Origin of the sequence: Formosa haliotis (assembly GCF_001685485.1) — a bacterium.
In the GTDB taxonomy this organism is placed as follows: domain Bacteria; phylum Bacteroidota; class Bacteroidia; order Flavobacteriales; family Flavobacteriaceae; genus Formosa; species Formosa haliotis.
In genome coordinates, this window is the sequence record NZ_BDEL01000001.1 from 288,358 (window position 1) to 346,028 (window position 57,671).

Sequence of the window (57,671 nt, forward strand, 5' to 3'; positions counted from 1 at the left end):
AACTGTGAGTCATATTGCGTTTAAACCGCTTAACGGACCAGACAAGTCAGACTGGTACAAAGCAATGCCAAATGTAAATATATCTCTAAACGATAAGGATTGTATAGTTATAGATGCTAAGTATTTATTTGATGAGCCTTTAGAAACAAATGATGTCGCCGTATTACAGTCGGAAAATGAATTTAAATTAGTAGGAAGAATTGATAATGTGATTAATTCTGGCGGATTAAAATTATTCGCAGAACAAATTGAAAAACATTTAACAGGTGACATTTCTAATCGCTTTTTTGTTGCTGGAGAGCCAGATGACAAATTAGGGGAACGTTTAATTTTGGTGATTGAAGGTGAAGAAACACCTATAGATGTAAGTTCATTTAAAGGACTTCAGAAAAATGAAAAGCCAAAGGCCGTATATTTTGTTCCTAAATTTATAGAAACACCAAATCGTAAAATTCAGCGTAAAAAAACCTTAGAATTATTAAAGAAATAAAATCTAAGACTTGAAATTTTTAATTTATTGCTGCTTTTTAAAATAGTAATCGGCAGAGTTTTTACCTGAACCATAAATTAGAAAAAACAGAGAAATAAATAAAGTAATTGTTGCTATTGCTAGATCTAACAGATGAATTTCCCCAAAGAAATTGATAGCAATAGCACCAATTAATATTGGGATTTGAGCCAGACTAGCCCACCGTGTTAATAGCCCGAAAATAATTAATAGTCCGCCTATAAAAAGGGCAGGCGCTACGTAATGTAAGATTAACATGCTTCCTCCCCAATTTTGAAAAGGAGTAAGTAAGTCTACAAGAATCTGGCTACTTGTCATAAAGTTAATACCTTTAATAAAAAGGAATACTCCTAAACCAATGCGCAACATATCTATGGGTAAAGCAGTATTTACATTCGCCCATTTGTTAAGTGTTTTAATCGTTTCCATAACTTTAAATTGTTGATTTACATAAACTTAAGTTACGAAAAATCGATGAGAATAAAAAGTTAAATGTTCTGGATCTCAATAGTTTACAGGTTTTTAAAACTTAATTTTGGATGTGAAAGCTAAACTTTAAAAGTAAGGTTTAGAATGTGTTAGGTGAAATTAGTGTAAAGTGTGGTTAGTATTACACCTTTATTAGAACCCAAATTTATAGCTAACAATTCTTGTTCTTCTTTAATTTTGAAATTAAAAGGTGCCGCTAAAATATTTACGCCGCTTTGTTTTTTAAGCCTAATCCCTTGCCCAGAAATAATATCGATATTGGGTATAAAGTCACCTTCCGGTATGTGCTCTGTTAAGATAATATATTTAAAGTCCTTTAACTTTTCTAAAATACGTTGTATTTCGGTGTTTGACAGATGTTGTAAAACTTGTCTTAAAAACACACAGTCGGCAGTTGGTAGGGGAGCTGTTGCAATATCTAGACATTGAAATTCTAAATGTGTCTGGTTAAAGTTGTTTTTGTTATGAGTTATAAGATCTTCTACTATATCTATTGCCACATATTTTTTAGTGAGTTTTACTAAAGTTTTTCCCACATTAAAATCGCCACAACCTAAATCGCAAACAGACAATGGCGTTTTAAAAGACTTTAAGAATTCGCTTACAACAGAGATATATGGATTTACAATATTTGGATTATGAGATCCGTCTCCAGAATAAAACTCGGCTGAATTATCGCCCCAAAGTTTCATGGCATACACTTGTTCCATTACAGCTTTAGTAGGCCAAGGGGTTTTTGTCTTTTTTCGAGTTATATGGGTACTCATAGATGTATGCTTATAGAAAGTAAAGGAGTTAAAGAAACTTCATTGTATTGTAATTTAGTTGATTGTGAAATTGAAAAATACAATTAAGAACTCAACAAATTTTAAAGAAGCGATACTAGTAAAATGAATCAATTAAGTCTTAATCTTTAAGCACCTCTTCGTAATCTTCGAAAAAGGCTTCAAACAGAGACATTTTTTCGTTTAAAAATTCCATGACATCCTGCCAAGTATTTTTATTATGGATAGATACTTTTTGATTTAAAGGCACATAAATCCTAGAAATTTCTTTTCCGTTTTCTAGAATAAATTCTTCCTCAAAAATAGCGTCGGGTAAATAATCGTCCTTTAAAATTGACTTTAAAGATTCTAACTTTCCCCAATTTTCTATTCTTTTTTCTAGATTGTCTTCAAGGTCTAGAGCAACTAAAGCACTTTTAGTATCAAAATGAAATTTAAAACTAAAGCCCTTAATTTTTGTATTGTATAAAAGCCATTTTCTAGGAAACGACTTTCCGAAACTGGTCCAAAATAATTCTCTTAACTGTCTTGATTCTTCTTTACTAAACATAATTTAAATGGCATAGGCAATCGCAACTCCTGCGAAAATAGCAATTAATTTACTTAAATTAAATTTATGACCTTCACTACTTTCAAACAATATGGTGGTTGATATATGGAAAAATATACCAATTACAATAGCATTTATAAGATGAATATAATCTTCTACTAAAGTAACATGATTAGATATAAATGTGCCAAGCGGAGTCATTATAGTAAATAAGGTAAGAAAAGCAACAACTTGCATCTTACTGTAATGCGATTGTAATAAATAGGTTGTAATTAATGTTGCGATAGGAATTTTATGAATTAAAACACCGTACACCATATCGTTATGGTGATGGATCGGGAACCCTTCTAAAAAACTATGAATACATAAACTTATAAATAGCAGCCATGGGAAATTATTGTCGTGTTTATGCACATGAACATGTCCGTGTTCGGCACCTTTAGAGAAAAATTCGAGTACAATTTGAAGTAAAATACCAAGCATTATAAATAATCCTGTTTGTTTCGGATCTAAATGATGGTAAACTTCTGGTAGTAATTCAAATAAAGTTAAAGCCAATAAAAACGCACCGCTAAACGAGAGTAATAACTTGGTTTTAAAAGCAGGTTTAGATTTGCTAACAAGCGCTAAAATAACACCTAAAACTACGGCAATTATGGGAAGTAAATATGATTTCATTATTTAAAAAGCATAACTAAACGGTCTGATGTTTTTGCATCAAACTTTTGTAATTTATAATTTCCAAAAACTTCTAATAAGTTAACTTCGGCAGCTTCAAAAAGGGCTTCAAAATCTTTTAAGGTAAAAGCTTTTACACGTTCTTGAAAGTTATAATCTTCACCTTGTAAAGTAAACGAAATGTCTTTTATAATATAATTATCTTTTACAAAACGTTTTAAATGAAAGGTAATATCGTCTACTTGCTTGGTTTCTTCTGGAACTAAATTAGCAATAACATAGTCGGTATTCATAAAATCGATAACTCCAATACCGTATTCGTTTAAATCGCTTTTTATGGCTTTAATGGTATTTAAGTTGTCTTCTTCATCATCAAAATAACCAAAACTTGTAAATAAATTAAAAACGGCATCAAAAGTGTCCGGAAACGGTTTGCACATATCGTGCACTTTAAATTTAAGAGTTTCGTTCTCAAATTGTTTAGCGAAGTTAATACTGTTTTCAGATAAATCAGCTCCAACAACATTATATCCTAAAGAGTTTAGGTAAATGGAATGTCTTCCTTTACCGCAGGCTAAATCGAGAATCTTACCAGTTTCAGAAATATTTAAATATTGGGTAAGGTTATCCATAAATAATTGGGCCTCTCTATCGTCTCTATCTTTGTATAAGGTGTGGTAAAAAGGCGTATCGAACCACGATACGTACCAGGTTGTTTTATCTTTTATCATTTCTAAACTATGTAGGGTGCAAAAATACTGTATTTTTGTAATCTATTTAAAGTAAATAATGGAGAATAATTTTAAAATGGTTGCCAAAACCTTATTTGGCTTTGAAGAATTATTAGCAAACGAATTAACAAAACTAGGTGCACTACAAGTTAAGATAGGTGTAAGAAACGTTAGTTTTGTTGGGGATAAAGGTTTTATGTACAAATGTAATTTGGGCTTACGTACGGCTATAAAAATTTTAAAACCTATTAAAACCTTTCGGGTTCGTTCAGAACAAGATATTTACGATAACATTTATAAAATGCCATGGGAAGACTATTTAAAGCCCACAGGTACTTTAGCTGTAGATGCTACAGTAAACTCAACAGTATTTACACATTCCCTATACATCGCCCAAAAAACAAAAGATGCAATCGTTGATAAGTTTAGAAAAGATACTGGAGTACGACCAAGTGTTGATTTAAAATTTCCAGATTTAAAGATAAACATCCATATTGATAGAGAACAATGCACGGTATCTTTAGATACTTCTGGCGATTCTTTACATAAACGTGGTTATAAAACAGCCACTAATATTGCGCCCATTAATGAAGTATTGGCAGCGGGCTTAATCATGCTATCGGGCTGGGATGGTCAAACCGACTTTATGGATCCAATGTGTGGAAGTGGAACTATTTTGGCTGAAGCAGCAATGATTGCTTGTAATATTCCGCCAAATTTAATGCGTAAAGAATTTGCTTTTGAACGTTGGGAAGATTGGGATGTAGAGCTTTTTGAAAAAATAGAAGAATCGTTACTGAATAAAACACGCGATTTTCATCATAAAATAATAGGGTTCGATAAATCGCCTTCGGCAGTTGCTAAAGCCAATGAAAATGTGAAAAATGCGCATTTAGATGAATTTATAACCATTAAACATGAAGATTTCTTTAAAACCCAAAAAGGAGGAGATGAGAAATTACACATGTTGTTTAATCCGCCATATGGGGAACGATTAAATATAGAAATGGAAGAGTTCTATAAACATATTGGAGATACTTTAAAACAGAATTATCCGGGGACAGATGCCTGGCTAATTACCTCGAATTTAGAAGCTTTAAAATATGTGGGATTAAGACCTTCGCGAAAAATTAAACTCTTCAATGCTAAATTAGAATCTCGTTTAGTGAAATATGTCATGTACGAAGGCAGCAAAAAAGCAAAAAAGCAAGGGTTATAACTCTTGCCTTTTTTTTTATACTATTAAATTCTGAAGATTTTTGTTACTAAAATTTTCTGAATTTAAATTTTTGGGTGCCTACAGATATTTGGGCTATTAGGCCACCTTTGGTTTTAGTAAATACAGCAACTCCTTTTGCAAATTTTCCATTAAAAGATTTTCCTCTATCAACTAAAGTTGCAGAAGCAAAGGCATCAAACTCGAACGTCCCTTTTTTAAATTTGTTTAATTCCTTTTTTGTTTCAAAGAAAATCACTTCTATAAAAGCTTCACCACCAGCTTGAAAACCAAGATTTAATTTTTTTAAACTCGCCATTCCTAAAACTTTGCCTCCCTTTTTGTACAACACACCATTTCCTGAAGCCGCACCAACTATAAAAGCGCCTTGTCCGGTGTTTGGAAAAATTACATATCCAGCAGCTTTATTAAAGTAATTCTTTAAATCAGGGCAGTCGTGTATTAAAGTTTGTTTGGCAGTTTCGGCATCTTTTATAATCTCGGTATCCTTTTCGCTTTGTGCAGCAACAGAAATACCAATACATAAAAAGAGAGCACCTAAGACTATTTTTTTTAAGTTATTCATAAATTAAATTTCTTAGAAATTGAAGTAAATTTAAGTGAAAAGTTCTTGAATATCAGATGTAAACTAAATATAATTAATATCTGTTCAATTAAATATGAGTTAGTGCATTATTAAATAAAAACGGTAAGCGATTTAATATTAAGTGTCTCGGCTAAAAATTAAAACACATACTATTTTTCCTTTTTGTAAAGCGGAATTAGGTAAGAAACAGAATAACCAAACCCAAATCCAATACCTAAGCTGTCGTAGGTTTTATAAAATCCGGGTACATACAAATTTTCGAAATTATCGGGTTCCTTTTGTGCTAACATACCCTTAAATTCTACATGTACACCTAAATATAAATTGTTTAATACCTCTGCTTTAATACCCAAAACGAGTTCTGCCCACAATGCGCTTAAACCATTATACTCTCTAAGGTCTGATGAAGAAAATTGGGGTGTCCAGTATTGGTTTTCACTATACACCGAATAACTGTTTAAAGTCTGACTGAAAGTACTTGCTCCAATACGTAATCCGCCATAAATCATGTTTTCCATGTCTAACCAATTTCGGTAGGCATTATAATCTATTCCAGCTTTAAAGTAAGACCCTTTAGTTGTAGCATTATAAAAATCGTTGCTTAACGTTATGTTTTCAGCACCAAATTCGCCAGCGAGATACAAGAATTTTGTGATTCTATAATCTCCCATAACTTCAAATCCTTGATAATCATCTTCAAAGGCTGTTCTTACTAATTGACTTAATTCTAAACCTAATCGTAATCCGTATTTTTCTTTTATAACAGTAGAATCTTTGCTTACTACGGTCAGTGTATCACTAGATGTCACTTTCATCTCGTCATTTTGAGCAGAAAGGTTTACTGTGAAAAGAAAAACACAGAACGCGGTACTAATGATATAATTTAAAATGTTCTTCATTTTCATCTTCTACAGATTGGTTATCGTTTACAGATCGTACTAATTGTATCCAATTATCATCATCTGGTTCAACATTTATGCTAACATTTCTATAAACCGTTTTGTATCCACAGGCACGAGAAACATAAACATCTTCCCTGTCGTAGGTAATGGTAATTATATCTTCATTTCCTGTAACATAGTCATCGCTTGTATCGTCTGGTGTTCCATTATCATTAACTACATATTCTTCGTGTAATTTATATTGCGTAATGGTATCTGTAGTTTTTAACGGAATGGCGATAGAATCTGTAGCAACAACATTGTAACCCGGAAGCACTTCGTCATTGCCAACACCCTGAACTCTTAGGTTTGTAACGCTTTTTAATACATCGGTATTAGGATTGGTAACATCGTAAAAACGAATAATTAGGCTAGGAGTGGTGGGTGTTTCGTTAGAGCAAATATCATCTCTTTCACAGCCCATAAAACAGAGTGCAATGAAGACTAAAAACAGGAATGAGTTTTTCATAAATGCGTTATCGTTTTTCTAATAGTACAACATTTTCTACATGATGCGTTTGCGGAAACATATCTACAGCACGAACTTTTGTTACTTTATACATGCTATCCATTAAGGCCAAATCTCTTGCTTGGGTAGCACTGTTACAACTAACATATACAATTTTTTCTGGAGCAACGTTAAGTAGCATTTCTACGACATCTTTATGCATCCCGTCTCGAGGTGGATCTGTAATTATAATATCTGGGTGACCATGAGTTTTTATAAATTCGGCATTGAATACATTTTTCATGTCTCCAACATAAAAATCTACATTATCTATATTATTTGCTTTAGCATTCTCTTTTGCCGCTAAAATGGCATCTGGAACGGCTTCTACACCAACCACTTTTTTAGCGTTTCTAGCAACAAATTGTGCAATAGTTCCGGTTCCGGTATATAAATCGTATACTAATTCGTTGCCAGTTAATCCTGCAAAATCGCGCGTTACTTTATATAATTCGTAAGCTTGATCGGAATTTGTTTGATAGAAAGACTTCGCATTAATTTTGAATTTTAGCCCTTCCATTTCCTCAAAAATATGATCGCGTCCACTAAAATATTCAATGTCTTGATCGTAAATAGTATCGTTAGCCTTGGTGTTTATAATGTATAATAAAGCGGTAATTTCAGGAAACGTTTCCTTTATATAATTCAGTAATAATTCACGTTTCCCCTTATCTTCTTTAAAAAATTGAATTAAAACCATTAATTCGCCTGTAGATGCCGTACGTATCATTAAAGTACGTAAAAGTCCGGTTTGATTTCGAGTGTTGAAGAACTCTAAATCATTTTCAATCGCAAATGTTTTTACAGCATTTCGTATAGCATTTGAAGGATCTTCTTGCAGATGACATTTTTTTATGTCTAAAATTTTATCCCACATTCCTGGAATATGAAATCCTAAAGCATTTTTATCGCCTAAATCTTTGTCAGATTGGATTTCCTCTAGGGTTAACCAACGACTGTCGCTAAACGAAAATTCCATTTTATTTCTGTAGAAATATTGCTTTGCAGATCCTAAAATAGGAGTGACTTCTGGTAATTCTATATGGCCTAACCGGCGTAAATTATTTTCAACTTCTTTTTGCTTATAAAATAGCTGATATTTATAATCCATATCCTGCCATTTACATCCACCACAAACTCCAAAATGCTCGCAAACTGGTGTTGTACGTTTATCTGATAACTTATGAAAAACCGTTGCTTTACCTTCGTAATAGGCTTTACGTTTTTTAAAGGTTTGAATATCTACCACATCTCCAGGAACAGCATTTGGTAAAAAAATGACAGCGCCATCTGGAGATTTAGCTATAGTTTTTCCTTTAGCACCAGCATCAAGGACTTCTATATTTGTAAAAACTTGTTTTTTATTTCTTCTAGACATGGCGCAAAAATAAGATGTTTTTAGCTTTTGGTTTGTATCACATCACATATTTTTTAGTCAAGTTGTCCTTTTTAAAACCATTATGCTTAAGATTGATTTTAAAAACCTTACTTAAAATTTTAATCCGCTTTTTATATTTAGTAATTTGCAAGCGTTTTATGGATGATTTCTCTCCATTTCTAAATTGTAATATTAATTTAGGGACAAGGTAGGAATAGAAAATTTTTCAATTTAAAATATATTAAAATGGCTGTTTTAGACCAAATAACTTCTCAGCAAGCAATCGACCTAGAAAATAAATACGGTGCTCACAACTATCATCCGTTACCTGTAGTTTTAACTAAAGGTGAAGGTGTTTATGTTTGGGATGTAGAGGGAAAAAAGTATTACGATTTTTTATCCGCTTATTCTGCAGTAAACCAAGGACATTGTCACCCTAAAATTGTAGGAGCAATGATGGAGCAGGCGCAACAATTAACTTTAACTTCTCGTGCTTTTTACAATGATGTGCTAGGCGCATACGAAAAATTTGCTTGCGAATATTTTGGTTTCGATAAATTATTACCAATGAATACTGGGGCAGAGGCTGTAGAAACAGCTCTGAAATTATGTAGAAAATGGGCATACGAAGTTAAAGGTATTGATGAAAATGAAGCCGAAATAATTGTTTGCGAAAATAATTTTCACGGTAGAACAACAACTATCATTTCATTTTCTAACGATCCGGTAGCTCGTGAAAATTTTGGACCTTTTACAAAAGGTTTTATAAAAATTGAATACGATAATTTAGAAGCTTTAGAATCGGCTTTAAAAGATAACCCTAATGTTGCAGGTTTTTTAGTAGAACCAATACAAGGAGAAGCGGGAGTATATGTACCAAGCGACGGTTATTTAGCAAAAGCAAAAGCATTATGCGAAAAATATAATGTTTTATTTATAGCCGACGAAGTACAAACAGGTATTGCAAGAACAGGGCAATTACTGGCTGTAAATCATGAAAATGTAAAACCGGATATATTAATATTAGGAAAGGCATTAAGCGGAGGGGCGTACCCAGTTAGTGCAGTGCTTGCCGATAATGTGGTTATGGATGTGATTAAACCAGGAAATCACGGAAGTACGTTTGGAGGTAACCCAGTAGCAGCAGCGGTAGCTATTGCGGCACTCACGGTTGTTAAGGAAGAGAATTTAGCCGAAAATGCAGAAGCTCTAGGCCAGTTATTTAGAAGTGAATTGAGTGCATTTATTGAAAAAAGTTCTATAGCAAAGCTGGTTCGTGGTAAAGGGTTATTAAATGCTGTATTAATTAACGATACAGAAGATAGTGATACGGCTTGGAATATTTGTTTAGCGCTAAGAGATAATGGATTGTTAGCCAAACCAACCCACGGAAATATTATCCGTTTTGCACCACCTTTAGTTATGAATAAAGAGCAGTTATTAGACTGTGTTCAAATTATAATTAATACTTTAAAGCAATTCGAAAAGTAGAGATAATTAGTTAATTAACTCATCATAAGATGGCCTGAATTATATTCGGGATAGCATGATAAGTTAAAAAGAATAAAATTTAAAAGCGACTCCTTAAAATATAAAGAGTCGCTTTTGTATTATAAGAATATGGTTTAAACATTTACTCATAACCATATTGACGCATAACTTCATGACTTTGTTCTATAATGACATCCCAATCTGTAGTAGCCAAGCTGTAAATAGTATAAAGTAAATTTATTCCATTTATTACTAAAATAACCAAAGCTATGGTTTTCGCGGTGTTCATGCCTTCAATATTATCGTAATTTTCAGGAACTAAAGCAGCTTCTTTTAGTTTATTGTTAGCCATATAAAAGGCTATTCCTGCCGGGATAACACCTAATCCGCCAAAACAACAACACAGTAGTCCTAGTCCAGATAAGACAAAAATGGGGGTGGTATTTAAATGAATTCTTTCCATATTTTATTTTAAGGTTAGTTTATAAATATAACTGCTAATAATGATAACAAGGTTAACAATAAACAGCCATTTTTTTATTGATTCTTGGTGTTTTATGGTTTTAAACAAATTAAAGATAAGAAAAAAAGCAAGAAGGATTAAGGTATAAATGGCAGGATACATTTTAAAAGCAGCAAAAAACTCACCGTTAAAAATTAAGGCAACAGCACGTTGCAATCCGCAACCCAAACATTCAAAACCGAAAAGTTTTTTATTTAAACAAGGTAGCATGTAATCTTCTATAGAAGACATAAATTTTGGGTTTAGAATTACAAATATACTACTATAGTAATGGATTTATTTTGAAGAAATAGAAACTACTTTATTTAAAATTGTAATTTTGATGACTTATTAGAAATTCTAAAACATGAAAAGGTCTCAAACCGTAAATTATATTTTAATTGTTATAGGCGTCTTGGTATCTATGTACGCTAAAGTAGATGCCAATCAAAACACATACCTTTTAATATTTGGAATTTGCTGTCTGCTGTTTGGCATATTTAGAATTTCGCAAACGATTCCTAGTAAAAGTGAAAAGGAAGATGATAATATAGATGAAGTTGAATAATTATGAAGTTTAAAAAAGGAGATACCGTTTCTGTTTTAGATGAAGATATCACGGGCGTGATTTTAAAGATTGAAGGGATGTCTGTTTCAGTAGAAACGACAGATGGTTTTATTTTAGAATTTGATGCTCACGAACTCATAAAAATTAAATCAGATACAGGTTTAGAGTCTCAACTCTTTCTAGATAATTCTATCAATCGAGTAATTTCAGAGAAGGAAGAGTTCAAGCCTAAAAAATCGGTTAGAGTGAAGCCTAAAGAACGATTTGAGCCTATGATGGAGGTCGATTTACATATTCATAATCTAACAAAATCGAATAAAGGCATGGGGAATTACGAGATGCTAAGTTTGCAATTAGACACGGCAAAACATAAACTAGAGTATGCCATGAAAAATAGAATTCAAAAAATTGTATTTATCCATGGCGTAGGTGAAGGGGTGCTAAGAATGGAGCTTGAGTATTTATTTAATCGCTACGATAATTTAAAATATTACGATGCGAATTATCAGAAATATGGGGTTGGAGCAACCGAGGTTTATATCTATCAGAATCCAAAATAGATTGTATTAATATTCTGATTACTCATAAAAATAAAGCGACCTAATGAATATTTAGGTCGCTTTTTATTTGTTTAGATTGTTTGTGTATTAAACACCAATTAAATCATATCTTCTGGTTTTACCCATTCGTCATAATCTTCGGCAGTTACATAACCTAAATTAATAGCTTCCTCTTTTAAAGTAGTCCCGTTTTTATGTGCAGTATTTGCAATTTCGGCCGCTTTGTAATATCCAATTTTAGTGTTTAGAGCAGTAACTAACATTAATGAATTGTTTAATAATTCTTTTATCACTTTGTGGTTAGGTTCTATACCTGCAGCACAATGAATATCAAAACTAACACAAGCATCACCTAAAAGTTGAGCAGATTGTAAGAAATTTAAAGCCATGATAGGTTTAAATACATTTAACTCGTAATGTCCTTGCGTTCCTGCAACAGAAATAGCCACATCGTTACCAATAACTTGAGCACAAACCATAGTTAATGCTTCACATTGGGTTGGGTTTACTTTTCCTGGCATAATAGAACTTCCTGGTTCGTTAGCAGGAATAATAATTTCTCCAATTCCACTACGTGGTCCAGAAGCCATCATTCTAATATCGTTGGCAATTTTATTTAAAGACACAGCCAATTGCTTTAAAGCACCATGCGATTCTACAATAGCATCATGTGCAGCCAAAGCTTCAAATTTATTTTTAGCTGTAATAAAAGGTAGTCCAGTAAATTTCGCTATATATTCTGCAACGCGTTTAGAGTATCCTTTTGGTGTATTTAATCCGGTACCAACAGCTGTTCCTCCTAAAGCCAATTCGCTTAAGTGAGGTAAAGTGTTTTCTAGTGCTTTTAAGCCGTGATCTAATTGAGATACATAACCAGAAAATTCCTGACCTAAAGTTAAAGGCGTAGCATCCATTAAGTGTGTACGTCCAATTTTAACTACATTTTTAAATTCTTCAGACTTCTTCTTTAAAGTGTCGCGAAGCTGAGTTACACTAGGAATCGTATTTTCTATAATTTTTTTATAGGCTGCAATATGCATACCTGTAGGGAAGGTGTCGTTAGACGATTGCGATTTATTCACGTCGTCGTTTGGTTGAATTGTTTTTTCACCTTCACCAATAACAAAACCTGCTAATTGATGCGCTCTATTAGCAATAACTTCGTTGGCATTCATGTTACTTTGTGTACCAGAACCTGTTTGCCAAACAACCAATGGGAATTGATCGTCATGTTTCCCTTCTAAAATTTCATCACAAACCTGAGCAATAAGATCACGTTTTTCAATAGGTAAAACACCTAATTCACAATTAGTAAAAGCAGCCGCCTTTTTTAAATAAGCGAATCCGTAAACAATTTCTAAAGGCATCGATGCCGGTGCTCCAATTTTAAAATTATTACGAGAACGTTCTGTTTGTGCACCCCAAAGTTTGTCTGCAGGCACTTTTACTTCGCCCATGGTGTCTTTTTCTATCCGATAATCCATTTTGATATTAATTTAATGAGTAACAAATTTAACAATTTTTGGTCTTTATTTTTCATCTGAGGAACTATATTTTTTTTAAAAATTTAAGATAAACTTAAGACATGTTTGTTGAGTATAATCAATAAATCTACTAATTTAGTAGATATTTAGAAATCAATAAAATAATTAAACCATGGCAACAATTAGATTAGGCGATGTCGCCCCAAATTTTACTGCAGAATCATCTGAAGGAACAATACATTTTCACGAGTGGTTAGGAGATAGCTGGGGTATTTTATTTTCCCATCCAGCCGATTATACTCCAGTATGTACTACAGAATTAGGTACAGTAGCAAAATATTCAGAAGAATTTAAAAAACGAAATGTAAAAGTAGTGGCCTTAAGTGTAGACGGATTAGAGTCGCATAAAGGTTGGATTAAAGATATAAACGAAACTCAGAATACAACAGTTAATTTCCCGATTATCGCCGATGAAGATAAAAAGGTTTCCGAGCTTTACGATATGATTCATCCTAATGCAGATAGTAATCTTACAGTAAGATCGGTGTTTATTATAGATCCCGATAAAAAAGTGAAATTAATGATTACTTATCCGGCATCTACCGGACGTAATTTTGATGAATTATTACGTGTAATCGATTCGCTTCAGCTTACAGCATATCATAAAGTAGCAACTCCAGCTAATTGGCAAAGTGGCGACGATTGTGTAGTGTCTCCTAGCATTGCAACGGCCGATATTCCTTCGCATTTTTCTAAAGGATTTAAGGAAATTAAACCGTATTTAAGAATGACGCCGCAACCAGATTTAAAATAATAGATTTTTTTTCGGAATTATATTTAAAAGCTATTGTATAAAAAAAGCATTTAATATATATTTGCGATTATTAAAATTATAGAAACTCATCAATTATGTTTGAATTTGACCAATATTTAGGCTTCCTAGCATTTTTATCAATATTAACCCTTGGATTTTGGTTAATGATCTTTTTAGTAACTTTTGTTGTTCCTTTTTGGATTGGTGGAGCGTTATTAGAACGTTTTAAAGAAATGAAAGAAGAAAAGAAGGCTAGAAGAGAAGCTCTTTAAGGCTAGTAATTCATACAAATTATCTTATAAAAAAAGGGAACTAATTAATTTTAGTTCCCTTTTTTATGTGTTTATGTGTTTATGTGTTTATGTGTTTATGTGTTTATGTGTTTATGTGTTTATGTTTTTTAAGTTTAAAAGCTGTTTCTTAAAAATCTCGAAAAACATACTCCCAATACAACATTACCGTTTTAAACAAAGTATAGATTCTAACTTAAAGTTAATCGACTTTACTTACTACGGCAAGTTTTTTTAAAATTGGTGTTAGCAAATCAATTATTTAAACATGTCCATACCTGGAATATCTGGCATGCCGTCTTTTGCTACTGCTGCCAATTCAGCTTCATTCACAGACGTTGCTTTGTCTATAGCTTTATTTAAAGTTAAAATTAAATAATCTTCAAGTTGCTCTTTGTCTTCAAGTAATTCGTCATCGATAGTGATCGACTTAATTTCTCTATTAGCCGTTAAAGTTATTTTTAATTTTCCGTCGTTGCTTTGTTCGTCAATTAAAACAGAGTTTAATCGCAATTTAGTGTCCTCTACTTTTTTCTGGGTTTCCTTTAATTTACCCATCATTCCCATTAGATCTCCAAACATATTTTTAATATTTTAAAATTCGATACAAAATTATTTAATTTTTATATTTTTGACAGTTAAATTCAAGAATAAATCAGAACCATTTGAAAAAAGATATTCAGCCTCCAATCGCTAAAAAAGTCCCAAAAGAATTAATAGCTCATAACGATGTAAGAATCGATAATTATTTTTGGTTAAACGACAGAGAAAACGAAGATGTTATAGCGTATTTAAATGCTGAAAATGAGTATACCAAACAGGCATTAAGGCATACCGAACAATTTCAGAAAGATTTGTTCGAAGAAATGAAATCTAGAATTAAGGAAGATGATGCCTCTGTACCTTATAAATTACATGGCTATTGGTATATTACACGTTACGAAAAAGGAAAGGATTACCCTATTTATACACGTAAAAAAGAATCTTTAGAAGCAAATGAGGAAATTCTCTTCGATTGTAATGAAATGGCTAAAGGACATTCTTATTTCAAACTAGGAGGTATTTCTATAAGTGAAGATAATACGCTTGCCGCTTTTTCTGTAGATACAGTGAGTAGACGACAGTATACCTTGCAAGTGAAAAATTTAATTACAGGAGAAATTTATCCGGATAAAATTTTAAATACTACAGGAGGTGCTACTTGGGCAAACGATAATAAAACCATTTTTTACACCCGTAAAGATGAAGTTACGTTACGTTCGCATAAAATTTTTAAACATAAACTTCATGCCAATTTAGAAGATGAAGAAGTGTATCATGAAACCGATGAAACTTTCAATACTTTTGTTTATAAAACGAAATCAGATAAATATATTGTTATAGGTTCGGCAAGTACATTAACTTCCGAATATCAATTTGTAAATGCCAATACACCCGATCTTCCTTTTAAAATGTTTCAGGAGCGCATACGCGAATTAGATTATGCCATTGCACATTATAATGATAGTTTTTATGTGATAACCAATGCCGATGGAGCAACCAATTTTAAACTATTAAAAACAACCGAAACCGAGACTGAGAAATCGTACTGGCAGGAAGTTTTACCACACCGAGCAGATGTTTTATTAGAAGATATAGAGATTTTTAAAGATTTCTTGGTAGTAAGTGAACGTGAAAATGGTTTAAATAATATAAGAATTATAAGTTGGGACGGCACGGAGGATTATTATTTGCCCTTCGAAAGTGAAACCTATACTGCTAATACAGGTAACAATCCAGATTTCGATAGTGAATTTTTACGCTATAGCTTTAACTCGTTAACTACACCAAGTTCTGTAATAGACTATAATTTTAAAACTAAAGAAAAAGTAGTTAAAAAGGAACAAGAGGTGTTAGGTGGTGAGTTTAACAAAGATAATTACAACTCTAAACGTGTTTGGGCAACAGCTCGCGACGGTGTTAAAGTGCCTATTTCGTTAGTGTATAAAAAAGGTATAGCGTTAAACGGCGAGAATCCGTTATTACTTTATGCTTACGGTTCTTATGGATCTACAATCGACCCGTATTTTTCTACAATTCGTTTAAGTTTATTAGATCGCGGTTTTATTTATGCCATAGCTCATATTCGTGGAGGCGAATATTTAGGAAGAGATTGGTACGAAAACGGGAAGTTGCTTACTAAAATGAATACGTTTTACGATTTTATAGACTGTACAAAGCATCTTATAACCGAAAATTACACCTCTACTAAGCATATGTATGCTTACGGCGGCTCTGCTGGCGGATTATTAATGGGAGCCATTATTAATTTAAATCCCGAATTATATAATGGTATAATTGCCGCTGTACCTTTTGTAGATGTAGTGACTACGATGTTAGACGACACTATTCCATTAACTACTGGTGAGTATGACGAATGGGGAAATCCTAATGAAGAGCCGTATTATAATTACATGAAGTCGTATTCGCCATACGATAATGTAGAGGCTAAAGACTATCCAAATATGTTAGTTACAACGGGTTTACACGATTCTCAAGTACAATATTGGGAGCCTGCAAAATGGGTAGCAAAGTTAAGAGATGTTAAAACTGATTCTAATAAATTATTATTCCAAATAGACATGGATGCAGGGCATGGTGGTGCTTCCGGACGATTTGAGAGTTTAAAAGAAGTTGCTTTAGAATATGTATTTCTGTTGGAATTAGAAGGAATCAGCTCATAAATAAAAAAAAATGCTTATTTTTGTCAGGTTTTAGTTATTTTACTAAATAAATAAGATAGCTTTTAAATAGCATTTATGGAACACAAAAATCAAGTTTTTGATAACGTACTAGATTTAGTTGGAAATACTCCGTTAATAAAACTAAATAAAATTACTTCTCAATTTAATGGTGATTTTTACGCAAAAGTAGAAGCCTTTAATCCTGGCCATTCATCGAAAGATAGGATTGCATTATATATTATAGAGCAAGCAGAAAAGCAAGGGCTTTTAAAACCTGGCGACACAATTATAGAAACTACTTCTGGAAATACCGGATTTAGTATTGCCATGGTTAGTATAATAAAGGGCTACGATTGTATTTTAGCTGTAAGTTCAAAATCTTCGGCAGATAAAATAGACATGCTTCGTACTATGGGAGCAAAGGTATATGTTTGTCCTGCCAACGTTAGTGCCGACGACCCGAGGTCTTATTACGAGGTTGCTAAACGATTACATGAAGAAATAAAAGGTTCTGTGTATATTAATCAATATTTTAATCAGTTAAATATCGATGCACATTACTGCTCTACAGGACCAGAAATTTGGAATCAAACAGAAGGTAAAATTACACACTTAGTAGCGTGTAGTGGTACCGGAGGAACCATTTCTGGGACTGCAAAATATTTAAAAGAACAAAATCCAGATATTAAAATTATTGGTGTAGATGCCTTTGGTTCGGTATTAAAAAAATACCATGAAACTAAAGAATTCGACGAAAAAGAAATTTATCCGTACCGTATAGAAGGTTTAGGTAAAAATTTAATTCCGTCTGCAACAGATTTTGATATTATCGACGAGTTTATAAAAGTTACAGACGAGGAAAGTGCTCATACAGCACGATTAATCGCAAAAAAAGAAGGCCTATTTGTTGGCTATACTTCTGGGGCTGCCATGCAAGCCATAATGCAACTTGGTAACGATAACAGATTCTCAGAACATGATGTTGTAGTAGTCATTTTTCCAGATCACGGGTCTCGTTATATGAGTAAAATTTACAGCGATAAGTGGATGAGTGAACAAGGATTTTTTGACAGTGTTAATATTGAAACTGCACAAAATATTCAATACATAAAATAATTATAATAAAGCACAATGCTTCATTTTTAGAAGCATTGTGCTTTGTTATTAAGTTTGTTAACAACAGGGTGCAAGTTTATTATGTCATAATCTCATAAATGGCTAATTTTGCACTATATAATTATATTAGTAGCTTACATGAAAGATTTATTTGAAAAAATATATAAGGATAAAGGACCTTTAGGAAAATGGGCGTCTCAAGCAGAAGGATATTTTGTATTTCCAAAATTAGATGGAGAAATTTCTAATAGGATGAAATTTAGAGGGAAAGATGTTGTAACCTGGAGTATTAACGATTATTTAGGGTTGGCAAATCATCCTGAAGTAAGAAAAGTTGATGCTGAAGCAGGAATAGCATATGGTTCTGCTTATCCTATGGGAGCAAGAATGATGTCGGGGCATACAGATCTTCATGAAAAATTACAAAATGAATTAGCAGATTTCGTTAACAAAGAAGCAGCATATTTACTGAATTTTGGATACCAAGGTATGGTGTCTACTATTGATGCTTTAGTGTCTAAAGACGATATTATTGTTTACGACGTAGATTCGCATGCATGTATTATAGATGGTGTGCGCTTACATATGGGTAAGCGTTTTACTTATAAGCACAACGATATAGAAAGTCTTGAAAAAAACCTTGAGCGTGCTACTAAAATGGCCGAACAAACTGGAGGAGGAATTTTAGTGATTTCTGAAGGAGTTTTCGGTATGCGTGGAGAGCAAGGTCGTTTAAAAGAAATCGTAGCTTTAAAAGAAAAATTCAATTTCAGATTTTTAGTAGATGATGCTCACGGTTTTGGTACTTTAGGTAAAACTGGTGCTGGAGCTGGAGAGGAACAAGGTGTTCAAGATGGTATAGATGTGTATTTTGCTACGTTTGCTAAATCGTTAGCAAGTACAGGAGCATTTATAGCAGCAGATCAAGAAATTATAGATTATTTAAAATATAATTTACGTTCTCAGATGTTTGCTAAATCATTGCAAATGCAATTGGTTGTTGGAGCGTTAAAGCGTTTAGAAATGCTTAAAACGATGCCAGAACTTAAAGCAAAATTATGGGAAAATACAAATGCCTTACAATCTGGTTTAAGAGAACGTGGTTTCGATATTGGAACAACACAAAGTTGTGTTACACCAGTATATTTAAAAGGAAGTATTCCAGAAGCGATGGCTTTAGTTAAAGATTTACGAGAAAACTATGGTATATTTTGTTCTATAGTAGTGTATCCTGTAATCCCTAAAGGATTAATTTTATTGAGATTAATACCTACAGCAACGCATGATATTGATGATGTAAATGAAACTTTAAATGCTTTTGAAGCCATTCGTTCACGATTAGAAAACGGAACTTATAAACGTTTATCTGCTTCTGTTGCTGCTGCAATGGAATAGAAAAATTAATATAAAACTTATAAAAAAATCCGAAACTGTTAGGTTTCGGATTTTTTGTTTTGTAGATTATTCTAAATCTTTTCGGTATGTTTTTCTGCGTTTATAGGTAACAGAATCAAAGTGTTTCCATATTTGATGAGAAGCCTGATTTTCTTCTAATTCTGGAGTTCTAATACAAGTCTGCACATTAAAAGGCTTTAATGTTTCGTAAAATTCATTAAAAATGATTGCTGTCACACCTTTATTTTTATATTTAGGATCTACACCTATTAAATAAAAAGATACTGTTTTACATTCTTTTTTGGCCTTTAATAAATGTCTAAATCCGAATGGAAACAACTTTCCATTGGCTTTTTGTAAGGCTTCAGCAAAAGATGGCATCACCACAGCAAAGGCAACCATGTTATCATCTTTATCTACTACGAATTTTATAAATTCAGGATTTATAAATGAAATAAATTTCTCTTTAAAGTATGCTTTTTGAATATCTGTAATCTCTACAAAAGAAGCCAAATCAGCATAACTTCTGTTAAACAAATCAAACATTTGATCTACGTAAAGCATCAAATCTTTAGTTTTTGTAAAATTTAAAGGCCTTAATTGGTAGCGTTCTTTTATTAAATTTTGGATTCTAAAAAAGAAATCGGGATTTACATTGGTAAAGGGGAACTTGTTTTCTTGATATTCCTTTTCTTGAACCATACCTAATTGCTCTAAATGGTCTACATAATACGGATAATTGTACCATGTTACCATAGAGCCAATATGGTCGTAACCTTCGGTTAAAACACCTACTTTATCAAGGTTAGAAAATCCCATGGGACCTTCCATATATTCTAAGTTGTTTTTTTTGCCTATTTCATTCGCTTTATTAATCAGTGCTTTGGTAACTTCAATATCATCAATAACATCGAACCAGCCAAAACGAACTTTATTATGGTTGCGTTTAAGATCTAATTTGTTTATTATTACCGCAATTCTTCCAACAATTTTATTGTCTTTAAGCGCTACAAATAGATTTGCTTCAGCATCAAGAAATATTGGATTTTTATTTTTGTTAAACACTTCCATTTCCTGAGAAATTATAGGCGGTACCCAATATGGCGACCCTTTATAAAGTTCGAATGGAAACTTAACAAAAGCTTTAAGTTCTTTTTTATTTACTACTTCTTTTATTGTAATCATTTTGCGGTTTGTAATCTAACAATTAAACTAATTAATTATCCATTTTATATTCTGTTGGTGCAGCTTCATCTTCTCCGAACTTGTAATAATCTTTATTGTTATTTCTACGTTCTGCTTCTTGTTTTGCAGATGTACCATTATCTTCTATAATCTCTTTGTCTTTATGTAAATCGATGCGGTAGGAAGCTCCAAAATTAAGGCTAAAAACCGAAGGAGTATCTTTTACATTAAAAGTAACGGCGGTGTCGAACTGTAAATTTTTATTCCATAGATAAGCACCTCCTAAACGGAATAAATCATCGGCATAAAAATTACTTTTAATACCTTGATATTCTCCAAAAGCAACCCATTTTTCATTAAAACTATGGGTTAGAGTGAAAATATATTCTAAATCTGATGCACTTGTACCACTATCATCTTTCATGCCAATACGGTCTTTAGAAAGGTTCATTATGAAAACCCAGCCATTAGTAAAATTATGTTGAGTAGCAACTGTAATAGTAGGACTAAAGCCTTCTACACCTTGAGGCGTATAAGGATTTGAATCGGTATCGTAATTAGCACCTGAAGTAACGGATACAGCCGGAATTAATCGACTCCATTTAAATTTTCGGTTGGCCTTCCAGCTATACAGATTTGGTTTTTCTTCTTCGGCATTTTTATGAGGATCATAAATTAAATATTTTGCTCCTACAGATAAATATTTAAAATTTGATCGTGAATAATCTGAAGGGATGCTCGAACGATTATCTGTAAATTTATCAGCCTGAAAATTTCCATCAATAATAATTTCTAATGGTTCCCATAATAAACCATATCGTCCAGAAAAATCGATACCACCTCCAGAAACGTCGTAATTCAATGGCGTGTGCTTTTCCTTGATGTAATAGGGGCCGGCTTCAAATTGTATCACATTTACGCCAACAGCATATGCACTTTTAGAGACTCCAGGCCTGTTTGAGTTTATTACGTCGGTATATTGTCCGAATACAAAAACAGGTATGGCACATATTAAAAGGGCTAAATAGGTTTTCATAGGTAAGTAATTTGTGGTCTTAGCCTCCAAATATAGAGATTTTATATTTTTTTTATCAATTTACAATTCATTTTAAAACATAAGAATTGTATTTTTGTGCAAAATAATAATTATGCTTCAATACGCTTCGGCGACCGGTTTAATGCGAACAATATTAATAATTTTACTAATTTGGTTTGGAGGAAAGATTCTTTTAAGAATGTTTGCACCAGTTATTATGCAGTTTTTTGTAAAAAAAGCAGAGCAAAAATTTGGTTCACAGTTTAATCCTAATCAACAACGTCCGAGACAAGCACCTCCAGAAGGAGAGGTCATAATTGAAAAAATGCCAAAACAAGAAACTTCAAATAAAAATGTAGGTGAATATGTAGATTACGAAGAAATTGATTAATTTTCGCAATCTAAGATTAACACATATTCATGTCATTTTCAATTAAACGATTTCTACCACATTTATTAGTTTTTATAGGTTTTGTAATTATTTCCTTAGCCTATTTTAGTCCGGTTTTAAAAGGAAAAGAGATTTTTCAGAGCGATATCATGCATTATATTGGCATGTCTAAGCAACAGAAAGATTTTAAAGCCCAAACAGGGGAGGAAACGTATTGGACAAACAGCGCTTTTGGTGGTATGCCTACCTACCAGTTAGGAGCAAAATACCCTCATAATTACATTAAAAAATTAGATCTTACCTTGCGGTTTTTACCAAGACCAGCAGATTATCTATTCCTTTATTTTATAGGATTCTATATACTATTACTTTCTTTAAAAGTAGATTTTAAACTTGCAGCTTTAGGAGCTCTAGCTTTTGGGTTTTCTACTTATTTAATCATTATTCTAGGGGTTGGGCATAACAGTAAAGCCCACGCTATAGCTTATATGCCACTGGTGTTAAGTGGAATTATTCTCACTTTTCAACGAAAATATATTCTCGGGTTTTTACTAACCACCATTGCTATGGGGCTTGAATTGGTAGCAAATCATTATCAAATGACCTATTACCTTATGCTACTGGTACTAATTTTAGGGATCGCATATTTAATAGATGCCTATAAGAAACAAGAATTGCCAGAGTTTTTTAAAGCCGTTGGGATTTTAGTGGTTGCTGTAATTTTGTCTATCGGACTAAATGCTACTAATATTTTAGCAACGCAAGAATATGTAAAACAAAGTACGCGCGGACAAAGCGATTTAACCATTAATGCTGATGGATCGCCTAAAGCAGTGTCTACGGGTTTAGATAAAGATTATATTACCGAATACAGTTACGGTAAATTAGAAGCTTTAAATCTGTTTATCCCTAGAATTTTTGGTGGTGGAAGTCATGAAGATGTAGGAACAGATTCTGAATTTTACCAATTTAATTTAAAACGTGGCGCCTCGCCATTACAGGCCAGAGAAATTGTAAAACAAACGCCTACATATTGGGGAGTTCAGCCTATTGTAGAAGCTCCAGCTTATGTGGGAGCTGTTATATTGTTCCTTTTTGTATTGGGATTATTCCTTGTAAAAGGACGTTTAAAATGGTGGCTTGTTGGCGGTACACTGTTATCGTTATTGTTATCATTCGGGAAAAATTTTGGAATCCTCACCGATTTCTTTATCGATTATGTACCAATGTATAATAAGTTTAGAGCCGTAAGTTCTATTCAGGTCATCTTAGAGTTATGTATTCCAGTTTTAGGTGTTTTTGCTTTAGTAGAACTCTTTAAACCTACAGCAGACAATGCTGCTAAATTGAAAGCCTTAAAATATTCTATTGGGATAACTGCTGGATTAGCCATTTTAATATTATTAGGAAAATCTACAATGTTCGATTTTGTAGGCGGCAATGATGGATACTATGCTCAAAATTATGGTCATGAATTTATTGATGCTATTCGTGCCGATCGTGCTTCTCTGTTCACTAAAGATACATTTCGAACTTTAATTCTTGTTCTCTTATCGGGAGGCGTGGTTTTTATGTTTCTGAAAAAGAAATTATCAGAAACCTTAGTTATTGTATGTTTTGCTGCCTTAATTTTATTCGATTTAATAGGAGTAGATAGACGTTATGTAAATAACGATGACTTTAAATCGGCTATGCAAGTGAATAAACCATTTCAGCCTAATGCTGCCGATATAGAAATATTAAAAGATACGACACATTTTAGAGTTTTTGATGTGACTTCTGGAGCTGCGCGTGCATCTTATTTCCATAATTCTTTAAACGGATATCATGCAGCTAAAATGGGCAGATATAATGAGCTTTTCGACTTTTATATTTCTAAAAACAATATTAACGTATTGAATATGTTGAATACAAAGTATATTATTGCTCAAAATGAACAAGGCGAATATTTCCCTTATGAAAATACCGATGCTAATGGTAACGCATGGTTTGTGAGCTCTGTTGATGTTTTAGAAAATGCCAATCAAGAAATTCAAAAATTAGATAGCTTAAATACTAAAAAAGTTGCTGTTACTACCTCTAAATCTATAAAAAATACTTCAAATATAGTTGATGAAACGGCGCGTATTAAAGCGATTAATTACAAGCCAAATTATATTAAATACGAGTCTACAAATACGCATGATGGTTTTGCGGTGTTTTCTGAAATTTATTATGCCGATGGGTGGAATGCGTATATAGATAATACATTGGTGCCTCATGAACGTGTAGATTATGTGCTTAGAGGTTTGGATATTCCTGCAGGAAATCATATTATAGAATTTAAGTTCGAACCTGCCGTAATTAAAAAGGGGAGTACCATTGCTTTAGCAAGTTCTGTAGTGCTCGGAATTTTAATAGTGTTAGGATTATTTTTCGGATTAAAAGAAAAAAATGAACAAAACCTTAAATAATATGTCGTTTTAAAAGTTGTTTTACAATGAACAAAAATGTCCTCATTATTACCTATTATTGGCCACCGGCAGGAGGGCCAGGGGTACAACGATGGCTTAAGTTTGTAAAATATCTACCGGAATTTAATGTAAACCCTATAGTTTATATTCCTGAAAATGCTAATTATCCTATACTTGACGATAGTTTAACCACCGATGTTTCTCCAGATTTAACCCTGTTAAAACAGCCTATAAGAGAGCCATATAAATTCGCCCAACTGTTGTCTGGTAAAAAGCTTCCACAATAAGTAAAGGCATTATTTCTGAAACTAAAAAGCAGAGTTTTATAGAACGCTTAATGCTTTACATTCGCGGAAATTTCTTTATTCCAGATGCTAGAAAATCATGGGTTAAACCTTCTGTTTCGTATTTAAGTAATTATATAAATAAGCATAATATTGATACTGTAATTACTACGGGACCCCCGCATAGTGTGCATCTTATTGGTTTAAAGTTAAAAGAAAAATTTCAGGTAAAATGGATTGCCGATTTCAGAGACCCCTGGACCACAATAGGATATCATAAAGAGCTAAAATTAAGTGCTTCTTCTGAAATTAAACATAAAAAACTTGAAGCAAAAGTTTTAAATACTGCAGATGATATTATTGTGACTAGCAATCCCACAAAATTTGAATTTGAAGCTATTACAAAAAAGCCTATCCATGTCATTACCAATGGATACGATACGATGAAAACCGTTGAATTTTCGTTAGATAAAAAGTTTACGATATCTCATATTGGATCCTTACTTTCTAAACGTAATCCTAAAATATTGTGGCGGGTTTTAAGCGATTTAATTAAGGCTAGAAAAGAATTTGCAGAAGATTTTCAGTTAAATATTATTGGAAGTATAGGCGAAGAAGTACTTCAGTCTATAGAAAAATTTGGTTTAAGTGATTATGTAAATAATGTTGGTTATGTGTCGCATAAAGAGGCTATTGTGTTTCAGAAACAATCTCAAGTATTGCTGCTTATTGAAATAAATTCTAAAGACACAAAATGTATTATTCCAGGAAAATTATTTGAATATATGGTGTCTAATCGTCCTATTATTGCCATGGGACCTCCAGATTCCGATGTGGAGAAAATCATGGTCTCGACTAATACGGGTAGCTACTTTTTATACAACGATTATAAAGGCGTTAAAGCAGAAGTTTTAAGATGTTTCGAGGAGTTTAAGAAAGGAGAATTAGTAGCCCATCCTATAGGATTACAAAAATACAGTAGAAAATCGCTTACCGAATCGCTTTCAAAATTAGTGTAAATGGGTATAGTTCTTAATCAATCTATAAAAAACACCATCATCACTTACCTTGGTTTTGGTTTAGGTGCTATAAATACCTTGTTTTTATTCACTAGATTTTTAAGCGATGAGTATTTCGGATTAATTACATTTATACTTTCTACAGCAAATATTTTAATGCCATTAATGGCTTTTGGTGTAAATAATACCATAATAAAATTTTATTCCGGATTTAAAACGAGGCATTCACAGAATAGCTTTTTAACACTCATTTTATTTCTACCGCTTATAATTATTCTTCCGTTTGGGGCTATTGGGTATTTGGCTTTTGAAAGCCTTAGCAATTGGATTTCTAATGGAAATGTTTTGGTTAAAGACTATGTATGGTTAATTTATATATCGGCCATAGTTTTTGCTTATTTCGAAGTGTATTATTCTTGGGCTAAAGTGCAAATGAAATCTGTTTTTGGAAATTTTATGAAAGAAGTTTTCCACAGGCTAGGGACGATGGTGTTACTGTTCTTACTATACTTAAAGCTAATTACAGACGACGAACTTATTATTTACATCGTGTTGGTGTATGTTATACGTACATGTATTATGATGATTTATGCCTTTGGTATAAGGAAACCTGTTATTAAATTCTCTAAAGTTAGCAACGTCACCGATATTTTAAAATACACCACATTAATTATAGTTGCTGGTTCTGTGGCGAATATAATTTTAGAGATTGATAAATTCATGATCGGGTATTATAATATATTAGAAAACGTGGCCTATTACGGGGTTGCCATATATATTGCTGCTGTAATTGGGGTGCCTTCTAGATCGATGCATCAAATAACAAACCCCTTAACGGCTAAATATTTAAATGAAAAAAATAAAGAAGGCCTAAAGGAGTTGTATAAAAAATCGTCCTTAAATTTATTTATAATTAGTGGATTCATTTACCTACTAATTATTTTGAATATTAGTGAACTTTATAAGTTAATTCCAGAACAATTTAGTCAAGGTATTTTAGTTGTATTTTTAATTGGTTTAGCAAAATTATTCGATAATCTATTGGGGAATAATAATGCCATTTTGTTTAATAGCGATTATTACAGAATGGTCTTAATTCAAGGGGCTTTTTTAGCTGTAATTTCGGTATTGCTCAACATTTGGTTTATTCCTAAATTTGGATTAAACGGGGCTGCTTACGCCACATTTATTTCTGTATTTATTTATAATGTTGTGAAAATTTCATTTGTATATAGGAAATTTAAAATGCTACCTTTTTCCGAAAACACCATAAACGTAACCATACTCATTTTTTTAACGGCAGTGGTCTTCTACTTTTGGGATTTTCCTTTTCATCCTATTGTTAATATTGGCTTAAAATCAATGTTAATAGGAGTTGCCTATGGTGGAATCTGTTACTTTTTTAATTTCTCTGAAGATATTACGAAGCTTTTAAATTCTATGTTAAAGCGTAAGTGAGGGGAATAAACAAGAAAATCCTGCGAGACGCTTTGGGGCAAACTTTATCGCAGAACCTTCTCTTTATAGTATAGAAAATTTAACTTCTTTGTCTTGTTGTATTCGATGATCTTGAAGAAGATGAACTCGTGCTTTGTGCGGTCGAACTAGATCGACCTGTATTAGATTTACGAGTAGTTTCTTGTTTTGGTTGTTTAGACCGCGTAGAAATTGAATTATTTTTTTGAGCAGTCTGATTTGTTCTCGATTGATTTACTCGTGTTGTAGTATTTGTCGAACGAGAATTATTAGTTCTGGTCGATGTTGTATTCTGTCTTGTTGTCCCGTTTGTTACACGCGTGTTATTCGTACTCTGATTAACACTTGGTGTTCTAGTCGTACTCGTTCTATTAGAGTTAACACTGTTAGATCTGCTAGAGTTTGCAACACGCGAATTTGAATTTCCATTAACAGTATTAGGTCGGCTACTATTATAATCTCTATTTATAGTAGAAGGTCTAGAACTATTATTTGGTCTGTTATTGTTATTATTGTTCGATTTCGGATATCTACTTACAACAGGTCTTCTGTTATTTTGATAAGGTTTTGCATAAGGACGTCTAACCGGACGGTAATTTTGTCTGTAAGGGGTTGTATATACTACACAATAATTACGTGGTGGTACGCGGTAATATCTGTGCCAAGGTCTGTACACATAATGCATATTGTAGGCATTTATATATCCAGAAAAATGCGTGTACACACGGTTATTATAGTAAATATTCATATTACCAATATGAGATACTAAACCGTAACCATTGTAGTTTATTACAACATTTCCCACTCGGGCAATTCTACCAAAATTATCGTAGTATAGTGGTACATTCTGAATTTGAATAATTGCACCAAATTGATCGTATTGTATATAAGGATTGTAATTATAGCCCGTATTAAAACTAAATTGGGCGTTAGGCGAATTAAACGATATGTTTACATTGTTATTTACACCTTGCATATAAAAATCGAATTGTCCATCTTGGAAGATCGAAAACTCTATGCCTTGTTCAACAAATATAAACGACTGAGGATTGTTATACGTAATATTAAGTGTTTCTTCAGATGGCCTAAAGGTGTTGGCCTGCATCGCCGGAATGGAAAATGCAAATGCCAGTATTAAGGTGAAAATTGATTTCATAATTCATCATTTTTAGGTTATCACTGTTTATAATGCAAACAGCATGCCAAGAAATAATGAATTGTTGAATAAAACGCAAAGAAAATTTATTGATACCAATAAAAACGCAGAATAATCTACTAAATATTTGAATAAACTTCAGCCAATGTATGTAATATTGATTATAATTTATTTAGTAGTAGCCATTGCAATGCTATAATGGTTTTTGCATCTTTAAAAGCGTTGGCGTTAAGTTTATTTTTAATTTCGGAAAGCGGAAGTTTAACTAATTGAATATCTTCTTGCTCGGCATCTAGTCCGCCACCTTTAAAAATTTTGTCGGTTGAGTTTACTTCAGCATAAAAGGCATTGACCTTTTCTGAAGTACCTCCTGGAGAAGCGAAATACTCGCCCATAAATTCCATAGATTTAACTTCGTATCCAATTTCTTCTTCAACTTCACGTTTAGCACAGTTTATTGGGTCTTCGCCAGCTTCAAGAGAACCGGCAACAATTTCTAACATCCAACCATCGCAATTCGGATCGGTTACAATTGGGTATCTAAATTGGTTTATTAATAATAAGGTATCTGTATCTTTTTCAACCAAAACAATGGCAATAGCATTCCCGCGTTCAAAACTTTGCCTAACCACTTCTATTTGTCCGTTGCCATCAAAAGTATCGTGTAAAACAGTTGCTTTTTTTATTTTAAAATAATCGTCGTAAACGATGTCCTCTTTAACTATTTTGTATTTCATAAGTAGTTTAATATAAAACGAAGGTAATTAATTAAAAGAAATTTTAAAAAGTTAGTTATCTTCACTTTCATATATTAAGTTGTATATGAGTAAGACCTGTAAAAATTGTGAATTTATATTTGATGATACTTTTAATTATTGTCCGAATTGCGGACAAAATTACAATGAGGATTTAACCGTAGGTGTTATTTTTAAAAATACAATTCATAATTATTTCTCGGTAGACGCTCGTTTTTTTAAAAGCTTTTTTCCTTTACTTTTTAAACCAGGTTTTTTACCCTTAAAATTTGTTGAAGGTAAACGGTTAACCTATTTGCATCCAGCTCAGTTTTATTTATTTGCTAGTGTGGTGTTCTTTTTTCTGTTTTCTTTTGAAATAAGAGAACAAGAGCAACGCGTAGATCAAACTGTATTTAAGACTTGGGATACAGATATAGTTACCAATGAAGCTTCAGATACTTTAGTAAATCAACAAAGCAAAACAGATGAACAAGGTGAAATTGAGTTAAAACTAGGCGATAAAAACGAATTAAGGTTAGAGAGTAAGACTTTAGATTCTTTGGTTAGAGTGGGAGCTACGAGTGAAAATGTACTTAAGGTAATGGGTGTAAGTCCAAACGCCAGTAGGATGGAGAAAAAAATATACACACAATTATTTAAATTTTATAAGCATAAAAGTAGCACGCCTTTAATAGATACATTTTATAATTATGTGCCTATATCGCTCTTTGTTTTACTACCTATTTTTGCTTTCTTTTTAAAACTTGCTTTTCGTAAAAAAGGGGCTTTTGCGCATCATTTGGTATTTAGCTTGTATTATTTTGCTTTTTTATTCGTCATGTTTACTTGTTTTACTTTAGTACATCTATTTATTGAATTCCCTTCCAATATTAACCTAATTATAGGTTGTATAGGTTTTGTTTATCTATATATTGCTGTACTTAAATTTTATAAACCAAGAAAATTGTCGGCATTACTAAAAACATCATTAGTTACGATATTGTTTATTGCTCTAGTTATACCTGTTGCATTCATTATAATAGGAACCGCGGCTTTTATGTTTTATTAGTATTTACAGTTTATCTTTAAGATATTTTGCAGTAACACTATTTTTATTGTTTACCAGGTCTTCAGGGGTACCAAAAGCGACAATTTCTCCGCCATATTCACCACCTCCTGGACCAAGGTCTATAATATGATCGGCGCATTTTATTAAATCTAAATTGTGCTCAACCACAATAATTGAATGTCCCTTTGCTATAAGAGCAGTAAACGATTTTAGTAATTTTTGAATATCGTGAAAATGAAGTCCAGTGGTAGGTTCATCAAAAATAAATAAGGCTTTTTCTTTAGTATTTCCTTTTCCTAAAAAGGTGGCTAATTTTATACGTTGCGCTTCTCCACCAGATAAAGTAGACGAACTCTGGCCTAAAGTAACATAGCCTAAACCAACATCTTGTAGCGGTTGTAATTTGTTTTTTATTTTAGTTTCGCCATGTAAATCGAAAAAAGCAATGGCATCATCAATCGTCATATTTAAAACATCGTCGATAGAATTGTCGTAAAACGTCACTTCTAGAACTTCCTTTTTAAAACGTTTTCCATTACAAGTTTCGCATTGTAAATGCACGTCGGCCATAAATTGCATTTCTATGGTAACTTCGCCTTCACCTTTACAAGTTTCACAACGACCGCCATCTACGTTAAACGAAAAGTGTTTGGCTTTATAATCGCGAATCTTACTTAATTTTTGATTTGCATAAAGGTTTCTAATATCGTCGTAAGCCTTAACATAAGTCACCGGATTTGAACGAGACGAGCGACCAATTGGATTCTGATCGATAAATTCAATATGTTTAATTGAGCTGTAATTACCTTTTAATTCTGAAAACTGCCCAGGCTTATCTCCGAATCCTGTTAGTTCTTTTTGAATAGCTGGATATAAAATCTTTTTAACTAAAGTACTTTTGCCACTTCCTGAAACCCCAGTAATTACGGTTAACATATTTAAAGGAAAGGTTACATTTACATTTTTTAAATTATGTTCTCGAGCCCCTAAAATTTCTATCTGATATTTTGAAGTTCGTCTAGTTTTCGGAACTTTTATTTCCATCTCACCATTAAGATATTTAGCTGTTAAGGATTCAGATTTCAATATGTCTTTATACGTTCCGGTTGCCACAACTTCACCTCCAAAAGTACCTGCTTCAGGACCTATATCTATAATTTCATCGGCGGCTTGCATGATATCTTCATCGTGTTCTACAACAATTACCGTGTTTCCTAAATCGCGTAAGGCTTTTAAAACTCCAATTAAGCGTTCGGTATCTTTTGGATGCAATCCTATACTTGGTTCGTCTAAAATATACATAGAGCCCACTAAACTGCTTCCTAAAGATGTGGCTAAATTTATACGCTGACTTTCACCACCAGACAACGTATTAGAGCGTCTGTTTATAGTTAAATAGTTTAGCCCAACATTCGATAAAAAAGTTAATCGGTTATTGATTTCTTGTAGTAATCGATTTGAAATTTTGGTGTCGTTAGTATTTAATTCAAGATTCTTGAAAAAATCTGCTAATTTATCTAAAGGTAATTCAACCAAATCGGTTAAAGTTTTCCCTCCAATTTTCACATAATTAGCTTCTTGTCTCAAGCGTTTTCCTTGGCACGTTTTACATTTCGTTTTGCCACGGTAGCGCGAAAGCATAACTCGGTTTTGTATTTTATAGGCCTTGGCTTCTAACTCTGCAAAGAAACTGTTTAAACCTTCAAAATATTGATTTCCATCCCAAATTAACTGTTTTTGAGCATCTGATAAATCGTAAAAAGGTTTGTGAATAGGGAAATTAAATTTATGCGAATTATTTACTAATTGATCTCTATACCAGCTCATACTTTCCCCTCGCCATGGAAAAATAGCATTTTCATAAACGGAAAGCCCTGTATTTGGAATTACTAAATCGTCATCTATACCTACAATATCACCATAACCTTCGCAAGTTGGGCAGGCGCCATAAGGATTATTAAAGCTGAATAAATGTACATTTGGCTCAAGAAAAGTCATGCCGTCTAAAGCAAACGTGTTACTAAAATCGCGAACTTTATTATCGGCTAAAGATTGAATAGAACAGCGGCCTTTTCCTTCAAAAAAAGCGGTTTGAATGGCATCTGCTAAACGATTAAAAAAATCTTCTTCATCGCGAAATATGATACGGTCTACAACAAGCTCAATCTGTTCTACCTTTATTTGTTCTTGAGCTTCTTCAATACGCATAACCGTATCGTCTACTTTAATCCGGGCGTAACCTTGTTGTTTTAAAGCGTTTAATTTATCTTTTAATTCTCTGCCTTCTTCTAATATAATAGGAGCGAGCAGAAGTAGTTTATCACCATCTTTAAATGTTTTTAAATAGGAAACGACATCTGTAACGCTGTCCTTTTTTACTTCATGACCAGAAATAGGCGAGTAGGTACGACCAATTCTAGCAAATAATAATTTAAGGTAATCGTAAATTTCTGTAGTTGTACCTACTGTCGATCTAGGATTGGTTGAATTTACTTTTTGTTCGATTGCTATAGCAGGAGCGATGCCTTTTATATAATCTACTTTAGGTTTGTTTAAACGACCTAAAAATTGTCTCGCATAACTAGACAAACTTTCAACATAACGGCGTTGACCTTCAGCATATAAAGTATCGAATGCTAAACTTGATTTTCCAGATCCCGAGAGTCCGGTAATGACTACAAGTTTATTTCTAGGAATTATTACATCTATATTTTTAAGGTTGTGCAGTTTTGCGCCTTTTATGATGATGTTTTTCTTTGGATTTACTTCAGAAATAGGAGTACTCATAGCTTGTTTCGGGTATAATTTACAAAGATAACATAAGTATTTCAGCTAAGAAAACAGATTGTTGTCCTTTAAAATGTTAAAAAAAATATAAATAAATTTTTGTGTATTGTATAAGAATATTTATATATTTGGTTTTCATAATTCATATAAAAAAGATACAGCCTATTCAGCACTATTACTTTTAAAACAATTTAACCCCAATTTTAAGAAGAGAGATCTTCTTGGTCTAAAAGTAATGAATATGCAAAACGAACTTATCACCGACGCTGTATTAGTTAGCAATTATATTAGAGGAAACGAACAGGCTTTAGAAACCCTTATTATAAGGCATAAGCAGAAGATTTATGGCTTTATTTATTCTAAAGTTTACGATAGAGATGTGGCTGAAGATGTTTTTCAAGACACATTTATTAAAGTTATTAATACCCTAAAAACAGGGAATTATAACGAAGAAGGAAAATTTGTACCATGGGTCATGCGTATCGCTCATAATTTGGTTATCGATTATTTTAGAAAAAACAACCGAATGCCAAAATTTGATAATTCTGGAGAGTTTAGTATTTTTTCAGTTTTAAGTGACTCGTCTTTAAACGCCGAGAAGCAAATAATAAAAGACCAGGTAGAATCTGATGTTAGACGTTTAATAGATGAACTACCCGAAGATCAAAAAGAAGTAATTTTAATGCGTATGTATAACGATATGAGTTTTAAAGAAATATCGGATAAGACGGGGGTTAGTATTAATACAGCGTTAGGGAGAATGCGTTATGCTTTAATAAATATGCGCAAGATTATTGAAAAACATAATATTGTTTTAGTGAATTAATACAATATTTAGAAATAAAGGCCGTTATAATATTAAATTCATAACATATTTTAGATGGCTAAACTTTACTCTAAGACTTCAAGTCAAATTGATTTAAATCCAAAAAAAGAAACGTTGAAATTTCTTTTAGATTATTCCAAAGCATTAAGTGTTATAGATTGTAAACCGGAAAAGTTTAAAATAATTTTGAACTAATTGGATTAAAGTCCTGATAAACATATCAGGACTTTTTTGTTTTATAATACTTTTCAATTTCAGATTTTCTACCAATCGTTTTGGTAATAATATCTTTGTCTAAATCCCAACCTCGTGCAGGTGAATATTGGCGCCCATACCAAATAATTTGTAAATGTAAGTCGTTCCATAAGGCTTCGGGGAACAAGCGTTTGGCATCTTTTTCGGTTTGTACCACATTTTTACCATTACTTAAATTCCAGCGATACATTAAACGTTGTATATGAGTGTCTACAGGAAAAGCTGGTATACCAAAGGCTTGCGATAGTACAACTGCAGCGGTTTTATGTCCAACAGCAGGAAGAGCTTCAAGAGCTTCATAAGTTCTTGGAACTTCGCCATTATGCTTATCTATTAAAATTTGTGATAAGCCATGAATGCCTTTACTTTTCATAGGAGATAAGCCCACAGGTCTAATAATATCTCTAATTTCATCGACTGTAAGTTTAACCATGTCGTAAGGATTGTCTGCCTTTTCAAATAATAAAGGTGTTATTTGGTTTACACGCACATCTGTACTTTGCGCCGACATAAGTACTGCGATAAGTAAGGTGTAAGGATCTTTATGATCTAACGGAATAGGAATTTCTGGATATAAATCATTTAAGGTATTTATAACAAACTCTACTTTTTCTTGTTTGGTCATTATTGTATTTTTGAACAAATTTAATAAATATGACGACTTTAAAAATTGGAGATGCTGCTCCAAATTTCACAGCCAAGGATCAAGATGGCAATATAATTTCATTAAACGATTATAAAGGAAAAAAACTTGTAATTTTTTTCTATCCTAAAGCAAGTACTCCTGGTTGTACTGTAGAAGCTTGTAATTTGCGCGATAATTTTGAGCGTTTTCAAGCATTAAATTACGAAATTCTTGGCGTGAGTGCCGATAGTGAAAAACGACAATCTAATTTTAAAACAAAACATGAATTTCAGTATCCTTTATTAGCAGATGAAGACAAAACTGTAATTAATGCCTTTGGAGTTTGGGGGGCAAAAAAATTCATGGGTCGCGAATACGACGGTATTCATAGAACCACTTTTGTAATTAATGAAGAGGGTATTATTGAGGATGTTATTTCTAAAGTAAAAACAAAAGCCCACGCCGAACAAATTTTAGGCTAAAAAAAATCTTAATAGATTAATCTTGAGGCCAAAGCGAATCGGGATAATCATTAAAATCTGGTGTCACATAGCGGTCATCGCTTGTGGCACTATCATCTAAAGATCCGAAATAAAACACATCTTGGCTAACACCCGGTAATTGTATGTTAGTTAGCACTGTATTTATATCATAGTCTTGCTGGATAGTATGTTGTCTGTATGCTGTAGCAGGAACAGTATTGGCTACATCTGGATTTAAATAATCGGCACCTACACTACTAAAAGTAATATCGTTAGTAGGATTTTGGTCTTGAGTTTTATTTTCTTCATCGCGTGTTAAGACGCCATCGCCATCATCATCGGGATCTAAATAATCGGGAATACCATCGCCATCGGTATCTAAAGAGTCTACAAAACCAACCCCATCAACATAATTTGGAGATTCGCTACTTGTTTTTACATTATCACCATCATCATCATCATCCAAATAATCAGGAATACCATCGCCGTCTGTATCTGTTGGATTTGTACTTGGGTCGTTATCGCCATCTAAATTCGCATCTTCTACATCGGCAGGGATGCCATCGTTATCATCTTCAGTTAAAATAGTTGTAATGGTTGCTACACCCGATGTACTTTCTAAATCGTTGGTAACAGTAATATTAGAAGGAGGTACGTCGTTACAGAAAAAATCTGAAGGATCGGCATTATAAGAACGGTAATTAAACGGATTGGTTGAACTTATACTTACTGTTGTTGTTAAGGTATTATCATCGCCAACCTCTAAAAGGTCGTCTAGAGTAAGGGCAGGCGAAGTTATTTTTAAAGAAAGGGATTCGTAAGGATCTGTTTTAATATTGTAAAATACTAAGGCGCCACAGGCTTCATAAGTATCGTCAAAATCAAATTCAACTGTGATAATATCGCCATCGTCGCAGGATAAAAAAGTAAAAAGACTTAAAAACAATAATAAGGATAACTTACGCATAGGGATTTCTTTGGAGTACAAAAATAATGATTTGACAAATTATAATAAGGCATATTGAAAATAATTTTATTTAAAGTAATTTTGCGGAATGAAAAAGGTGTATTTAGACAGTGCGGCAACTACAAAAATAAGAACAGAAGTTATTGATGATATGACTCGTGTAATGCAAGAGGTTTACGGGAATCCGTCATCTTCCCATAGCTTTGGACGCTCTGCTAAAACTTTGGTGGAAACAGCTAGAAAAACGATTGCTAAGCGTTTAAATGTTACGACTTCTGAAATAGTTTTTACTTCGGGTGGGACAGAAGCCGATAATTTAGTGCTATTGAGCGCTGTTAAAGATTTAGGTGTTACTCGAATTATTACTTCTAAAATAGAACATCACGCCGTATTACATACCGTAGACTACTTAGAAAAAGCTTATGGTGTTACAGTCGATTATGTAGACTTAGATAACAATGGAGAAGTAGTTATTTCGAGTTTAGAACAATTGTTATCGACTTCTGAAGCAAAAACACTCGTCAGTTTAATGCATGTAAATAACGAAATAGGAAATCTCCTAGATCTTAAACACGTTGCACAACTTTGTAAAGCACATAACGCCTATTTTCATAGCGATACCGTACAATCTGTTGGACATTTTGAATTAGATTTACAGGACATTCCTGTGGATTTTATCGCGGTTAGCGCTCATAAATTTCATGGTCCTAAAGGTGTTGGCTTTGCATTTATAAGAAAGCATTCTAATTTAAAACCGATGATTCATGGAGGTGAGCAAGAACGTGGACTACGAGCTGGCACCGAAGCGGTACATAATATTGTGGGTTTAGAAACAGCATTTAAACTTGCTTATAAAAACTTAGAGAAGGAACGTGAATTTGTAAGCCAATTAAAAACATATTTCTGTAACGAAATTATGCAACTATCGCCACTAGTTAAGTTTAACGGGTTTTCTGGGAATATGGAAAAATCTACTTATACTTTAATAAATGTTTGTTTACCGATAGAGGCAAGGAAATCGGATATGTTGTTGTTTCAACTAGATTTAAAAGGGATAGCCTGTTCTAGAGGAAGTGCTTGCCAAAGCGGTGCTTTGAAAGGTTCTCATGTATTAAACGAAATTTTAAACGAAGCCGATAAAAGAAAAGTTTCTCTTCGGTTTTCGTTCAGTCATTTTAACACGTTTGAAGATGTAGATTATGCTATCGAGGTTTTAAAAGCATGCATAAACTAATAAATAGGTGTACTAGCCATGAATGGTTTCGCTTTTGCTTAAATCTTTCATGATTTCGGCTTCGAATTCTAATAAATCTTGCCATTTTTTGTCTACCTCTTCGCGGTTTCCATATTGTCTTGCAAAACCTAAAAACATCGTGTAATGATTGGCTTCGCTAACCATTAATTTTCTGTAAAACTCGGCGAGGTCTTTATCTTCTAGTTCTTCCGATAATAATCTAAAACGCTCGCAACTTCTAGCTTCAATTAAAGCGGCATATAATAATCTGTGAACTAGTTGTGTGGTTCGGCTTCCGCCTTTAGGAAAGAAGGTAATTAATTTTAAAACATAATCATCTTTTCTATCGCGTCCTAATACCCAACCATTTTCTAAAATTTTGTCGTGTACCATTTTAAAATGACTAATTTCTTCCTTTACTAAAGCCACCATTTCTTGAACTAATTCTGTGTATTCTGGAAAACTTACTATTAACGAGATCGCTGTGCTTGTTGCTTTTTGTTCACAATAGGCATGATCGGTTAAAATGTCTTCAACATTTTTTTCTACAATATTTACCCATCTTGGGTCTGTTGGTAATTTTAGGCCTAGCATACGATTATATTTTAGAGTTAATTTCGGAAATTTGGTATTCACCAGTTTTTGAAATTATAAGTTGAAATGTTTTGTGTTGGGTTTGATTTTCAGGTTCTGCATATAAAATATTTAAAACAATAGACGAGTTAGTTGCGATATGCTTGTCGTCTAGCCAAATACTTTTTAAAATAAATGGTTTAAGCCATTCTGAAGCGCCTTCAATATTTTTATTTATAAACGATTTTGAAAGTGTTTGTTTGAAAACTGTGTTTTGTTCATTCTCCACAGAAATATCTGCCAACACATTTCTATAAAACGTTTTTATGTTTAAGCTATCTTTAATTTCAGTTTTAGAAATATTAGAATTCATATCTGTATAGGTTTTAATATGAATTTTAAATCCAGTACTTAATAGGGTATCGGTTATGGTTTCGGTATAGGTCTCTGGAAGGTAAACTATACGTTCAGAAAACGAAGATAACATGTTCTTTTCTGCCAAAATTTGCTTCGGATTTTTATGCATTTTACTACTCCCATCGCAACTTGAAAGCAGTGTAGCGATAGTTAAAATAATAACACTTAAAATCCTGTTTAATAGTGATTTACACATCTAAATCGAAACTTTTTCTTAAGAGTTCTAGACTTGGGTTTTTCTCGCACATTTTTTGAAACTTTTCGCGCGTGGTATAAGCGTATTGTTTTTCATTTTCTTCGTTAATTTCGATGTCTAAATTGACATCAAAATTGTTTAAACGTTTACGAATAAAACTTAATAAGCCGAAAGAATTTCTCTCAACTTCAACCTTATTAGTTTCATTAGGATATACTACTTTAATTGTAGTTTTATCTATTAATTTAGGAGTATCTATAGAAAGAATAGAGGCCAAATTATATTTTCCTTCGGTTTCAATTACACTAACATAATCTTTCCAAGCCGTCTGCATGTCTTCTTCAATGAAATCATCTGTAGGTAAATTAATTTCATCGTAAACAACTTCATTTTGTTTAATTTCATGCTCTTTTTTCGCACGAATACTTTTTAAAGATAGGCCAGAAGTACGTTTGCTTTCCTGCGATAATACAATTTTTGGAGATTTAGGTTCTTCTGCTTTAGCAAGAATTGTTTTGTTTTCTGCTGATACTGTAGAAGCGGTACTGGTCTCGTTTTGTTTATTATTAGCGACAGGTTCTGGTTTTGAAACCGGAATGGGCGTAATCCCTTTGGCTCTAAAATAAGATGGCGGAATTATGAACCGTTTACTATTTTTTTTTTCTCCATCGAAAATGATAGAGGCAAGCTGCATGAGGCAAAGTTCGACCAGGAGTCGCTGATTCTTACTGGATTTGTACTTTAAGTCGCAGTCGTTAGCGAGTTCAATTCCTTTTAATAAAAAGTCTTGAGGTGATTTATTAGCCTGTTCTAAATACTTTTGTTTGGTTTCTTCACCAACTTCTAGAAGTTCTACGGTTTGCGGCGTTTTACATACCAGTAAATCTCTAAAGTGAGAGGCTAAACCAGCAATATAATGTTGTCCGTCGAAGCCTTTAGATAACGTTGTATTAAATTGTAATAGGAGTTGCGGAATGTTATTTTCTAAAATTAAATCGGTGCTTGTAAAGAAGGTTTCGTAATCAAGAACGTTTAAGTTTTCGGTTACCGCTTGTCTCGTTAAATTTTTACCAGAAAAACTAACCACACGATCGAATATTGAAAGCGCATCACGCATAGCACCGTCTGCTTTTTGTGCAATAATATGTAAAGCGTCGTCTTCGGCTTCTATACCCTGTTCTTTTGCAATATATTTTAAATAATCTTTAGCGTCTTTTACCGTAATACGTTTAAAATCAAAAATCTGACAACGCGATAAAATGGTTGGTATAATTTTATGTTTTTCGGTAGTTGCTAAAATAAAAATACAATGCTTAGGAGGTTCTTCTAAGGTTTTTAAAAACGCATTAAAAGCGGCTTGAGACAACATATGAACCTCGTCAATAATATAGACCTTATATTTCCCTATTTGTGGCGGAATTCTAACTTGATCGGTTAGGTTCCTAATATCGTCTACAGAATTGTTAGACGCCGCATCGAGTTCAAATACATTAAAGGCAAAATCTTCATCAGGATTTTCATTGCCTTGACTGTTAATCATTTTGGCCAATATACGGGCACAACTGGTTTTACCAACACCTCGAGGTCCTGTAAATAGTAAGGCTTGTGCCAAATGATTATTTTCTATAGCATTTAATAAAGTATTGGTAATAGCCTGCTGACCTACAACATCTTTAAATGTTTGAGGTCTATATTTACGAGCCGATACTATAAAATGTTCCATAGAAATACTTAGAACAACAAAGTTAAAAATTCGGTGTTTATTTTCCTGAAATGAGGACTAAAATTAACGTGAGTTATTAACAATTTTTGAAATTTAATAAAAGCGAGTGTAATAGAATAATACGCTATTTGTTGTACTTTTGCAGATAAGTAGATTGCCTTATCGCTGTTCTATTTATAGAATGGAGGAAAGTCCGAACACCATAGTGCAACATAGTGGTTAATGGCCACCAGTCGTGAGATTAGGAAAAGTGCAACAGAAAGTATGTACAGGTAATGCTGTAGTGAAACCAGGTAAACTCTATGTGGTGCAATGCCATGTATACCAATGCTTGAGGGCGGCACGCTCGATGTTGGAGGGTGGGCAGCTAAAGTGTGCTGGTAACAGTACACTCAGATAAATGATAGGGGCTTTTTTATTTAAAAAAAGTACAGAATTCGGCTTATAGATTTACTTAAATAAACAAGCCCTTTTTTAGTGATAAAAAAGGGCTTTGTTTTGGTTTAAATTGGTTGGTTAGTTAAAGATATTGGTTGGTTTTTTTATTGTGTCTCGTCTAAAACTTCTTGTAAACCGTCTAGCTTTTCTTCAGCTAAAGATTCAAAAGCACTGTAGGTTGGTAAATTATCCCAATAACTGTATTCTTTTGCAATTTTACCGTCTTTAAATAAAAAACGAGAGATTATTGGAATTTGTAATTCTTGGTCACTTCCTTTTAAAGTTCCTACCCAAATGGCCCAACTGTTAACCCATTTTTCTCCGGCATTGTTAGTAATCATTTCACAGTTAACACCGTTTTTATAGTTGTATCCAGATACATGTACGCGACCGTCTTGAGAAACTTTAATCATTTCTGAAACAGAAATAGGATCTAAGGAGTTTTCATAAATTTCGGCATCTTCAGTATATAAGTCTTTTAAGTCCTCATAATTACTGTCTATAAAATACTGGTGTAGGGTTTTTACGGTTTCAATTTCTGGTGAAGTGGTAGTATATTGCTTTACGGGTTCTTTACAAGAAACCATTAAAGCTAGTGAAAAAGCAATTAAGATAATTTTTTTCATAAAAATATAGTTCTTTGTTTTAATTACTCGCTATAATGCTTTAGCGAATTCTAAAGTACATATTTTATATTAAATTTAACATATAAAATCTGTTTTTTTTGAATTTATTCTTAGCATAAAGTTTTTTATTAGAGCGGATTTAGGAATGTATTATCGGTAAATTGTTGTGATTAAGAAAGTTATGAGTTTTGTGTTTCTGCTATAAGTAACCATAAAAAAAAGCCAACTTTCTAAAATTAAGAAGAAAGATGACTTTTTATTAAGAATTATGTTAAAGAATAGGTGATTCTTTTCTATTCGTTTGTGGTTTCGCTTTCAGGATTTTTAAAAAAGCTAAACATATTGCCACCATATCCTTTAGAGTAGCTATAATTGTTAAGTTTAGATAAATCGGTATGTTTGGAATGCTCTACAATTAAAACACCATCGGTTTCAAGTAATTGATTTTCGAATACCAAATTCGGAATTTTAGCAAATTCTTCGTCAGGGAATGCATAGGGCGGATCTGCAAAAATAACATCGGCCTTTATAGTGCTTTGTTCTAAAAATTTAAAAACATCACTTTTAATGGTTTGAATTGGCATGTCGAATCCTTCGGCAGTCTCGTTTATAAATTTTATACATCCAAAATCCTGATCTACACAAGTAATTTGTGTGGTTCCTCTAGAAGCGAACTCATAACTTATACTTCCAGTTCCTGCAAATAAATCAAGCACAGAAATATCGTCAAAATAATAGGAGTTATTTAAGATGTTAAATAAAGCCTCTTTGGCCATGTCTGTGGTAGGGCGAACGGGTAGCTTTTTTGGAGCTATAATTTTTCTTCCTTTGTATGTTCCAGATATTATTCGCATTAAAAACTATTTAAGATGATAAACTCTGCATGTTGAGTTTGTGGTTGATGACTAAAAGTAAACGGATGGTTTTGTTTCCCGAATGAAATATGACGGACGTATTTATAAGCGATAGTATATAAATCGTCATTTTTTAAAATGTCTCCTATGAAAACCAGTTGAATAGTTTCTGGATTTAATTTTAATTGTTCTAAAGTGAAGAGTAGATAATATATAAAATCTTCCTTACTGTTGTATTCAAAAGTGTTGTAAAACTGTAATTCGCCCGAGTTTACACTAATTAGTTCGAAGTGACGCGAACTAACATGAATATAAAGTTTGGGTTGATTTGCATTCTTCTCTAGCTGTAAAATACGTTCAATTAAAATGGTGGAATAATGTTTAAAGGTGAATTCCCCAAATTGGTCGTAAATAAAATTGTTCACATTTACGTAAGGTACATACACGTTTACACTATCATTAGCCTCAATAGTATCGTAGGTAATAAAATCTGATTTTAAAATTTTCGTATTAAACTTTAAATAATCGGCTAAATGATCTTCGCTAAATAGAGGGGAGGGTACCAAGGTAGATAACTCGTTACAATGTACAAGTTGTATGTTGTTAAAATTCTGCTGAAGACTTTGTTCGGTTTTAAATAAAGACTCTACATGATCTAATAACTGATAAGGTGTTTCAAATTGCTTAAAAGTAATATGTTTTAAAACTTCAACCTGTTGAGTATTTGAATTTAATATACAAAAAGAAAGTCCACTCAAACTAATTTGAATGGACAATTCTTTATGTGTATTGGTATGAGAATTACTATTCGTCGTCGCCATATGTTTTAGGCCAGTTACCGTTTGTTTTAACTTCAGACATAGATCCTACCATTAAAGCATCTCCGTTAACATCGTCTACTGCAATTACTTGATTTTCTTGAATTACTAAATCTTTGTCTTGATCGTAAAGAATCACGTTTTTCTTAACAGAAGATTCGAAAACAGGAATTTTAACATCGTTTTGGTCTAAAGTTCCAGCTTCCATTTTAAATTTAGCGCCTTCTGGACCGATACCTTCAGGAAGGTTCATCATGGTTTTGTAACGTGTAGAGTTTTTAAATAAAGAATCTTTTACAGGTACAAATCCTAATGTATCAATAATAATAATATCTTTTGTAGTTTCTACACCACCGTAACGCTTCGTTAATTCTTCATCGATAACTGTAGAGTCACGACGTTGTGTAATGGTATATTTTGCTGTATCAATAAATTTAATTAAGTGGTCAAAATCTCCTGCAAATTTCCCTGTAACTTGTTTGTGCGCTAATTGAGCATCTCTAATGTCGATTAATTTTTCGATTACTTGAGCGTAACGCTTCTTTTTAACTTGGTTAAACTCGATAGGCTTATAAACAGACATGAATGTTTGATACCCTAAAAAGGCAATAAGTATCCATAGTCCAATAATTAGAAAAGGTTTTAAACCAGAAGGAAGGAATTTGTCAATTAGCCAAACTAAACCAATAGTTATTAAAATAGAGGCCACTGCAATAAGAATTATTGTAAGCATAGTGTTTTTTGTTAATTAAATTTTTTTATAAGGTCTAACGCAAATCTACAATTTTTTTTTATTCGTAAAAACCTATCTGCAGAAAATCATTACTATATTTGAATAAAAATATTTGCGAAACCTTCAAAAATGAACGCACCCCAATTTTATTCCCTTATAAAACAGCAGTTTCCGTTTAATCCTACCTCAAAACAAGATATTGTATTAATTCAGTTATCAGAATTTATTTTAAGTACAGATAAAAATGTGTTGTATTTGCTAAAAGGGTATGCCGGAACGGGGAAAACCACGATTATTAGTACGATTGTTAGTAATTTATGGAAAATTAAGAAGAGTGCTGTGCTTATGGCTCCAACGGGGCGAGCGGCGAAAGTAATCTCAAATTATTCAAAAAAAGAGGCGTTTACCATTCATAAAAAAATATATTTTCCAAAAAAAGAAAAAGGAGGCGGTGTAAAATTTGTTTTGCAACCCAACAAACATAAAAACACTATTTTTATTGTCGATGAAGCTTCAATGATTCCTGATACACCTGGAGAATCCAAATTACAGGAGCATGGATCGCTACTCGACGATTTAATGCAATACGTTTACAGCGGGCATCACTGCAAGCTTCTTTTAATAGGGGATACCGCGCAGTTGCCACCGGTAAAATTAGATATTAGTCCGGCGTTAGATCCTAAACTTTTAAACATGAATTATGATAAAGAGGTTGTGGGGATTGAATTAGATGAAGTCGTAAGGCAAGAACAAGATTCTGGGATTTTATATAATGCAACGCTACTTAGAGAAACTTTGGCAGGCGAATTTTTTGATGCTTTTAAGTTTGATGTTAGGCCCTATAAAGATATTATTCGCTTAATTGACGGACAAGAAATTATGGATGCTATTAACGATGCTTATAGCGAATTGGGTAACGAGGAGACTTCATTTATTGTTAGAAGTAACAAACGTGCAAATCTTTATAATCAGCAAATTAGGAGTCGGATATTATTTAATGAAAACGAACTTTCTACTGGCGATTATTTAATGGTTGTTAAGAATAATTATTTTTGGTTGAAGCCTACTACTGAAGCTGGTTTTATTGCGAATGGAGATATAGTTGAAGTGCTAGAAATTTTTACCATTCAAGATTTATATGGATTTCGTTTTGCTGAAGTAAAAGTAAGAATGGTCGATTACCCGAACATGAAACCTTTTGAAACCGTTTTGCTTTTAGATACTATTTCGGCTGAATCACCATCTTTAAGTTACGAAGATTCAAATCGTTTATATCAAGAAGTGATGCTGGATTATCAAGATGAAACTAGTAATTACAAGAAATTCACTAAGGTTAAGGCTAACAAGTATTTTAATGCGTTGCAGGTAAAATTTTCTTATGCCATTACCTGTCATAAGTCGCAAGGAGGGCAGTGGAATACAGTTTTTGTTGAGCAGCCTTACTTGCCAAACGGTATTGATAGGGATTATTTACGCTGGTTATATACAGCGGTTACGCGAGCCAAAGAAAAACTATATTTAATAGGTTTTAAAGATGCTTTCTTTGAAAACGAATAAATACTTCAGTTCTAAATTTAAAATTCTTAAATAGCCTTATTTTGTAGATTTGCTAATAAGTATTGGGTGGAATATATTGTGTCATTTAAGATTTATTCTGCAATTAGGTAATAAAAAAACCGCCTAAAGACATTTAGACGGTTTGTAAAGATTGTTTTTAAAGAACGGTTATAATAGAATACTGCTAATTTGCTGTGCTAATTCTGTACCAATTCTATCTTGAGCTTCGTTTGTTGCTGCACCAGTGTGTGGTGTAAGCGATAAAGACGAGTTCATAAGTAATCCCATTTCTGGTTTTGGTTCTTTTTCGAAAACATCTAATGCGGCTCTAGAAATTTTTCCGCTTTCGATAGCTTTTACAAGTGCAACTTCGTCTACAACTCCACCACGAGCGGCGTTAACTAAAATAGCACCATCTTTCATTTCGTTTAATTCTTTAGCACCAATTACATAATCGTCTTGTGCTGGTACGTGAAGTGTAATAAAATCTGCTTGTTTTAAAACGTCTTCTTTAGAAATGGTTTTAATTTCAAAAGTAACGGTTTGTCCGTCGTAGAAATCTAATACTAAATCTACTTTATCTAAAAATGGGTCGAAAGCTACTACTTTCATTCCTGCTCCTAAAGCTACTTTAGCTGTTGCTTGGCCAATTCTACCAAATCCTAAAACCCCTAAGGTTTTTCCTTTTAATTCTGTTCCTTTAGCATAAGCTTTCTTTAAACCTTTAAAGTTTTTATCTCCTTCTAAAGGCATGTCTCTGTTAGAGTTATGTAAGAAACGTGCTAAACCATATAAGTGTCCAAATACTAATTCGGCTACAGAGTGTGAAGAGGCTGCAGGAGTATTAATTACATGTAATCCTTTTTCGCGAGCATATTCAACATCAATATTATCCATTCCAACACCACCACGACCAATTATTTTTAGGCTAGGGCAGGCGTCTATTAAGTCTTTACGTACCGTAGTTGCGCTTCTAACTAATAGCACAACAATTTGGTTTTCGTTTATGTAATTTATTAGTTGTTCTTGAGCTACCGTGGTTGTGATAACTTCAAATCCGTCTTTTTCTAAGGCATCAATTCCACTTTGAGAAATACCGTCGTTTGCTAATACTTTCATAAGATTATTAGTCATAAAAATGACTCCGATTTTATTAATTAATTTATTGTTTAAGCTTTTCTTTCTAGTTCACTCATTACTTCAACTAAAGCTGCTACACTGCTTAAAGGTAAAGCGTTATACATAGATGCTCTGTATCCACCAACACTACGGTGACCATTAATTCCATTCATGCCAGCTTCTTTTGCCATAGCGTCAAATGTATCTTTTAAACTGTCGTCTACTAAGTTAAAAGTAGCGTTCATAGTTGAACGATCTTCTTTTTTAGCAAATCCTTTAAACAACGGGTTTAAGTCGATTTCAGAATACATTAATTGTGCTTTCTTTTCGTTTTCTTTTTCAATAGCTGCAATTCCACCTAAATCTTTTAACCATTGTAGTGTTAACATAGAAGTGTACACTGCAAAAACAGGAGGCGTGTTAAACATACTTTCTTTTTCAATAAAGTTTTTGTAGTCTAACATAGATGGGATGGCTCGGCTAACTTTTCCTAAAACATCTTCTTTTATAACCACTAAGGTTGTACCTGCAGGACCCATATTTTTTTGAGCTCCAGCATAAATAAGATCAAATTTAGAGAAATCTAAACTTCTAGAAAAAATATCGCTACTCATGTCGCATACCAAAGGCACTGGGCTAGTAGGGAATTCTTTTATTTGTGTTCCAAAAATAGTGTTGTTAGAGGTACAGTGGAAATAATCCAAATCTGAATCTATGCTAAATCCTTTAGGGATGTAGTTATAATTTTGATCTTTAGAAGAAGCAACTTCAACAACGTCTCCAAAAAGTTTTGCTTCTTTTATAGATTTTGCTGCCCATGTACCAGTATTTAAGTACCCTGCTTTGTTTTCTAATAAGTTATAAGCAGCCATTAAAAATTGTGTGCTTGCACCGCCTTGTAAAAATAAGGCTTTATAGCCTTTTCCTTCTAAACCAAGTAGTTCTAGAGCTAAGGCGCTTGCGGTTTCCATAACTTCAATAAAAGGTTTACTTCTATGTGATATTTCTATTAAAGATAAGCCGCTATTATTAAAATCGATTACAGCTTCTGAAGCTTTTAGTAAAACTTCTTGTGGTAGAATACAAGGACCTGCACTAAAATTGTGTTTTTTCATTATTTCGATAATTTTGTGATAAGCACAAAGGTGCTAATTAATTGATGATTTTATGTTATAAAATTAATATTTTTTATGCTAAATTTCTAATAAAAATGAGATGGTGTCCACGTTATCGGCATAATCGTAAAGGTTGGGCAATTGGGTGTTTCCGAAAACAATTTCGTTACTGTTAAACCCTTTAGAAACAATACATTGTATGTTGTCTTTTTTGGAATTTATAGTGTTTTTTAAGTCAACTATATCGTTGTAATACTCGTAAAAAACCGTCGCAATTGGCGAAGAAAAACTTTCATCTTCTTTAATCATTAAGAAGCCATTTTCTAGCATGTCAAATTCACTCATCAAATACACGGCTTTATTGTAGTCGTAATTATTGGCGTATTTATGATCGTGAATTACATCGCCCCATTTAAACATGGCTTTAAAAAAGTTTTGAAAGTCGTACTGCTCTGGCACATATAGTTTAGATACATTACGGCAGCCTAAACCGTAATATCTAAAAATATCTTCAGATAAACCTTCTAATTCTTCTGGCGTTTCTTCTCCAGTTAACACCGCAATAGAATTTCTGTTTTTTCGAATAATGGAAGGTTTGTCTTTAAAATAAAACTCAAAATAACGTGCTGTGTTGTTGCTACCCGTGGCAATAACGGCATCGAAATCCCTTAATTTCTCTTCGGTAAATGTAATTCGGCCTTTAAATTCTGGTTCGACATGTTCTAAATATTTCGCTAAGAAAGGAAGTAAATGTTTGTCGTTAGACGATTGTTTTACTAATACAGAATGCCCTGTAATTAAAACCGATAAAAAATCGTGAAACCCAACTAAAGGAATGTTTCCTGCCATAATAATGGCTACTGTTTTTGGAGACTCGGTATGTAGGTTGTAGGGGGTTAGCCAAGCTGTTAATGGTTGTTCTTGCAGTAGTTTAGACCAGCCTTTAAGAGCAAAAACAAGGTTGTCTTGGTTAAACCAGCCATTGTGTTCTTGAGCTAATTTTAACTGATGTTTAAATCCGTTAAAAAATAAATCATTAAAAAGAACAGTTTCATTTTTTTGAAATTCTTCAGTACTAAACTGGCTTAAAAAATCTCCTAATTTTACAAAAGCATTAATTCTTTGCTGTAAATTCATTTTCTAATTTGGTTATGAAAGGTTTTGGCTTTATTTTTGTCCAACAAAGTTAGAAAAAGAAAATGCTATGGCAATTATAATAACAGATGAATGTATAAATTGTGGCGCTTGTGAACCAGAGTGCCCAAACACTGCTATATATGAAGGTGCTGATGATTGGAGATACAAAGATGGTACTAGTTTAGATGGTACTGTTGTATTACCAAGCGGTAAGGAAGTAGACGCGGACGAGGCTCAAGAGCCTGTTAGTGATGAAATTTACTATATCGTACCAGATAAATGTACAGAATGTAAAGGATTTCATGAAGAACCTCAATGTGCGGCAGTTTGTCCAGTAGATTGTTGTGTTCCAGATGATGATCATGAAGAAACCGAAGATGAGTTATTAGCGAAACAGCGCTTTATGCACCCTGATGGTTAATTAATTATTTTAAATTACGATATTGAATCCTGAGTTTTTACTCGGGATTTTTTATGCGATTAATCTAAAAACAATATATTTAACATGAATTCGATTTAGTTAAGTTAAAACCAACTAGACCTAGATAATTAGAAAAGTCTGGTAATTGCCAATTTAATAACGAATTCACATTAACTAATGTATTTAATAATTATTTAGAATGAAACAAATCACCGTTAAACAACTTGTTTTGGTAGCCGCACTTTGGGCTTTTTTTACCTTTATCTTTTCAAAATTATTATTTCCGCATCATGATGATCGGGAATTAAAAGAGTTGGTTAGTACAGGCCTATCTTACAATATAGCTATAGCAGCCTTAATGTGCTTGGTGTTTAGCTATTTCAAACAAGTAAATATTAGAGTGGGTTTGAATAAAATTCGAACTAAAAAAAATTGGATACTCTATTACCCAGTGTTTGTTATTATGTTCGCAATTATTGTAAATGCAGCACAAGGTATTTATTCGGATATTGGTGCTTTTGGTTGGATTTTTATTAATTGTTTTTTTGTAGGTATTTCCGAAGAACTGATGTTTCGCGGTGTATTATTGAGTGGACTTGTTAATAAAATTGGCTTTATTATGGCTGCAGTTTGCGTTGTAGTTTTGTTTGGACTCATTCACGTATTCAATGTTTTTGTGACAGGAAATCTACTTCAAGGAATTGCACAAGCCTTTATGGCTATGAGCTCTGGTATTTTGTTTTTAGCAATACGCGTAAAAACGCAAAGTATAGTATCTGCAATTATTATTCACTGGTTATGGGATTTTATAGCATTTAGTAGCAGTAGCTCTTTTAATGAAGAAAAATTTACTGGATTAGTAGACTATTTAGCACTTTTAGTAAGCATATTACTTATTTTGAGTCCAGTAATTTTTGGTATTTTAGGTCTTGTTCAACTTAGAAAAAAACAAGTGGTTGCGGATTTTATGGAAACACAGCAACCAGAAATTCAATAAAAATATTTATCGGTATAACTTAATAGAATTACTTACATTTGCACGCGCTAAATCTAGTTAATAAAGTTTAGCACTTTAATTTAATTATTTATAAAAATCATGAAAGCTGGAATTGTAGGATTACCAAATGTAGGGAAATCAACCTTATTCAACTGTTTGTCTAATGCAAAAGCGCAAAGTGCAAACTTTCCGTTTTGTACTATCGAGCCTAATATAGGTGTGGTAAATGTGCCGGACCCAAGATTAGAAAAGTTAGAAGAATTAGTAAATCCAGAGCGTGTAATCCCTGCAACTGTAGAGATTGTAGATATTGCTGGTTTAGTAAAAGGAGCAAGTAAAGGAGAGGGGTTAGGAAATCAATTCTTGGCAAACATTCGCGAAACAGATGCTATTCTTCATGTGTTGCGTTGTTTTGATAATGATAATATTGTGCATGTTGACGGGAATGTAAATCCGATACGCGATAAGGAAACGATCGATATGGAATTGCAATTGAAAGATTTAGAAACCGTAGATAAAAAACTTGAAAAGGTTAAACGTGCTGCTAAAACTGGAAATAAAGAGGCTCAAAAAGAAGAAGCTGTTTTGCTAAACATAAAATCTAGTTTAGAGGCTGGTGTTTCTGTGCGTGCTATAGAATTTAGTGAAGATGATTACGAGGAATTTGTAGCGCCATCGCAATTTATTACAGCAAAACCAGTAATGTACGTGTGTAATGTAGATGAAAATGCTGCTAATACTGGTAATGCATATGTTGATTTGGTAAAAGAAGCTGTAAAAGATGAAAACGCAGAAGTGTTAGTTTTAGCGGTAGGTACTGAAGCCGATATTAACGAACTAGATGATTTCGAAGAACGCCAAATGTTTTTACAAGACATAGGATTAGACGAGCCTGGATCTTCTAAATTAATACGTTCAGCTTATAAGTTATTAAATCAGCAAACATATTTTACCGCAGGAGTAAAAGAAGTTCGAGCTTGGACTATAGACATAGGAGCAACTGCGCCGCAAGCAGCCGGAGTTATACATACCGATTTTGAAAAAGGTTTTATTAGAGCGGAAGTAATTGGTTACGACGATTTTGTTTCTTATGGTAGTGAAGCCAAAGTAAAAGAGGCAGGAAAAATGCGTGTAGAAGGAAAAAATTACGTGGTTAAAGATGGCGATGTTATGCATTTCTTATTTAATGTATAATTCATGTTTAAATTAGAAGCACCATACCGAAATTGCTTTGTTTTAATTTCGGTATTATGTGTGTTCGAGTTTTTTATATTTAGAGATTTACCTTTTTTTTGGGATGCAATATCTAAATCGTCGCGAGCAAATTGGATATATTCTAATCATTTTAGCGATTTAATATTGCCAACCGACAGAAGCTCAGGGCATCCGCAATTATGGACAACCCTAATTGCTTTATTCTGGACAGTCTTTGGTAAAACAATTGCATCGGCAAGATTTTTATTATTACTTATAAATATTGGGGTTGGCTATCAAGTTATTTTACTTTTTAAATATTTTTTTAAAAAAGAATTATCTCCATATTTAATTTTCTTAGTTTTTTTAGACCCTACATTTTTGGCTCAAACAACAAGTTTAAATAACGATATGTTATTGTTATTTTTTACCCTGTTGGGATTGAATGCAGTATTAAGACAGCGCCAATTATTGTTGTTATTAGCTCTAACAGGTGCTTTGTTTACCAATTTGAGAGGGATTTATATTGTTGTTGCCTTGGCTATAATTCAGTTAGTGTATTATAAACAAGGAGTGTTAATCAAAAGTAAAAAGCTATGGTTGCCATTTATATGTTCTGCGACAGTTTTTCTTGTGTTTTGTGTTTATCATTATACTAAATTAGGTTGGGTAATTGTTACTCCTAATCCGGCATATAACTCGCATAGAGAACTTACTACACTTAAAAATATTGGTATTAACACTATAGTGTATATTAAAAATTTCTTAGAATACGGGCGTCTAGTGTTGTATGGAATAATGTTGTTTTTGGGGTATAGATATTTTGAAAATCATATAAAAACTACAGGAATAACTAAGGAGTTTAAATGTATTTTTATACCAATTTTGGTTTTTAGCGTTGTATTTTTTTTAGGCATGGTACCTTTTAGTAACCCAATAGGAACTCGGTACTTTATGATTGTATATATCTTGCTTACCTTATTGCTATTTCATTTTATTCAAGTGCTAAAAATTAAGTATGATTCTGCGTTGTATGGAGTTGTCGCTATTGCACTTATTAGTGGAAATTTCTGGGTGTATCCGGCAACTATTTCTCAGAGTTGGGATAGTAGTTTAGCGTATTTAAATTATTATCCAGTTGAAAGGAAAATGGAAGACTTTTTAGAATCATCAGATATTGAAAGACAAAGTATAGGAACTCGAGTTCGATTTAATAACAGAAATGACGCTGAACTTATTGAATTAAAAGACGAGATGAAATATTCAGATTTTAATATGGAATCTAATCCATACATCATGCTTTCCAATATTGAAAACTACACTAAAGATGAAGAATTTTTGAATATATCCCAAAATTGGGAACTCGTAAAATCCTTTAATCAGTGTGGTATTTTTTTATCACTTTATAAAAACCCAAAGTTTAATCAGAATTAAGAAATAAGATTGTGTTTATTTAAGAAAACCGTCTTATTTGTTAATAAATTGTAGTATTCCAGTTTCATTTTTACATCCGAAATGTTATATTAGCAACTCATCATGAAAAACCTATGTTAGATCAATCCAATTATACCGAAGATAATATACGTTCATTAGACTGGAAAGAACATATTCGCATGCGACCAGGGATGTATATTGGTAAACTGGGAGATGGATCTTCTCCAGACGACGGTATTTATATCCTACTTAAAGAAGTGTTAGACAACTCTATAGACGAGTATGTTATGGGCGCTGGAAAAACTATAGAAATTTCTATCCAGGGTAGTAAAGTTATAGTTCGCGATTATGGTCGTGGAATTCCTTTAGGAAAAGTTGTAGATGTTGTATCTAAAATGAATACCGGAGGGAAGTACGATTCGCGAGCTTTTAAAAAATCGGTCGGATTAAATGGTGTAGGTACAAAAGCGGTAAACGCGCTATCTTCATATTTTAGAGTAGAATCTTCTCGAGAAGGAAAATCTGCTTCGGCAGAATTTGAACAAGGAAATTTAACCGATCAAGAATTTCTAGAAGAAACGACGAGACGTAAAGGAACTAAGGTGTCTTTTGTGCCCGATGAGCTTATTTTTAAAAATTATAAGTTTAGAAATGAGTATGTCGAAAAAATGCTTAAAAATTATGTGTATTTAAATCCTGGTTTAACCATAGTTTTTAACGGGGAAAAGTATTATAGCGAGCATGGTTTAAAAGATTTATTGGCCGAAAATATCAATGAAAATGATATGGTGTATCCAATAATTCACTTAAAGGGAGATGATATAGAAGTCGCTTTAACACACAGTAAAACACAGTATTCCGAAGAATATCATTCTTTTGTAAACGGTCAGAACACAACTCAGGGGGGTACTCATTTAGCAGCGTTTAGAGAAGCCTTGGTAAAAACACTTCGTGAGTTTTATGGTAAAAATTACGATGCTTCAGATGTTAGAAAATCTGTGGTATCTGCCATTGCAATAAAGGTAATGGAGCCTGTATTTGAGAGTCAGACTAAAACAAAATTAGGATCTACAGATATGGGTGGCGATTTGCCAACGGTGCGTACCTATGTAAATGATTTTGTTAAAACATATTTAGATAATTTTCTTCATAAGAATCCAGATACTGCCGATAAAATTCAGCGTAAAATTCTTCAGGCAGAGCGTGAGCGTAAAGAATTGTCTGGAATTAGAAAGCTTGCAAAAGATCGAGCCAAAAAAGCAAGTCTTCATAATAAAAAATTACGCGATTGCCGCGTACATTTTGGAGATATTAAAAACGAACGCAATTTAGAATCCACCTTGTTTATTACCGAGGGAGATTCTGCATCGGGAAGTATTACCAAATCACGCGATGTAAATACTCAAGCTGTTTTTAGTTTAAAAGGAAAGCCTTTAAATTGTTATGGTTTAAGTAAGAAAATTGTTTACGAAAACGAAGAATTTAACTTGCTACAAGCGGCATTAAATATAGAGGAGTCCATGGAAGATTTACGATATAACAATGTCGTAATTGCCACAGATGCCGATGTAGATGGTATGCACATTAGACTGTTGCTTATAACATTCTTTTTGCAATTTTTCCCGGAAATTATAAAAGAAGGGCATTTGTATATTTTGCAAACTCCGCTATTTCGGGTGCGAAACAAAAAGAAAACCATTTACTGCTATACAGATCAAGAGCGTGTTAATGCTATAGATGAATTGAAGCCAAAACCTGAAATTACGCGATTTAAAGGGTTAGGTGAAATTTCTCCAGATGAGTTTAAACATTTTATTGGCGATAATATTAGATTAGAACCGATAATGTTAGATAAAGACATGTCTATAGAAGAGTTGTTGGAATTCTATATGGGTAAAAATACACCTACACGTCAGAAATTTATTATTAATAATTTAAAAGTTGAAATAGATTTAGTAGCCGATAAAAATGAGAACGGATAACGGAAAGGTAAAAAATATTATAATTTCGATCTATTTCATTTTAGTCGTGATTGCTATAATTATGGCTACTGTTTTTAGTGCTTTTAGTCATTTAACAGATAATGCAGAATTAACTTTCGTAATAATTGTTTTTGTTTTTTTGGGGTTGTTTTTAGCTGTATATTTAATAGCAAAATATTTTGAATACGATAGCGACGGGGTACAAGTTATAGTTTTAAATAAAGGGCTTTTCTTTTCAGATAAATTTAAATATAGAACACACGAAATTGAATTTAAAAAAGAAGAATTAATCGGTTATAAATTCCGTAATTATATCTTTTATAGAAGCTTAACTCTATTTATTAAAAGTGAAAATAAAGGTCCTATAAAAGAGCGATTCAATATTACTCTAGTGAATTATAGAAAGCGAAAATACATTAGACAGTCGCTAAGTAAAATGGTAAAAAAAAATATATCAAATAAAGTATAACTATTAATGGTTGAAAACGATAACGACGAATTAAATACAAATCTTCCAGAAGAGCAAGAAACAATTACCAGGGTTAATGGTATGTTTAAAGATTGGTTTTTAGATTATGCCTCTTATGTTATTTTAGAACGTGCCGTTCCTGCAATTGAAGATGGTTTTAAACCGGTTCAGCGTAGGATTATGCATTCTATGAAAGATTTAGACGATGGCCGTTATAACAAGGTTGCCAATATTGTGGGGCATACCATGCAGTATCATCCACACGGAGATGCCAGTATCGCTGATGCCATGGTGCAAATCGGTCAGAAAGATTTACTTATTGATACCCAAGGAAACTGGGGAAATATTTTAACAGGAGATAGTGCAGCGGCTTCACGTTATATCGAAGCACGTTTGTCTAAATTCGCTTTAGATGTTGTTTATAACCCTAAAATTACAGAGTGGCAAGCCTCTTATGATGGTAGACGAAAAGAGCCCGTAAATTTACCTGTAATGTTTCCGTTGCTTTTAGCACAAGGAGGTGAAGGAATTGCTGTTGGTTTATCTACTAAAATACTACCGCACAATTTTATTGAATTAATAGATGCTTCCATAAAACACTTAAAAGGAAAGCGTTTTACACTTTTTCCAGATTTTCCAACATCAGGAATTGCAGATTTTACAAATTACAATGACGGATTACGAGGTGGTCGTGTACGTGTACGTGCTAAAATCTCTCAATTAGATAAAAATACTTTAGTTATTACTGAAATTCCTTTCGGAACAAATACTTCATCTTTAATTGATTCTATATTAAAAGCCAATGATAAAGGCAAAATTAAAATTAAAAAGATTGAAGATAATACGGCTTCCGATGTTGAAATATTGGTGCATTTACCTGGCGGAATTTCTCCAGATAAAACTATAGATGCGCTTTATGCCTTTACAAGCTGTGAAATTTCAATAGCACCTTTAGGTTGTGTTATAGAAGATAACAAACCATTGTTTGTTGGAGTCACCGAAATGCTTCGTCGTTCTACAGATAATACGGTAGAATTATTAAAAAGTGAACTAGAAATTAAACTAGGAGAACTTGAAGAGCTATGGCATTTTGCTTCTTTAGAGCGAATTTTTATTGAAAATAGAATTTACCGCGATATCGAAGAAGAAGAAACATGGGAAGGTGTTATTCAAGCTATCGATAACGGTTTAAAGCCATATACCACACATTTAAAAAGAGTTGTTACCGAAGACGATATTGTTCGCTTAACAGAAATTAGAATTAAACGTATTTCTAAATTTGACATCGATAAAGCGCAACAAAAAATTGATGCTTTAGATGAGCAGATTGCTGAAGTAAAACATCATTTAGCACATCTAATCGATTATGCCATAGCGTATTTCGCGCGTCTTAAAAAGGAATATGGAGAAGGACGCGAGCGTAAAACAGAAATCAGAATTTTTGATGATGTAGATGCTACAAAAGTTGTTATAAGAAACACCAAGCTCTATGTAAATCGAGCAGAAGGTTTTGTTGGAACTTCTTTAAAGCGCGATGAATATGTGGGGGATTGTAGCGATATAGACGATATTATTGTATTTACTAAAAGTGGTAAAATGATGGTAACTAAAGTCGATACTAAAACTTTTGTAGGTAAAGATATTATTCATGCCGCCATCTTTAAAAAGAAAGATAAGCGTACCATTTATAATATGATTTATCGCGACGGAGCTAAAGGGCCGTCGTATGTAAAAAGATTTGCTGTAACGTCTATTACAAGAGATAAGGAATACGATTTAACTAATGGTGCCAAAGGGTCTACAAGTTTGTATTTTTCGGCTAATCCTAACGGCGAGGCAGAAGTTATTACTATTTTACTTAGACAAGTTGGTAGTATTAAAAAATTGAAATGGGATTTAGACTTTTCAGATATCCTAATCAAAGGACGAGCTTCTAAAGGTAATTTGGTAACCAAATATCCTATCAAAAAAATAGAACTAAAAGAAAAAGGAGTCTCTACTTTAAAACCAAGAAAAATTTGGTTCGACGATACCGTACAGCGTTTAAATGTAGACGGTCGCGGCGAGTTGTTAGGAGAGTTTAGAGGTGAAGATCGTTTGTTAATAATTACACAATCTGGTTTGGTAAAAACCATTTTGCCTGAATTGTCTACGCATTTTGATAGCGATATGATTGTTCTAGAGAAATGGACGCCAAACAAGCCTATTTCGGCAATTTATTTTGATGGTGAAAAAGAACGATATTATGTGAAGCGTTTTTTAATTGAAAACGAGAATAAAGAGGAAGTATTCATTTCTGAACATGAAAAATCGCAATTAGAAATTGTATCTACAGATTGGTTACCGGTAGCCGAAATTGTATTCGGAAAAGAACGGGGAAAAGATCAGAAAGAAAACAGTACTGTTAATCTTGAAGAATTTATAGCGGTTAAAGGTATTAAGGCCTTAGGAAACCAATTAACTACAGATAAAGTGAAGCAAATAAATCTGTTAGATCCAATTCCTTTTGAGTCGCCTGAAGAGGTGCATGCAGACGAATTAGATGTGGTAGA

Annotated in this window: 55 protein-coding genes, 1 other RNA gene and 1 pseudogene (2 of these 57 only partly in view); 27 read left to right on the forward strand and 30 right to left on the reverse strand. The window is 32.9% G+C overall.

Going from position 1 to position 57,671, the window contains the following annotated elements; translation table 11 throughout:
* On the forward strand, positions 1 to 490 hold the final stretch of the coding sequence (locus tag A9D35_RS01085; protein WP_066217909.1) for an AMP-binding protein. Its footprint begins 593 nt before the window's first position; the window shows 490 of its 1,083 coding nt (coding positions 594-1,083); its start codon lies beyond the left edge, outside the window; its stop codon occupies positions 488 to 490.
* 24 nt (positions 491 to 514) lie between these two features.
* On the opposite strand, the gene A9D35_RS01090 is transcribed toward A9D35_RS01085, so the two are convergent.
* The 5 genes from A9D35_RS01090 to A9D35_RS01110 form a co-directional block, all read right to left on the reverse strand.
* Complete coding sequence (locus tag A9D35_RS01090) at positions 515 to 937, reverse strand: DoxX family protein (protein ID WP_066217910.1); 423 nt, start codon at positions 935 to 937, stop codon at positions 515 to 517.
* A gap of 149 nt (positions 938 to 1,086) precedes the next feature.
* Complete coding sequence (locus A9D35_RS01095) at positions 1,087 to 1,764, reverse strand: class I SAM-dependent methyltransferase (protein ID WP_066217912.1); 678 nt, start codon at positions 1,762 to 1,764, stop codon at positions 1,087 to 1,089.
* Between the two features lie 139 nt (positions 1,765 to 1,903).
* A complete protein-coding gene (locus A9D35_RS01100; RefSeq protein ID WP_066217913.1) occupies positions 1,904 to 2,332 on the reverse strand; it encodes a DUF4268 domain-containing protein in 429 nt (142 codons plus the stop codon).
* 3 nt (positions 2,333 to 2,335) lie between these two features.
* Positions 2,336 to 3,010: a ZIP family metal transporter gene (locus A9D35_RS01105; protein WP_066217914.1), complete on the reverse strand. Its 675-nt coding sequence runs from the start codon at positions 3,008 to 3,010 to the stop codon at positions 2,336 to 2,338.
* Positions 3,010 to 3,741, reverse strand: coding sequence for a class I SAM-dependent methyltransferase (locus tag A9D35_RS01110; protein WP_066217915.1), 732 nt, complete (start codon positions 3,739 to 3,741; stop codon positions 3,010 to 3,012). Before A9D35_RS01110 ends, A9D35_RS01105 begins: the two co-directional genes overlap by 1 nt.
* Before the next feature lie 58 nt (positions 3,742 to 3,799).
* Here A9D35_RS01110 and A9D35_RS01115 point away from each other — a divergent pair, with 58 nt between their 5' ends.
* Positions 3,800 to 4,960 (forward strand): THUMP domain-containing class I SAM-dependent RNA methyltransferase, encoded by a 1,161-nt coding sequence (locus A9D35_RS01115; RefSeq protein ID WP_066217916.1) that lies wholly within the window; start codon positions 3,800 to 3,802, stop codon positions 4,958 to 4,960.
* Positions 4,961 to 5,006: 46 nt separating this feature from the next.
* Here the strand turns inward: A9D35_RS01115 and A9D35_RS01120 are convergent, their stop codons facing one another.
* From A9D35_RS01120 to rlmD, 4 genes are all read right to left on the reverse strand, one after another.
* A complete protein-coding gene (locus tag A9D35_RS01120) occupies positions 5,007 to 5,543 on the reverse strand; it encodes a lipid-binding SYLF domain-containing protein (RefSeq protein WP_066217918.1) in 537 nt (178 codons plus the stop codon).
* Between the two features lie 170 nt (positions 5,544 to 5,713).
* Positions 5,714 to 6,463, reverse strand: coding sequence for a DUF6048 family protein (locus tag A9D35_RS01125; RefSeq protein ID WP_235817829.1), 750 nt, complete (start codon positions 6,461 to 6,463; stop codon positions 5,714 to 5,716).
* Positions 6,435 to 6,974: a DUF6452 family protein gene (locus A9D35_RS01130; protein ID WP_141675453.1), complete on the reverse strand. Its 540-nt coding sequence runs from the start codon at positions 6,972 to 6,974 to the stop codon at positions 6,435 to 6,437. The genes A9D35_RS01125 and A9D35_RS01130 overlap by 29 nt, the downstream gene beginning before the upstream one ends.
* Positions 6,975 to 6,981: 7 nt before the next feature.
* Positions 6,982 to 8,391, reverse strand: coding sequence for a 23S rRNA (uracil(1939)-C(5))-methyltransferase RlmD (gene rlmD, locus A9D35_RS01135; protein WP_066217923.1), 1,410 nt, complete (start codon positions 8,389 to 8,391; stop codon positions 6,982 to 6,984).
* Between the two features lie 246 nt (positions 8,392 to 8,637).
* Between rlmD and rocD the strand changes: the two genes are divergently transcribed.
* Positions 8,638 to 9,882 carry an ornithine--oxo-acid transaminase gene (rocD, locus tag A9D35_RS01140; RefSeq protein ID WP_066217925.1) on the forward strand — a complete coding sequence of 415 codons (1,245 nt, stop codon included), beginning with the start codon at positions 8,638 to 8,640 and terminating at the stop codon, positions 9,880 to 9,882.
* A 142-nt stretch (positions 9,883 to 10,024) separates the two neighbouring features.
* Here rocD and A9D35_RS01145 read toward each other — a convergent pair whose 3' ends face one another.
* Both A9D35_RS01145 and A9D35_RS01150 read right to left on the reverse strand, forming a co-directional pair.
* On the reverse strand, positions 10,025 to 10,345 hold the full coding sequence (locus tag A9D35_RS01145; protein WP_066217929.1) for a CCC motif membrane protein: 321 nt from the start codon (positions 10,343 to 10,345) through the stop codon (positions 10,025 to 10,027).
* Positions 10,346 to 10,348: 3 nt separating this feature from the next.
* Positions 10,349 to 10,636, reverse strand: a complete 288-nt coding sequence (locus tag A9D35_RS01150) for a DUF2752 domain-containing protein (RefSeq protein WP_066217931.1) — start codon at positions 10,634 to 10,636, stop codon at positions 10,349 to 10,351.
* Positions 10,637 to 10,751: 115 nt separating this feature from the next.
* Between A9D35_RS01150 and A9D35_RS01155 the strand changes: the two genes are divergently transcribed.
* Complete coding sequence (locus A9D35_RS01155) at positions 10,752 to 10,952, forward strand: hypothetical protein (RefSeq protein ID WP_066217933.1); 201 nt, start codon at positions 10,752 to 10,754, stop codon at positions 10,950 to 10,952.
* A gap of 2 nt (positions 10,953 to 10,954) precedes the next feature.
* Positions 10,955 to 11,512: a DUF8465 domain-containing protein gene (locus tag A9D35_RS01160; protein ID WP_066217935.1), complete on the forward strand. Its 558-nt coding sequence runs from the start codon at positions 10,955 to 10,957 to the stop codon at positions 11,510 to 11,512.
* Between the two features lie 98 nt (positions 11,513 to 11,610).
* Here A9D35_RS01160 and fumC read toward each other — a convergent pair whose 3' ends face one another.
* Positions 11,611 to 12,996 (reverse strand): class II fumarate hydratase, encoded by a 1,386-nt coding sequence (fumC, locus tag A9D35_RS01165; RefSeq protein ID WP_066217938.1) that lies wholly within the window; start codon positions 12,994 to 12,996, stop codon positions 11,611 to 11,613.
* 172 nt (positions 12,997 to 13,168) lie between these two features.
* Here fumC and A9D35_RS01170 point away from each other — a divergent pair, with 172 nt between their 5' ends.
* Positions 13,169 to 13,810 (forward strand): peroxiredoxin, encoded by a 642-nt coding sequence (locus tag A9D35_RS01170; protein WP_066217940.1) that lies wholly within the window; start codon positions 13,169 to 13,171, stop codon positions 13,808 to 13,810.
* Between the two features lie 95 nt (positions 13,811 to 13,905).
* Positions 13,906 to 14,082, forward strand: coding sequence for a hypothetical protein (locus tag A9D35_RS18750; RefSeq protein ID WP_162841017.1), 177 nt, complete (start codon positions 13,906 to 13,908; stop codon positions 14,080 to 14,082).
* A gap of 276 nt (positions 14,083 to 14,358) precedes the next feature.
* On the opposite strand, the gene A9D35_RS01175 is transcribed toward A9D35_RS18750, so the two are convergent.
* A complete protein-coding gene (locus tag A9D35_RS01175; RefSeq protein ID WP_066217942.1) occupies positions 14,359 to 14,682 on the reverse strand; it encodes a YbaB/EbfC family nucleoid-associated protein in 324 nt (107 codons plus the stop codon).
* Between the two features lie 83 nt (positions 14,683 to 14,765).
* Here A9D35_RS01175 and A9D35_RS01180 point away from each other — a divergent pair, with 83 nt between their 5' ends.
* The 3 genes from A9D35_RS01180 to capB all read left to right on the forward strand — a co-directional run bounded on the left by A9D35_RS01180 (position 14,766) and on the right by capB (position 19,334).
* Positions 14,766 to 16,823, forward strand: coding sequence for a S9 family peptidase (locus A9D35_RS01180; RefSeq protein ID WP_066217944.1), 2,058 nt, complete (start codon positions 14,766 to 14,768; stop codon positions 16,821 to 16,823).
* Between the two features lie 75 nt (positions 16,824 to 16,898).
* Positions 16,899 to 17,939 (forward strand): cysteate synthase, encoded by a 1,041-nt coding sequence (gene capA, locus A9D35_RS01185; protein WP_066217945.1) that lies wholly within the window; start codon positions 16,899 to 16,901, stop codon positions 17,937 to 17,939.
* A gap of 138 nt (positions 17,940 to 18,077) precedes the next feature.
* A complete protein-coding gene (capB, locus tag A9D35_RS01190) occupies positions 18,078 to 19,334 on the forward strand; it encodes a cysteate-C-fatty acyltransferase (protein ID WP_066217946.1) in 1,257 nt (418 codons plus the stop codon).
* A gap of 66 nt (positions 19,335 to 19,400) precedes the next feature.
* Here capB and A9D35_RS01195 read toward each other — a convergent pair whose 3' ends face one another.
* Both A9D35_RS01195 and A9D35_RS01200 read right to left on the reverse strand, forming a co-directional pair.
* Entirely contained in the window at positions 19,401 to 20,519 is a 1,119-nt protein-coding gene (locus A9D35_RS01195; RefSeq protein ID WP_066217947.1) for a GTP cyclohydrolase, read from the reverse strand.
* 31 nt (positions 20,520 to 20,550) lie between these two features.
* Positions 20,551 to 21,555, reverse strand: coding sequence for a transporter (locus tag A9D35_RS01200; protein ID WP_066225679.1), 1,005 nt, complete (start codon positions 21,553 to 21,555; stop codon positions 20,551 to 20,553).
* 112 nt (positions 21,556 to 21,667) lie between these two features.
* Here A9D35_RS01200 and A9D35_RS01205 point away from each other — a divergent pair, with 112 nt between their 5' ends.
* The 4 genes and pseudogenes from A9D35_RS01205 (at position 21,668) to A9D35_RS01220 (ending at position 27,160) form a co-directional block, all read left to right on the forward strand.
* Positions 21,668 to 21,946, forward strand: a complete 279-nt coding sequence (locus A9D35_RS01205) for a DUF4834 family protein (protein WP_066217949.1) — start codon at positions 21,668 to 21,670, stop codon at positions 21,944 to 21,946.
* Between the two features lie 29 nt (positions 21,947 to 21,975).
* Positions 21,976 to 24,399 carry a YfhO family protein gene (locus tag A9D35_RS01210; protein WP_066217951.1) on the forward strand — a complete coding sequence of 808 codons (2,424 nt, stop codon included), beginning with the start codon at positions 21,976 to 21,978 and terminating at the stop codon, positions 24,397 to 24,399.
* A gap of 26 nt (positions 24,400 to 24,425) precedes the next feature.
* Positions 24,426 to 25,702: pseudogene (locus A9D35_RS01215) on the forward strand (glycosyltransferase family 4 protein).
* Positions 25,703 to 27,160: a lipopolysaccharide biosynthesis protein gene (locus A9D35_RS01220; RefSeq protein ID WP_066217953.1), complete on the forward strand. Its 1,458-nt coding sequence runs from the start codon at positions 25,703 to 25,705 to the stop codon at positions 27,158 to 27,160. It abuts the pseudogene before it with no gap.
* A 79-nt stretch (positions 27,161 to 27,239) separates the two neighbouring features.
* Here the strand turns inward: A9D35_RS01220 and A9D35_RS01225 are convergent, their stop codons facing one another.
* Together A9D35_RS01225 and A9D35_RS01230 are read right to left on the reverse strand one after the other, a co-directional pair.
* Positions 27,240 to 28,334 carry a hypothetical protein gene (locus A9D35_RS01225; protein WP_066217956.1) on the reverse strand — a complete coding sequence of 365 codons (1,095 nt, stop codon included), beginning with the start codon at positions 28,332 to 28,334 and terminating at the stop codon, positions 27,240 to 27,242.
* 161 nt (positions 28,335 to 28,495) lie between these two features.
* Positions 28,496 to 29,071: an NUDIX domain-containing protein gene (locus tag A9D35_RS01230; protein WP_066217960.1), complete on the reverse strand. Its 576-nt coding sequence runs from the start codon at positions 29,069 to 29,071 to the stop codon at positions 28,496 to 28,498.
* Between the two features lie 85 nt (positions 29,072 to 29,156).
* On the opposite strand from A9D35_RS01230, the gene A9D35_RS01235 reads away from it, so the two are divergent.
* Complete coding sequence (locus A9D35_RS01235) at positions 29,157 to 30,140, forward strand: DUF3667 domain-containing protein (RefSeq protein WP_066217961.1); 984 nt, start codon at positions 29,157 to 29,159, stop codon at positions 30,138 to 30,140.
* Between the two features lie 3 nt (positions 30,141 to 30,143).
* On the opposite strand, the gene uvrA is transcribed toward A9D35_RS01235, so the two are convergent.
* Positions 30,144 to 32,927, reverse strand: coding sequence for an excinuclease ABC subunit UvrA (gene uvrA, locus A9D35_RS01240; protein ID WP_066217963.1), 2,784 nt, complete (start codon positions 32,925 to 32,927; stop codon positions 30,144 to 30,146).
* Positions 32,928 to 33,168: 241 nt separating this feature from the next.
* Here uvrA and A9D35_RS01245 point away from each other — a divergent pair, with 241 nt between their 5' ends.
* Positions 33,169 to 33,753 carry an RNA polymerase sigma factor gene (locus A9D35_RS01245; RefSeq protein ID WP_066217966.1) on the forward strand — a complete coding sequence of 195 codons (585 nt, stop codon included), beginning with the start codon at positions 33,169 to 33,171 and terminating at the stop codon, positions 33,751 to 33,753.
* A gap of 220 nt (positions 33,754 to 33,973) precedes the next feature.
* Here the strand turns inward: A9D35_RS01245 and A9D35_RS01250 are convergent, their stop codons facing one another.
* Positions 33,974 to 34,633, reverse strand: a complete 660-nt coding sequence (locus tag A9D35_RS01250) for an endonuclease III domain-containing protein (protein ID WP_066217967.1) — start codon at positions 34,631 to 34,633, stop codon at positions 33,974 to 33,976.
* A gap of 29 nt (positions 34,634 to 34,662) precedes the next feature.
* On the opposite strand from A9D35_RS01250, the gene bcp reads away from it, so the two are divergent.
* Complete coding sequence (gene bcp, locus A9D35_RS01255; RefSeq protein ID WP_066217968.1) at positions 34,663 to 35,115, forward strand: thioredoxin-dependent thiol peroxidase; 453 nt, start codon at positions 34,663 to 34,665, stop codon at positions 35,113 to 35,115.
* A gap of 16 nt (positions 35,116 to 35,131) precedes the next feature.
* On the opposite strand, the gene A9D35_RS01260 is transcribed toward bcp, so the two are convergent.
* On the reverse strand, positions 35,132 to 36,082 hold the full coding sequence (locus tag A9D35_RS01260) for a hypothetical protein (protein ID WP_066217970.1): 951 nt from the start codon (positions 36,080 to 36,082) through the stop codon (positions 35,132 to 35,134).
* A gap of 88 nt (positions 36,083 to 36,170) precedes the next feature.
* Between A9D35_RS01260 and A9D35_RS01265 the strand changes: the two genes are divergently transcribed.
* Positions 36,171 to 37,316: a cysteine desulfurase family protein gene (locus tag A9D35_RS01265; RefSeq protein WP_066217972.1), complete on the forward strand. Its 1,146-nt coding sequence runs from the start codon at positions 36,171 to 36,173 to the stop codon at positions 37,314 to 37,316.
* Between the two features lie 12 nt (positions 37,317 to 37,328).
* Here A9D35_RS01265 and A9D35_RS01270 read toward each other — a convergent pair whose 3' ends face one another.
* Genes A9D35_RS01270 through A9D35_RS01280 form a run of 3 tightly spaced genes read right to left on the reverse strand, consistent with a single transcriptional unit; the run spans position 37,329 to position 40,225 of the window.
* Positions 37,329 to 37,910, reverse strand: a complete 582-nt coding sequence (locus tag A9D35_RS01270; RefSeq protein WP_066225681.1) for a MiaE family protein — start codon at positions 37,908 to 37,910, stop codon at positions 37,329 to 37,331.
* A 4-nt stretch (positions 37,911 to 37,914) separates the two neighbouring features.
* Complete coding sequence (locus A9D35_RS01275) at positions 37,915 to 38,502, reverse strand: hypothetical protein (RefSeq protein ID WP_066217974.1); 588 nt, start codon at positions 38,500 to 38,502, stop codon at positions 37,915 to 37,917.
* On the reverse strand, positions 38,495 to 40,225 hold the full coding sequence (locus A9D35_RS01280) for a DNA polymerase III subunit gamma/tau (RefSeq protein ID WP_066217976.1): 1,731 nt from the start codon (positions 40,223 to 40,225) through the stop codon (positions 38,495 to 38,497). The genes A9D35_RS01275 and A9D35_RS01280 overlap by 8 nt, the downstream gene beginning before the upstream one ends.
* Before the next feature lie 146 nt (positions 40,226 to 40,371).
* On the opposite strand from A9D35_RS01280, the gene rnpB reads away from it, so the two are divergent.
* An RNA gene (gene rnpB / locus A9D35_RS01285) (RNase P RNA component class A) lies at positions 40,372 to 40,686 on the forward strand.
* Positions 40,687 to 40,767: 81 nt separating this feature from the next.
* Here rnpB and A9D35_RS01290 read toward each other — a convergent pair.
* The 4 genes from A9D35_RS01290 to A9D35_RS01305 form a co-directional block, all read right to left on the reverse strand.
* The gene (locus tag A9D35_RS01290; RefSeq protein WP_066217978.1) at positions 40,768 to 41,289 is read right to left on the reverse strand and encodes a nuclear transport factor 2 family protein; all 522 of its coding nucleotides are present in this window, start codon (positions 41,287 to 41,289) and stop codon (positions 40,768 to 40,770) included.
* Positions 41,290 to 41,582: 293 nt separating this feature from the next.
* On the reverse strand, positions 41,583 to 42,143 hold the full coding sequence (rsmD, locus tag A9D35_RS01295; protein WP_066217980.1) for a 16S rRNA (guanine(966)-N(2))-methyltransferase RsmD: 561 nt from the start codon (positions 42,141 to 42,143) through the stop codon (positions 41,583 to 41,585).
* Positions 42,143 to 42,964 carry a DUF3822 family protein gene (locus tag A9D35_RS01300; protein ID WP_066217982.1) on the reverse strand — a complete coding sequence of 274 codons (822 nt, stop codon included), beginning with the start codon at positions 42,962 to 42,964 and terminating at the stop codon, positions 42,143 to 42,145. Before A9D35_RS01300 ends, rsmD begins: the two co-directional genes overlap by 1 nt.
* Positions 42,948 to 43,694 (reverse strand): hypothetical protein, encoded by a 747-nt coding sequence (locus A9D35_RS01305; protein ID WP_066217984.1) that lies wholly within the window; start codon positions 43,692 to 43,694, stop codon positions 42,948 to 42,950. The genes A9D35_RS01300 and A9D35_RS01305 overlap by 17 nt, the downstream gene beginning before the upstream one ends.
* 129 nt (positions 43,695 to 43,823) lie before the next feature.
* Between A9D35_RS01305 and A9D35_RS01310 the strand changes: the two genes are divergently transcribed.
* On the forward strand, positions 43,824 to 45,251 hold the full coding sequence (locus A9D35_RS01310; protein ID WP_066217986.1) for an ATP-dependent DNA helicase: 1,428 nt from the start codon (positions 43,824 to 43,826) through the stop codon (positions 45,249 to 45,251).
* Between the two features lie 168 nt (positions 45,252 to 45,419).
* Here A9D35_RS01310 and A9D35_RS01315 read toward each other — a convergent pair whose 3' ends face one another.
* From A9D35_RS01315 to A9D35_RS01325, 3 genes are all read right to left on the reverse strand, one after another.
* Positions 45,420 to 46,370 (reverse strand): D-2-hydroxyacid dehydrogenase, encoded by a 951-nt coding sequence (locus A9D35_RS01315; RefSeq protein ID WP_066225684.1) that lies wholly within the window; start codon positions 46,368 to 46,370, stop codon positions 45,420 to 45,422.
* Positions 46,371 to 46,420: 50 nt separating this feature from the next.
* Positions 46,421 to 47,485 carry a 3-phosphoserine/phosphohydroxythreonine transaminase gene (gene serC, locus A9D35_RS01320; protein ID WP_066217988.1) on the reverse strand — a complete coding sequence of 355 codons (1,065 nt, stop codon included), beginning with the start codon at positions 47,483 to 47,485 and terminating at the stop codon, positions 46,421 to 46,423.
* 78 nt (positions 47,486 to 47,563) lie between these two features.
* The gene (locus tag A9D35_RS01325) at positions 47,564 to 48,622 is read right to left on the reverse strand and encodes an acyl-CoA reductase (protein WP_066217990.1); all 1,059 of its coding nucleotides are present in this window, start codon (positions 48,620 to 48,622) and stop codon (positions 47,564 to 47,566) included.
* 67 nt (positions 48,623 to 48,689) lie between these two features.
* On the opposite strand from A9D35_RS01325, the gene A9D35_RS01330 reads away from it, so the two are divergent.
* From A9D35_RS01330 to A9D35_RS01360, 7 genes are all read left to right on the forward strand, one after another.
* Positions 48,690 to 49,043 (forward strand): 4Fe-4S dicluster domain-containing protein, encoded by a 354-nt coding sequence (locus A9D35_RS01330; protein ID WP_066217991.1) that lies wholly within the window; start codon positions 48,690 to 48,692, stop codon positions 49,041 to 49,043.
* Positions 49,044 to 49,242: 199 nt separating this feature from the next.
* Positions 49,243 to 50,040: a CPBP family intramembrane glutamic endopeptidase gene (locus A9D35_RS01335; RefSeq protein WP_066217994.1), complete on the forward strand. Its 798-nt coding sequence runs from the start codon at positions 49,243 to 49,245 to the stop codon at positions 50,038 to 50,040.
* Positions 50,041 to 50,139: 99 nt separating this feature from the next.
* Positions 50,140 to 51,234 (forward strand): redox-regulated ATPase YchF, encoded by a 1,095-nt coding sequence (gene ychF / locus A9D35_RS01340; RefSeq protein WP_066217996.1) that lies wholly within the window; start codon positions 50,140 to 50,142, stop codon positions 51,232 to 51,234.
* Between the two features lie 3 nt (positions 51,235 to 51,237).
* The gene (locus A9D35_RS01345; RefSeq protein WP_066217997.1) at positions 51,238 to 52,668 is read left to right on the forward strand and encodes a hypothetical protein; all 1,431 of its coding nucleotides are present in this window, start codon (positions 51,238 to 51,240) and stop codon (positions 52,666 to 52,668) included.
* Positions 52,669 to 52,781: 113 nt separating this feature from the next.
* Positions 52,782 to 54,650 carry a DNA topoisomerase IV subunit B gene (locus A9D35_RS01350; protein WP_066218000.1) on the forward strand — a complete coding sequence of 623 codons (1,869 nt, stop codon included), beginning with the start codon at positions 52,782 to 52,784 and terminating at the stop codon, positions 54,648 to 54,650.
* Complete coding sequence (locus A9D35_RS01355; RefSeq protein ID WP_066218002.1) at positions 54,637 to 55,119, forward strand: hypothetical protein; 483 nt, start codon at positions 54,637 to 54,639, stop codon at positions 55,117 to 55,119. Before A9D35_RS01350 ends, A9D35_RS01355 begins: the two co-directional genes overlap by 14 nt.
* A gap of 6 nt (positions 55,120 to 55,125) precedes the next feature.
* On the forward strand, positions 55,126 to 57,671 hold the 5' portion of the coding sequence (locus tag A9D35_RS01360) for a DNA gyrase/topoisomerase IV subunit A (RefSeq protein WP_066218004.1). Its footprint extends 64 nt past the window's final position; 2,546 of the gene's 2,610 nt are visible here — the first part of the coding sequence; the start codon lies at positions 55,126 to 55,128; its stop codon lies off the right edge, out of view.

What these genes read in the sequence shown, in the direction of transcription:
- A9D35_RS01280 (WP_066217976.1), bottom strand. Translation starts at nt 40,225, where the DNA reads ATGGAACATTTTATAGTATCGGCTCGTAAATATAGACCTCAAACATTT.
- A9D35_RS01095 (WP_066217912.1), bottom strand. Translation starts at nt 1,764, where the DNA reads ATGAGTACCCATATAACTCGAAAAAAGACAAAAACCCCTTGGCCTACT.
- rsmD (WP_066217980.1), bottom strand. Translation starts at nt 42,143, where the DNA reads ATGCGAATAATATCTGGAACATACAAAGGAAGAAAAATTATAGCTCCA.
- A9D35_RS01145 (WP_066217929.1), bottom strand. Translation starts at nt 10,345, where the DNA reads ATGGAAAGAATTCATTTAAATACCACCCCCATTTTTGTCTTATCTGGA.
- capA (WP_066217945.1), top strand. Translation starts at nt 16,899, where the DNA reads ATGGAACACAAAAATCAAGTTTTTGATAACGTACTAGATTTAGTTGGA.
- A9D35_RS01150 (WP_066217931.1), bottom strand. Translation starts at nt 10,636, where the DNA reads ATGTCTTCTATAGAAGATTACATGCTACCTTGTTTAAATAAAAAACTT.
- A9D35_RS01310 (WP_066217986.1), top strand. Translation starts at nt 43,824, where the DNA reads ATGAACGCACCCCAATTTTATTCCCTTATAAAACAGCAGTTTCCGTTT.
- A9D35_RS01225 (WP_066217956.1), bottom strand. Translation starts at nt 28,334, where the DNA reads ATGAAATCAATTTTCACCTTAATACTGGCATTTGCATTTTCCATTCCG.
- A9D35_RS01245 (WP_066217966.1), top strand. Translation starts at nt 33,169, where the DNA reads ATGCAAAACGAACTTATCACCGACGCTGTATTAGTTAGCAATTATATT.
- A9D35_RS01200 (WP_066225679.1), bottom strand. Translation starts at nt 21,555, where the DNA reads ATGAAAACCTATTTAGCCCTTTTAATATGTGCCATACCTGTTTTTGTA.
- A9D35_RS01270 (WP_066225681.1), bottom strand. Translation starts at nt 37,910, where the DNA reads ATGCTAGGCCTAAAATTACCAACAGACCCAAGATGGGTAAATATTGTA.
- A9D35_RS01325 (WP_066217990.1), bottom strand. Translation starts at nt 48,622, where the DNA reads ATGAATTTACAGCAAAGAATTAATGCTTTTGTAAAATTAGGAGATTTT.
- A9D35_RS18750 (WP_162841017.1), top strand. Translation starts at nt 13,906, where the DNA reads ATGTTTGAATTTGACCAATATTTAGGCTTCCTAGCATTTTTATCAATA.
- A9D35_RS01170 (WP_066217940.1), top strand. Translation starts at nt 13,169, where the DNA reads ATGGCAACAATTAGATTAGGCGATGTCGCCCCAAATTTTACTGCAGAA.
- A9D35_RS01090 (WP_066217910.1), bottom strand. Translation starts at nt 937, where the DNA reads ATGGAAACGATTAAAACACTTAACAAATGGGCGAATGTAAATACTGCT.
- A9D35_RS01210 (WP_066217951.1), top strand. Translation starts at nt 21,976, where the DNA reads ATGTCATTTTCAATTAAACGATTTCTACCACATTTATTAGTTTTTATA.
- rocD (WP_066217925.1), top strand. Translation starts at nt 8,638, where the DNA reads ATGGCTGTTTTAGACCAAATAACTTCTCAGCAAGCAATCGACCTAGAA.
- A9D35_RS01230 (WP_066217960.1), bottom strand. Translation starts at nt 29,071, where the DNA reads ATGAAATACAAAATAGTTAAAGAGGACATCGTTTACGACGATTATTTT.
- A9D35_RS01305 (WP_066217984.1), bottom strand. Translation starts at nt 43,694, where the DNA reads ATGCTTACAATAATTCTTATTGCAGTGGCCTCTATTTTAATAACTATT.
- A9D35_RS01275 (WP_066217974.1), bottom strand. Translation starts at nt 38,502, where the DNA reads ATGTGTAAATCACTATTAAACAGGATTTTAAGTGTTATTATTTTAACT.
- A9D35_RS01105 (WP_066217914.1), bottom strand. Translation starts at nt 3,010, where the DNA reads ATGAAATCATATTTACTTCCCATAATTGCCGTAGTTTTAGGTGTTATT.
- A9D35_RS01315 (WP_066225684.1), bottom strand. Translation starts at nt 46,370, where the DNA reads ATGAAAGTATTAGCAAACGACGGTATTTCTCAAAGTGGAATTGATGCC.
- A9D35_RS01350 (WP_066218000.1), top strand. Translation starts at nt 52,782, where the DNA reads ATGTTAGATCAATCCAATTATACCGAAGATAATATACGTTCATTAGAC.
- A9D35_RS01155 (WP_066217933.1), top strand. Translation starts at nt 10,752, where the DNA reads ATGAAAAGGTCTCAAACCGTAAATTATATTTTAATTGTTATAGGCGTC.
- uvrA (WP_066217963.1), bottom strand. Translation starts at nt 32,927, where the DNA reads ATGAGTACTCCTATTTCTGAAGTAAATCCAAAGAAAAACATCATCATA.
- A9D35_RS01125 (WP_235817829.1), bottom strand. Translation starts at nt 6,463, where the DNA reads ATGAAGAACATTTTAAATTATATCATTAGTACCGCGTTCTGTGTTTTT.
- A9D35_RS01175 (WP_066217942.1), bottom strand. Translation starts at nt 14,682, where the DNA reads ATGTTTGGAGATCTAATGGGAATGATGGGTAAATTAAAGGAAACCCAG.
- A9D35_RS01265 (WP_066217972.1), top strand. Translation starts at nt 36,171, where the DNA reads ATGAAAAAGGTGTATTTAGACAGTGCGGCAACTACAAAAATAAGAACA.
- A9D35_RS01260 (WP_066217970.1), bottom strand. Translation starts at nt 36,082, where the DNA reads ATGCGTAAGTTATCCTTATTATTGTTTTTAAGTCTTTTTACTTTTTTA.
- A9D35_RS01290 (WP_066217978.1), bottom strand. Translation starts at nt 41,289, where the DNA reads ATGAAAAAAATTATCTTAATTGCTTTTTCACTAGCTTTAATGGTTTCT.
- serC (WP_066217988.1), bottom strand. Translation starts at nt 47,485, where the DNA reads ATGAAAAAACACAATTTTAGTGCAGGTCCTTGTATTCTACCACAAGAA.
- A9D35_RS01355 (WP_066218002.1), top strand. Translation starts at nt 54,637, where the DNA reads ATGAGAACGGATAACGGAAAGGTAAAAAATATTATAATTTCGATCTAT.
- A9D35_RS01345 (WP_066217997.1), top strand. Translation starts at nt 51,238, where the DNA reads ATGTTTAAATTAGAAGCACCATACCGAAATTGCTTTGTTTTAATTTCG.
- A9D35_RS01235 (WP_066217961.1), top strand. Translation starts at nt 29,157, where the DNA reads ATGAGTAAGACCTGTAAAAATTGTGAATTTATATTTGATGATACTTTT.
- A9D35_RS01250 (WP_066217967.1), bottom strand. Translation starts at nt 34,633, where the DNA reads ATGACCAAACAAGAAAAAGTAGAGTTTGTTATAAATACCTTAAATGAT.
- A9D35_RS01120 (WP_066217918.1), bottom strand. Translation starts at nt 5,543, where the DNA reads ATGAATAACTTAAAAAAAATAGTCTTAGGTGCTCTCTTTTTATGTATT.
- bcp (WP_066217968.1), top strand. Translation starts at nt 34,663, where the DNA reads ATGACGACTTTAAAAATTGGAGATGCTGCTCCAAATTTCACAGCCAAG.
- A9D35_RS01300 (WP_066217982.1), bottom strand. Translation starts at nt 42,964, where the DNA reads ATGGCGACGACGAATAGTAATTCTCATACCAATACACATAAAGAATTG.
- capB (WP_066217946.1), top strand. Translation starts at nt 18,078, where the DNA reads ATGAAAGATTTATTTGAAAAAATATATAAGGATAAAGGACCTTTAGGA.
- A9D35_RS01100 (WP_066217913.1), bottom strand. Translation starts at nt 2,332, where the DNA reads ATGTTTAGTAAAGAAGAATCAAGACAGTTAAGAGAATTATTTTGGACC.
- A9D35_RS01130 (WP_141675453.1), bottom strand. Translation starts at nt 6,974, where the DNA reads ATGAAAAACTCATTCCTGTTTTTAGTCTTCATTGCACTCTGTTTTATG.
- A9D35_RS01160 (WP_066217935.1), top strand. Translation starts at nt 10,955, where the DNA reads ATGAAGTTTAAAAAAGGAGATACCGTTTCTGTTTTAGATGAAGATATC.
- A9D35_RS01330 (WP_066217991.1), top strand. Translation starts at nt 48,690, where the DNA reads ATGGCAATTATAATAACAGATGAATGTATAAATTGTGGCGCTTGTGAA.
- A9D35_RS01110 (WP_066217915.1), bottom strand. Translation starts at nt 3,741, where the DNA reads ATGATAAAAGATAAAACAACCTGGTACGTATCGTGGTTCGATACGCCT.
- A9D35_RS01195 (WP_066217947.1), bottom strand. Translation starts at nt 20,519, where the DNA reads ATGATTACAATAAAAGAAGTAGTAAATAAAAAAGAACTTAAAGCTTTT.
- A9D35_RS01115 (WP_066217916.1), top strand. Translation starts at nt 3,800, where the DNA reads ATGGAGAATAATTTTAAAATGGTTGCCAAAACCTTATTTGGCTTTGAA.
- A9D35_RS01205 (WP_066217949.1), top strand. Translation starts at nt 21,668, where the DNA reads ATGCTTCAATACGCTTCGGCGACCGGTTTAATGCGAACAATATTAATA.
- A9D35_RS01335 (WP_066217994.1), top strand. Translation starts at nt 49,243, where the DNA reads ATGAAACAAATCACCGTTAAACAACTTGTTTTGGTAGCCGCACTTTGG.
- A9D35_RS01220 (WP_066217953.1), top strand. Translation starts at nt 25,703, where the DNA reads ATGGGTATAGTTCTTAATCAATCTATAAAAAACACCATCATCACTTAC.
- rlmD (WP_066217923.1), bottom strand. Translation starts at nt 8,391, where the DNA reads ATGTCTAGAAGAAATAAAAAACAAGTTTTTACAAATATAGAAGTCCTT.
- ychF (WP_066217996.1), top strand. Translation starts at nt 50,140, where the DNA reads ATGAAAGCTGGAATTGTAGGATTACCAAATGTAGGGAAATCAACCTTA.
- fumC (WP_066217938.1), bottom strand. Translation starts at nt 12,996, where the DNA reads ATGGATTATCGGATAGAAAAAGACACCATGGGCGAAGTAAAAGTGCCT.